This is a genomic window from Tistlia consotensis USBA 355 (genome assembly GCF_900177295.1).
GTDB classification, from domain to species: Bacteria; Pseudomonadota; Alphaproteobacteria; order Kiloniellales; family DSM-21159; genus Tistlia; species Tistlia consotensis.
The window spans coordinates 220,050-274,741 of record NZ_FWZX01000004.1 but is presented as its reverse complement, the minus strand read 5'-3'; the positions used below and the strand labels follow the sequence as shown (position 1 = coordinate 274,741).

At 71.9% G+C, this 54,692-nt stretch carries 54 protein-coding genes and 1 tRNA gene (1 of these 55 only partly in view); 30 read left to right on the top strand and 25 right to left on the bottom strand.

What is annotated here, in order from left to right; translation table 11 throughout:
• Positions 1–90 precede the first annotated feature (90 nt).
• Positions 91–1,260 (bottom strand): ABC transporter substrate-binding protein, encoded by a 1,170-nt coding sequence (locus B9O00_RS08120; protein ID WP_085121960.1) that lies wholly within the window; start codon positions 1,258–1,260, stop codon positions 91–93.
• 181 nt (positions 1,261–1,441) lie between these two features.
• Here B9O00_RS08120 and B9O00_RS08115 point away from each other — a divergent pair, with 181 nt between their 5' ends.
• Together B9O00_RS08115 and B9O00_RS08110 are read left to right on the top strand one after the other, a co-directional pair.
• On the top strand, positions 1,442–2,062 hold the full coding sequence (locus B9O00_RS08115; protein ID WP_085121959.1) for a TetR/AcrR family transcriptional regulator: 621 nt from the start codon (positions 1,442–1,444) through the stop codon (positions 2,060–2,062).
• A gap of 88 nt (positions 2,063–2,150) precedes the next feature.
• Positions 2,151–3,245 carry an alkene reductase gene (locus B9O00_RS08110; RefSeq protein ID WP_085121958.1) on the top strand — a complete coding sequence of 365 codons (1,095 nt, stop codon included), beginning with the start codon at positions 2,151–2,153 and terminating at the stop codon, positions 3,243–3,245.
• A gap of 85 nt (positions 3,246–3,330) precedes the next feature.
• On the opposite strand, the gene B9O00_RS08105 is transcribed toward B9O00_RS08110, so the two are convergent.
• From B9O00_RS08105 to B9O00_RS08090, 4 genes are read right to left on the bottom strand one after another with little or no spacing between them, the layout of a single operon-like run.
• A complete protein-coding gene (locus B9O00_RS08105) occupies positions 3,331–4,128 on the bottom strand; it encodes a sulfite exporter TauE/SafE family protein (protein WP_085121957.1) in 798 nt (265 codons plus the stop codon).
• Complete coding sequence (locus tag B9O00_RS08100) at positions 4,125–4,607, bottom strand: DUF6691 family protein (RefSeq protein WP_085121956.1); 483 nt, start codon at positions 4,605–4,607, stop codon at positions 4,125–4,127. Before B9O00_RS08100 ends, B9O00_RS08105 begins: the two co-directional genes overlap by 4 nt.
• 2 nt (positions 4,608–4,609) lie before the next feature.
• Positions 4,610–5,023, bottom strand: a complete 414-nt coding sequence (locus tag B9O00_RS08095) for a YeeE/YedE family protein (protein ID WP_085121955.1) — start codon at positions 5,021–5,023, stop codon at positions 4,610–4,612.
• Complete coding sequence (locus tag B9O00_RS08090) at positions 5,020–5,334, bottom strand: ArsR/SmtB family transcription factor (RefSeq protein ID WP_235017067.1); 315 nt, start codon at positions 5,332–5,334, stop codon at positions 5,020–5,022. Before B9O00_RS08090 ends, B9O00_RS08095 begins: the two co-directional genes overlap by 4 nt.
• A gap of 277 nt (positions 5,335–5,611) precedes the next feature.
• Here B9O00_RS08090 and B9O00_RS08085 point away from each other — a divergent pair, with 277 nt between their 5' ends.
• Positions 5,612–6,874: an MFS transporter gene (locus B9O00_RS08085; protein WP_200808434.1), complete on the top strand. Its 1,263-nt coding sequence runs from the start codon at positions 5,612–5,614 to the stop codon at positions 6,872–6,874.
• Between the two features lie 27 nt (positions 6,875–6,901).
• On the opposite strand, the gene B9O00_RS08080 is transcribed toward B9O00_RS08085, so the two are convergent.
• The 5 genes from B9O00_RS08080 to B9O00_RS08060 form a co-directional block, all read right to left on the bottom strand.
• Complete coding sequence (locus B9O00_RS08080; RefSeq protein ID WP_085121953.1) at positions 6,902–7,351, bottom strand: MaoC family dehydratase; 450 nt, start codon at positions 7,349–7,351, stop codon at positions 6,902–6,904.
• Between the two features lie 81 nt (positions 7,352–7,432).
• Complete coding sequence (locus tag B9O00_RS08075; protein ID WP_085121952.1) at positions 7,433–8,983, bottom strand: acetolactate synthase large subunit; 1,551 nt, start codon at positions 8,981–8,983, stop codon at positions 7,433–7,435.
• A gap of 121 nt (positions 8,984–9,104) precedes the next feature.
• A complete protein-coding gene (locus B9O00_RS08070) occupies positions 9,105–10,691 on the bottom strand; it encodes a gamma-glutamyltransferase family protein (protein ID WP_085121951.1) in 1,587 nt (528 codons plus the stop codon).
• A 109-nt stretch (positions 10,692–10,800) separates the two neighbouring features.
• Entirely contained in the window at positions 10,801–11,628 is an 828-nt protein-coding gene (locus B9O00_RS08065; RefSeq protein WP_085121950.1) for an arylamine N-acetyltransferase family protein, read from the bottom strand.
• Between the two features lie 76 nt (positions 11,629–11,704).
• Positions 11,705–11,779, bottom strand: a tRNA-Gly gene (locus tag B9O00_RS08060).
• Between the two features lie 214 nt (positions 11,780–11,993).
• Here B9O00_RS08060 and B9O00_RS08055 point away from each other — a divergent pair.
• The 7 genes from B9O00_RS08055 to B9O00_RS08025 all read left to right on the top strand — a co-directional run bounded on the left by B9O00_RS08055 (position 11,994) and on the right by B9O00_RS08025 (position 16,722).
• Positions 11,994–12,539: a prolyl-tRNA synthetase associated domain-containing protein gene (locus B9O00_RS08055; protein WP_085121949.1), complete on the top strand. Its 546-nt coding sequence runs from the start codon at positions 11,994–11,996 to the stop codon at positions 12,537–12,539.
• A gap of 161 nt (positions 12,540–12,700) precedes the next feature.
• Positions 12,701–13,660, top strand: coding sequence for a thioredoxin (gene trxA, locus B9O00_RS08050; RefSeq protein WP_085121948.1), 960 nt, complete (start codon positions 12,701–12,703; stop codon positions 13,658–13,660).
• Positions 13,657–14,334 (top strand): LON peptidase substrate-binding domain-containing protein, encoded by a 678-nt coding sequence (locus tag B9O00_RS08045; RefSeq protein WP_085121947.1) that lies wholly within the window; start codon positions 13,657–13,659, stop codon positions 14,332–14,334. The genes trxA and B9O00_RS08045 overlap by 4 nt, the downstream gene beginning before the upstream one ends.
• A gap of 136 nt (positions 14,335–14,470) precedes the next feature.
• A complete protein-coding gene (locus B9O00_RS08040) occupies positions 14,471–14,668 on the top strand; it encodes a Trm112 family protein (protein WP_085121946.1) in 198 nt (65 codons plus the stop codon).
• 6 nt (positions 14,669–14,674) lie between these two features.
• Positions 14,675–15,058: a gamma-butyrobetaine hydroxylase family protein gene (locus tag B9O00_RS08035; RefSeq protein ID WP_085121945.1), complete on the top strand. Its 384-nt coding sequence runs from the start codon at positions 14,675–14,677 to the stop codon at positions 15,056–15,058.
• Positions 14,992–15,375: a hypothetical protein gene (locus B9O00_RS08030; RefSeq protein ID WP_085121944.1), complete on the top strand. Its 384-nt coding sequence runs from the start codon at positions 14,992–14,994 to the stop codon at positions 15,373–15,375. The genes B9O00_RS08035 and B9O00_RS08030 overlap by 67 nt, the downstream gene beginning before the upstream one ends.
• Positions 15,376–15,498: 123 nt before the next feature.
• On the top strand, positions 15,499–16,722 hold the full coding sequence (locus B9O00_RS08025; protein WP_089229561.1) for a M24 family metallopeptidase: 1,224 nt from the start codon (positions 15,499–15,501) through the stop codon (positions 16,720–16,722).
• Between the two features lie 16 nt (positions 16,723–16,738).
• On the opposite strand, the gene B9O00_RS08020 is transcribed toward B9O00_RS08025, so the two are convergent.
• Complete coding sequence (locus B9O00_RS08020) at positions 16,739–17,665, bottom strand: phytanoyl-CoA dioxygenase family protein (protein WP_089229574.1); 927 nt, start codon at positions 17,663–17,665, stop codon at positions 16,739–16,741.
• A gap of 128 nt (positions 17,666–17,793) precedes the next feature.
• A complete protein-coding gene (locus B9O00_RS08015) occupies positions 17,794–19,068 on the bottom strand; it encodes a UbiH/UbiF/VisC/COQ6 family ubiquinone biosynthesis hydroxylase (protein ID WP_322111165.1) in 1,275 nt (424 codons plus the stop codon).
• 375 nt (positions 19,069–19,443) lie between these two features.
• Between B9O00_RS08015 and glnK the strand changes: the two genes are divergently transcribed.
• The gene (gene glnK / locus B9O00_RS08010) at positions 19,444–19,782 is read left to right on the top strand and encodes a P-II family nitrogen regulator (RefSeq protein ID WP_085121941.1); all 339 of its coding nucleotides are present in this window, start codon (positions 19,444–19,446) and stop codon (positions 19,780–19,782) included.
• Between the two features lie 14 nt (positions 19,783–19,796).
• Positions 19,797–21,146 carry an ammonium transporter gene (locus tag B9O00_RS08005; RefSeq protein ID WP_085121940.1) on the top strand — a complete coding sequence of 450 codons (1,350 nt, stop codon included), beginning with the start codon at positions 19,797–19,799 and terminating at the stop codon, positions 21,144–21,146.
• A 90-nt stretch (positions 21,147–21,236) separates the two neighbouring features.
• Here B9O00_RS08005 and B9O00_RS08000 read toward each other — a convergent pair whose 3' ends face one another.
• Complete coding sequence (locus B9O00_RS08000) at positions 21,237–21,857, bottom strand: glutathione S-transferase family protein (RefSeq protein ID WP_085121939.1); 621 nt, start codon at positions 21,855–21,857, stop codon at positions 21,237–21,239.
• A gap of 158 nt (positions 21,858–22,015) precedes the next feature.
• Between B9O00_RS08000 and B9O00_RS07995 the strand changes: the two genes are divergently transcribed.
• The 6 genes from B9O00_RS07995 (at position 22,016) to xth (ending at position 29,283) form a co-directional block, all read left to right on the top strand.
• Positions 22,016–22,525, top strand: a complete 510-nt coding sequence (locus B9O00_RS07995) for a c-type cytochrome (protein WP_085121938.1) — start codon at positions 22,016–22,018, stop codon at positions 22,523–22,525.
• Positions 22,526–22,728: 203 nt separating this feature from the next.
• Entirely contained in the window at positions 22,729–23,976 is a 1,248-nt protein-coding gene (locus B9O00_RS07990; protein ID WP_085121937.1) for an aminotransferase class I/II-fold pyridoxal phosphate-dependent enzyme, read from the top strand.
• 25 nt (positions 23,977–24,001) lie between these two features.
• Complete coding sequence (locus tag B9O00_RS07985; RefSeq protein WP_085121936.1) at positions 24,002–26,437, top strand: DNA translocase FtsK; 2,436 nt, start codon at positions 24,002–24,004, stop codon at positions 26,435–26,437.
• 100 nt (positions 26,438–26,537) lie between these two features.
• Positions 26,538–27,215, top strand: a complete 678-nt coding sequence (locus B9O00_RS07980; protein WP_159460144.1) for an outer membrane lipoprotein carrier protein LolA — start codon at positions 26,538–26,540, stop codon at positions 27,213–27,215.
• Positions 27,216–27,366: 151 nt separating this feature from the next.
• Entirely contained in the window at positions 27,367–28,155 is a 789-nt protein-coding gene (locus B9O00_RS07975; protein ID WP_085121934.1) for a gamma-glutamyl-gamma-aminobutyrate hydrolase family protein, read from the top strand.
• A gap of 342 nt (positions 28,156–28,497) precedes the next feature.
• On the top strand, positions 28,498–29,283 hold the full coding sequence (xth, locus tag B9O00_RS07970) for an exodeoxyribonuclease III (RefSeq protein ID WP_085121933.1): 786 nt from the start codon (positions 28,498–28,500) through the stop codon (positions 29,281–29,283).
• Positions 29,284–29,303: 20 nt separating this feature from the next.
• Here xth and B9O00_RS07965 read toward each other — a convergent pair whose 3' ends face one another.
• Both B9O00_RS07965 and B9O00_RS07960 read right to left on the bottom strand, forming a co-directional pair.
• Entirely contained in the window at positions 29,304–29,747 is a 444-nt protein-coding gene (locus B9O00_RS07965) for a cyclic nucleotide-binding domain-containing protein (protein ID WP_085121932.1), read from the bottom strand.
• A gap of 49 nt (positions 29,748–29,796) precedes the next feature.
• Complete coding sequence (locus B9O00_RS07960) at positions 29,797–32,511, bottom strand: ABC transporter ATP-binding protein/permease (RefSeq protein ID WP_085121931.1); 2,715 nt, start codon at positions 32,509–32,511, stop codon at positions 29,797–29,799.
• A 167-nt stretch (positions 32,512–32,678) separates the two neighbouring features.
• Between B9O00_RS07960 and B9O00_RS07955 the strand changes: the two genes are divergently transcribed.
• The 9 genes from B9O00_RS07955 (at position 32,679) to B9O00_RS07915 (ending at position 42,728) form a co-directional block, all read left to right on the top strand.
• Positions 32,679–33,896 carry a glycosyltransferase family protein gene (locus B9O00_RS07955; protein WP_085121930.1) on the top strand — a complete coding sequence of 406 codons (1,218 nt, stop codon included), beginning with the start codon at positions 32,679–32,681 and terminating at the stop codon, positions 33,894–33,896.
• Between the two features lie 74 nt (positions 33,897–33,970).
• Positions 33,971–35,224, top strand: coding sequence for a glycosyltransferase family 4 protein (locus tag B9O00_RS07950; RefSeq protein ID WP_085121929.1), 1,254 nt, complete (start codon positions 33,971–33,973; stop codon positions 35,222–35,224).
• Entirely contained in the window at positions 35,221–36,366 is a 1,146-nt protein-coding gene (locus tag B9O00_RS07945) for a glycosyltransferase family 4 protein (RefSeq protein WP_235017066.1), read from the top strand. The genes B9O00_RS07950 and B9O00_RS07945 overlap by 4 nt, the downstream gene beginning before the upstream one ends.
• Positions 36,363–37,568, top strand: a complete 1,206-nt coding sequence (locus B9O00_RS07940; RefSeq protein ID WP_085121928.1) for a glycosyltransferase family protein — start codon at positions 36,363–36,365, stop codon at positions 37,566–37,568. The genes B9O00_RS07945 and B9O00_RS07940 overlap by 4 nt, the downstream gene beginning before the upstream one ends.
• Positions 37,565–38,116, top strand: a complete 552-nt coding sequence (locus B9O00_RS07935) for a PH domain-containing protein (RefSeq protein WP_085121927.1) — start codon at positions 37,565–37,567, stop codon at positions 38,114–38,116. Before B9O00_RS07940 ends, B9O00_RS07935 begins: the two co-directional genes overlap by 4 nt.
• Before the next feature lie 8 nt (positions 38,117–38,124).
• A complete protein-coding gene (locus B9O00_RS07930; RefSeq protein ID WP_085121926.1) occupies positions 38,125–40,038 on the top strand; it encodes an ABC transporter ATP-binding protein in 1,914 nt (637 codons plus the stop codon).
• Positions 40,038–41,036 carry an ABC transporter permease gene (locus B9O00_RS07925; protein WP_085121925.1) on the top strand — a complete coding sequence of 333 codons (999 nt, stop codon included), beginning with the start codon at positions 40,038–40,040 and terminating at the stop codon, positions 41,034–41,036. The genes B9O00_RS07930 and B9O00_RS07925 overlap by 1 nt, the downstream gene beginning before the upstream one ends.
• Positions 41,033–42,211 (top strand): ABC transporter permease, encoded by a 1,179-nt coding sequence (locus tag B9O00_RS07920; RefSeq protein WP_235017065.1) that lies wholly within the window; start codon positions 41,033–41,035, stop codon positions 42,209–42,211. Before B9O00_RS07925 ends, B9O00_RS07920 begins: the two co-directional genes overlap by 4 nt.
• Before the next feature lie 52 nt (positions 42,212–42,263).
• Positions 42,264–42,728: a tellurite resistance TerB family protein gene (locus tag B9O00_RS07915; RefSeq protein ID WP_085121924.1), complete on the top strand. Its 465-nt coding sequence runs from the start codon at positions 42,264–42,266 to the stop codon at positions 42,726–42,728.
• Positions 42,729–42,735: 7 nt separating this feature from the next.
• Here B9O00_RS07915 and B9O00_RS07910 read toward each other — a convergent pair whose 3' ends face one another.
• From B9O00_RS07910 to B9O00_RS07890, 5 genes are all read right to left on the bottom strand, one after another.
• Complete coding sequence (locus tag B9O00_RS07910) at positions 42,736–44,112, bottom strand: adenylate/guanylate cyclase domain-containing protein (RefSeq protein ID WP_085121923.1); 1,377 nt, start codon at positions 44,110–44,112, stop codon at positions 42,736–42,738.
• A gap of 122 nt (positions 44,113–44,234) precedes the next feature.
• The gene (locus tag B9O00_RS07905; RefSeq protein WP_085121922.1) at positions 44,235–45,083 is read right to left on the bottom strand and encodes a class I SAM-dependent methyltransferase; all 849 of its coding nucleotides are present in this window, start codon (positions 45,081–45,083) and stop codon (positions 44,235–44,237) included.
• Positions 45,084–45,107: 24 nt separating this feature from the next.
• Entirely contained in the window at positions 45,108–45,923 is an 816-nt protein-coding gene (locus B9O00_RS07900) for an MBL fold metallo-hydrolase (RefSeq protein ID WP_085121921.1), read from the bottom strand.
• A gap of 102 nt (positions 45,924–46,025) precedes the next feature.
• A complete protein-coding gene (locus tag B9O00_RS07895; protein ID WP_085121920.1) occupies positions 46,026–46,721 on the bottom strand; it encodes a response regulator transcription factor in 696 nt (231 codons plus the stop codon).
• A gap of 159 nt (positions 46,722–46,880) precedes the next feature.
• A complete protein-coding gene (locus B9O00_RS07890) occupies positions 46,881–47,753 on the bottom strand; it encodes an alpha/beta hydrolase (protein WP_159460143.1) in 873 nt (290 codons plus the stop codon).
• 144 nt (positions 47,754–47,897) lie between these two features.
• On the opposite strand from B9O00_RS07890, the gene ribA reads away from it, so the two are divergent.
• From ribA to B9O00_RS07875, 3 genes are all read left to right on the top strand, one after another.
• Positions 47,898–48,962, top strand: a complete 1,065-nt coding sequence (gene ribA, locus B9O00_RS07885; RefSeq protein WP_085121918.1) for a GTP cyclohydrolase II — start codon at positions 47,898–47,900, stop codon at positions 48,960–48,962.
• Between the two features lie 111 nt (positions 48,963–49,073).
• Positions 49,074–50,177, top strand: coding sequence for a hypothetical protein (locus tag B9O00_RS07880; RefSeq protein WP_085121917.1), 1,104 nt, complete (start codon positions 49,074–49,076; stop codon positions 50,175–50,177).
• A 43-nt stretch (positions 50,178–50,220) separates the two neighbouring features.
• Positions 50,221–50,763 carry a L,D-transpeptidase family protein gene (locus B9O00_RS07875; RefSeq protein ID WP_085121916.1) on the top strand — a complete coding sequence of 181 codons (543 nt, stop codon included), beginning with the start codon at positions 50,221–50,223 and terminating at the stop codon, positions 50,761–50,763.
• On the opposite strand, the gene B9O00_RS07870 is transcribed toward B9O00_RS07875, so the two are convergent.
• The 5 genes from B9O00_RS07870 to B9O00_RS07850 all read right to left on the bottom strand — a co-directional run.
• Complete coding sequence (locus B9O00_RS07870; RefSeq protein WP_085121915.1) at positions 50,754–51,443, bottom strand: YggS family pyridoxal phosphate-dependent enzyme; 690 nt, start codon at positions 51,441–51,443, stop codon at positions 50,754–50,756. The genes B9O00_RS07875 and B9O00_RS07870 overlap by 10 nt on opposite strands.
• The gene (locus tag B9O00_RS07865) at positions 51,440–52,327 is read right to left on the bottom strand and encodes a sulfotransferase domain-containing protein (protein WP_085121914.1); all 888 of its coding nucleotides are present in this window, start codon (positions 52,325–52,327) and stop codon (positions 51,440–51,442) included. The genes B9O00_RS07870 and B9O00_RS07865 overlap by 4 nt, the downstream gene beginning before the upstream one ends.
• A 15-nt stretch (positions 52,328–52,342) precedes the next feature.
• Complete coding sequence (locus tag B9O00_RS07860) at positions 52,343–53,272, bottom strand: sulfotransferase domain-containing protein (protein ID WP_085121913.1); 930 nt, start codon at positions 53,270–53,272, stop codon at positions 52,343–52,345.
• A gap of 99 nt (positions 53,273–53,371) precedes the next feature.
• The gene (locus B9O00_RS07855; RefSeq protein WP_085121912.1) at positions 53,372–54,295 is read right to left on the bottom strand and encodes a sulfotransferase domain-containing protein; all 924 of its coding nucleotides are present in this window, start codon (positions 54,293–54,295) and stop codon (positions 53,372–53,374) included.
• A gap of 4 nt (positions 54,296–54,299) precedes the next feature.
• Positions 54,300–54,692, bottom strand: partial view of a JmjC domain-containing protein gene (locus tag B9O00_RS07850; protein ID WP_159460142.1) — the final stretch only. Its footprint extends 825 nt past the window's final position; 393 of the gene's 1,218 nt are visible here — the last part of the coding sequence; its start codon lies beyond the right edge, outside the window; the stop codon is at positions 54,300–54,302.

Here is a 54,692-nt window from a genome sequence, read left to right as displayed (position 1 = left end):
TTCCTGACATCGCAATGGATCGAAGAGTGGGTGAGCGGCGGCCGCAGGCCGGAAGCCCCGCGCGGCGCGGAGCTCCCGGCCCGCCCGGCCTCAGCTGGAGCCGCCGAGCGTATCGACGGCCTTGAAGCTGCCGTCGGGCTGGATGACCGTCAGGAACACCCGGTCCATGCCCTGGTTGTCGCCCGGCCCGTAGGTCAGGGTGACACCGCCCAGGTCGAAGGTGCCGGTGTTGTAGACGGCGTCGAGGAACGACTGCCGCGTCGGCTCGGCGCCGGCCTTCTCCAGCGCCGCGATCGCGAGGCGGCCGACGAGGTAGCCTTCGAGCGACACGAACTCCGGCTCGGCCTTGGCGTCGTAAGCCTTGAGCGCGGCCTGGTAGGCGGCGACCGCCGGGATCGTGTGGTCCCACGGGAAGGGAACGACCTGGGTCACCACGACGCCGGCGCCGTCGGCGCCGAGCTCCTTGGCCAAGGCCAGCGAGCCGACGAAGGAGATGTTCACGAAGGTCGCGTCGAGCTTGATCTTGCGGGCGAGGTGGATGAACTCGGCCGCCGGCTTGTAGGCGCCGACGATGACGACCGCCTGCGGCGAGGCCTTGCGGATGTCCAGCAACGCCTGCTTCACCGCGACGGTGTTGCGCTGGTAGGTGCCTTCGGCGGCCAGCTTGAGGCCGCGCTTGTCCATCGCCTTCTGCACGCCCGACAGGCCGGCGCGGCCGAAGGAGTCGTCCTGGTAGAGGATAGCGATCTTCGAATAGCCGAGGTCCTTGGTCAGGTGCTCGATCCAGGACTCGGTCTCGGCGTCGTAGGTGCCGCGCAGGTTGATCACGTTCTTGAGGGCCGGGTCGCGCAGGAAGCCGGCGCCGGTGAAGGCACCGACGAAGGGAACGCCCGCGTCGGTCGCGACCGGCTGGGCGGCCTTCGAGGTCGGCGTACCGACCGGGCCGATCAGCGCGAAGACCTGGTCCTGCTCGATCAGTGCCTTGGTGTTCTCGACGGCGCGCTCCGGCTCGTAGCCGTCGTCCCTGCTGACCAGCTCCAGCTTGCGGCCGCCGATGCCACCGTTGCGGTTGGCCTCGTCGAAGGCGGCCATCAGGCCGAGGCGCATGCCCTGGCCGAGCTTGGCCGCCGGGCCGTCGAGGGCGGCCGACTGGCCGAAGACGATCTTGTCCGCGCTGACTCCCGGATCGGCCAGTGCCGATCCGGCGAAAACGACGCCGGCGGCCAGTGCCGCGGCAGCCAATGAACGGTGAAGGATCATGGGGGCTCTCCTTCCGGTTTAAATGGCTTTTTGCCCGTCTTGTCGCGGGCTAGTACCCGCGCAGGATGTCCCGGAACGATTGCCGTAAGGTTAACCTGAGCACGAATGATCGGCCGACGGCTCGCGCCTCGTCCGAGCGATCGACCCTTGTATTCTGGACTGACAAGTCCATATCCCAGCCATGCTCTGTCCCGCCGAGAACGAGGCCTGCCCAGGCCCTGGACGGCCGCGCGGCTTCGACGCTGACTGCGCCCTGGCCTCCGCGCTGGCGCTGTTCTGGCGGCAGGGCTACGAGCAGACCTCCCTGGACGAGCTGACCGCGGCGATGGGCATCAGCCGCTCGAGCTTCTATGCCTGCTTCAAGTCCAAGCATGGCGCCCTGCTCGCTGCGGTGGAGCGCTACTGCGACGAGTCGTTCCGCGCCCTCACCGACCTGGCCGCCGCCGCCGCGGATCGGGCGGCGGCGGCGCGGGCGGTGGTCGGCGCGATCGCGGCGCCGGACGGCGGCAGGAACGGCTGCTTCCTGGCCAACTGCGTGACCGAGCTGGCGCCCCACGATCCCGAGGTCGAGGCGCTGAGCCGCCGCCAGCTCGCGCGCATCGAGGCACTGCTGGCGCGTCTGCTGTCCGAGCCGGCCGGCGACCGCGCCGCCGATGCGCCGGACGGCCCGGGCGCCGCGCCGCGCCGCGCCGGCGCCCTGCTGTCGCTGGCGCTCGGTGCCACCATGCTGCGCAAGGCCGGTGTCGCGCCGGAGCGGCTGGAGGCGCTGCTCGGCGAGGCCGACCGGCTGATCTCGCCCTAGGCGCAGGCCGATCCGAACCGCCCCGAACCCGCCCAATTCTGGACCGAACGATCCGGTTTTCCCTTCCGACTCAGAGGAAAAACGACGAATGACCGAGAAGCTCTTCACGCCCCTGACCCTCGGCGACCTCGAGCTGCCCAACCGGGTGGTGATGGCGCCGCTGACCCGCAACCGCGCGCTGCCCGAGGGCGACGTGCCGCATGCGCTCAACGCCCGCTACTACGCCCAGCGCGCCAGCGCCGGGCTGATCGTCACCGAGGCGACGCAGATCTCGCCCGAGGGCAAGGGCTACGCCTGGACGCCGGGCATCTACAGCGAGGCCCAGGTCGAGGGCTGGCGCCTGGTCACCGACGCCGTGCACGCCAAGGGCGGGCGGATCTTCGCCCAGCTCTGGCACGTCGGCCGCGTCTCCCACGTCTCGCTGCAGCCGAACGGCCGGGCGCCGGTCGCGCCCTCGGCGATCACCGCCCGGACGCGGACCTTCGACGGCAAGAGCTTCGTCGAGACCTCGGCGCCGCGCGCGCTGGAGACCGACGAGATCCCGCGCATCGTCGCCGACTACCGCAAGGCCGCGGAGAACGCCCGGGCCGCCGGCTTCGACGGCATCGAGCTGCACGGTGCCAACGGCTACCTGATCGACCAGTTCCTGCGCGACTGCTCGAACCGGCGGACCGACGCCTACGGCGGCTCGCTGGAGAACCGGGCGCGTCTGCTGATCGAGGTGCTGGAGGCGCTGTCGATCGCCTGGCCGGTCGGTCGCATCGGCCTCAGGCTCTCGCCCTTCTCCAACGCCAACGACGTCGCCGACAGCGACCCGATGAAGACCTTCGGCTACGTGCTCGGCCGGGTGAACAACTTCCGCCTGTCCTACCTGCACCTGGTCGAGGGCCAGACCGGCGGCAGCCGGGACCTGCCGGAGGGTGCCGACCTGCAGGCGCTGCGCCGGCGCTTCGACGGGCCCTACATGGCCAACAACGGCTACGACCGGGCCATGGCGATCGACGCTGTCGAATCGGGCAGCGCCGACCTGATCGCCTTCGGCAAGCCTTTCATCGCCAATCCGGACCTGGTCGAGCGGCTGCGCCGCGACGCGCCGCTCAACGAGCCCGACCGGGAGACCTTCTACGGCGGCGGCGAGAAGGGCTACGTCGACTATCCGACGCTCACCGACATCGCCGCCTGACGGCGGCGGGGCCGACATCGCCGCCTGACGGCGGCCCGCCGGAGGGGCCCGGGCTGGGAGCCGATCCCGGCCCAGGCCCTTCGCGTCACAGGAACTGCTGGCCGCTGCGCCAGAGCACGTAGGCGGCGACGACGAAGATCAGGCCGGCGAAGATGCGCTGCAGCGTCGCCTTCTGCTTCGCCAGGCGCATGGCGAGCCGCCCGCCGAGCTGCCCGCCGAGCAGGCCGCCGACGATGAACAGGCCGGCGACCGGCCAGTCGACCAGGCCCGAGGCGGCGTAGTTGACCGCCGTCGTGAGGCCGAAGGTGCCGACCGCGAGCAGCGAGGTCCCGACCGCGCCGATCATCGGCATGCCGGTCGCCAGAATCAGCGCCGGAACGATCAGGAAGCCGCCGCCGATGCCGAAGAAGCCGGACAGCGCGCCGGCGCCGAGCGCGGTGACCGCGGTGATCGCGCAGGTCCTGAGGTCGGCGGGATGCTCGGGGACGTGCGGGCCGCGGCGCGGGCGCAGCATCAGGAAGCCGACGACGATCATCAGCAGGCCGAACAGGAACAGCAGGCCCTGGCCGTCGACCGCCTTGCCCAGGCTGGAGCCGCCGAGCGCGCCGAGCACGCCGACCACGGCGAAGACCAGGCCGCAGCGCCAGCGGACATGGCCGGCCCGGGCGTGGCCGACCAGCGCGAGGTAGGCGCTGGCCGCGACCGCCAGGGCCGAGGTGCCGATCGCGACGTGGGGATTGGCGACGCCGACGGCGTAGAGCAGCAGCGGCGTCGCCAGGATCGAGCCGCCGCCGCCGACCAGGCCGAGTGTGAAGCCGACCAGGCTGCCCGAGGCGATCGCGGCCGCCAGGGCGCCGAGGGCAATGCCTTCGAGGCCGCTCATCGTGCGGCTCCCGGCAGGCTGCCGGCCTGGCCGCCCGCGGCGCTGCGGCCGGCCAGGCGCGGCGCGACCAGGCGGTCGTGCAGCACCATGCCGGCCAGCATCGCCGCGACGAACAGCAGGGCCGGCGTGCCGACGAAGGACAGCGCGGCGACGGCCGGCCCGGGGCAGAAGCCGGCGAGCCCCCAGCCGACGCCGAACAGGACGGCACCGGTCACCAGCCGCCAGTCGATGCGCCGCTGGCCCGGCAGGTCGTAGCAGACCTCGAGCAGCGGCCGGCCGAAGCGTCGGGCGAGCCGGAAGCCCGGCAGCGCCACGCCGACCGCGCCGGCCAGCACGAAGGCCAGGCTGGGATCCCAGGCACCGGCCACGTCGAGGAAGCCGCGCACACGACCGGCGTCGACCATGCCGGAGAGCGCGAGGCCGAAGCCGAACAGGCTGCCGGTCCCGAGGGCAGCGAGGAGCCGCAGGAACGTCATCATGGCTATCCGAGAAGGTGCTGGAGGAAGACGGTGAGGACGGCGGTGCCGAGGAAGGTGCCGACGGCGACCATCGAGCGCGGCGAGAGGCGCGCCAGGCCGCAGACGCCGTGGCCGCTGGTGCAGCCCGCGCCGAGGCGGGTGCCGAAACCGACCAGCAGGCCGGCGACGACCAGCAACCAGGGCGAGGCCTCGAGCCGCAGCGCCGGCCAGGCGCCGAAGGCCAAGCGATAGAGCGGCGGGCCGAGGAACAGGCCGGCCGCGAAGCAGACATTGCCGAGCCACAGCAGGCCCGGGCGGCGCAGCGCACCGGCGACGATGCCGCTGATCCCGGCGATGCGGCCGTTCAGGACCAGCAGCAGTGTCGCCGACAGACCGATCAGCAGGCCGCCGGCCAGCGCAGTCAGATAGGCGGTCATCGTGGGGTTTCCTTCGCCGCCGTGCCGGCGGGCATGTCGCAGAAGATGTCGTAGAGAGCCGCGACCAGCTCGGCGAGCCGCGTCTCGGCCAGGCTGTAGAAGACCTGCTTGGCCTGGCGCCGCGTGCTGACGATGCCGGCCCGGCGCAGCACGGTCAGCTGCTGCGACAGGGTCGGCTGATGGATGCCGAGCTCCGTCTCCAGCGTTCCGACCGCCTTCTCGCCCTCGACCAGCTTGCAGACGATCATCAGCCGGTTCGGATGGGCCAGGGTCTTCAGCAGATCGCTGACCTCGTCCGCGCGGTCGGCCATCTCGCCCAGCGACAGCGGCTGGGCGGAGCGGGGCAGAGCGGGTGGCAGGGGCCGGGGTGGGGGTGGCTGGCTCGGCATGGATCAGTCATCGCATCAGTTCACAATTAAGTAAATTGTATAATGAGCCTTGCAAGGGGGCGACCCGGCGTCGCATGGCGGCAGCCCCGCGTCCGGATCGACCCTGCTGCGCCGAAAGCGCGGCGCTCGTTCGACAGCCGCACGAAGCAGGCCTAGACAGACGAGGCTCCCGCCCGCCCACCGGAAGGACCGCGGTGCCGTGACCGCCAGCCTGGAATCGGACCGCGTCGACCCGGCACCGCCGCCGACGCGCATCCGGCGCGGCAGCCGTGCCTTCTGGCGCGCCAACGCCGCGCTGTTCCTCGCCGCCTTCTCGGTCTTCGCCCAGCTCTACTCGGTGCAGCCGCTGCTGCCGATCTTCGCCGAAGAGTTCCGGGTCGACGCCGGCACCGCCTCGCTGTCGCTGTCGCTCTCGACGGCGATGCTGGCGCTCTGCCTGCTGCTCGCCAGCTGGCTGGCCGACCGCTGGGGGCGCAAGACCCTGATGACCGTCTCGCTGCTCGGCGCCGCGCTGCTCGGCCTGCTGGTCGTCGCCGCGCCCGACTGGGGCACCCACCTGGTGCTGCGCACCCTGCTCGGCATCGCCCTCGCCGGCGTCCCGGCCGTCGCCATGGTCTACCTGGCCGAGGAGATGGAGCCGGAAGCCTTCGGCTTCTCGATGGGCCTCTACATCGGCGGCAACGCGATCGGCGGCATGTCGGGGCGCCTGCTGGTCGGCCTGCTCGCCGACGTCGCGCCCTGGCGCAGCGCACTCGGCGCGCTCGGGGTCCTGGTGCTGGTCAACGCCGGGCTGTTCTGGTGGCTGCTGCCGGCACCGCGCCACTCGCCGGGCCGGCAGGTCGACGCGCGCGCCTTCCTGGCCGCGATCCGCCGCCAGTTCACGGACCCCGGCCTGCCCTGGCTGTTCGCCGAGGCCTTCCTGATCATGGGCAGCTTCGTCGCGCTCTATAACTACACCGGCTTCCGGCTCCTGCAGCCGCCCTACGCGCTCGGCCAGGCCGAGATCTCGCTGATCTTCCTGGTCTACCTGATCGGCACCGGCGCCTCGACCTGGATCGGCGCGCTGGCGCACCGCCTGGGGCGCCGCAAGATGCTCTGGCTGATGATCGTGATCATGGCCCTGGGCCTCGCGCTCAACTGCGTGCCGACGACGGCGACGGTGATCGCCGGCCTGGTCGTGCTGACCTTCGGCTTCTTCGGCGCCCACTCGATCGCCAGCAGCTGGGTCGGCCGTCGGGCGCGCGCCGGCAAGGCCCAGGCGACGGCGCTCTATCTCTTCTTCTACTACCTGGGCTCCAGCACCCTCGGCACGCTCGGCGGCTATGCCTGGAACCACTTCGCCTGGACCGGCGTTGCGGCGGTGATCGGCGCGGCGACCCTGGTCGCCTTCCTGATCGCCCTGCGCCTCTACCGCCTGCCGCCGCTGCCGCTCGCCGGGGAGCCGCCGCCGGCGCCGCCCTGAGAGCGCGGGTAGTCGGCAGGTCCGGGGTCAGTCCGGCGGGCGCCGTAGCGCGACGGCCTTCATGGTCGCGACCTGCAGCTCCTCTCCGCGCTGGTTGCGGGTGACGATGCGCACCGTCACGAGGCCGCGCTCGGGCCGCGAGCGCGAGGGCCGGACCTCGAGCACCTCTGTCTCGACCGTCAGCACGTCGTCCGGCCGGGTCGGCTGCGGCCAGGCGATCTCGCCGCCGGCGCCGACGATACCGCCGGCCAGCGGCAGGCCGCCCTCGACCAGCAGGCGCATCGTGATCGCCGCGGTGTGCCAGCCGCTGGCGGCGAGCCCGCCGAACAGGCTGGCCGCGGCCGCCGCTTCGTCCAAGTGGAAGGGCTGGGGGTCGAAGCGGCCCGCGAAGGCCTTGATCTGCTCGACGTCGAGCTGGTGCTCGGCGCTGACGAAGCGCCGACCGACCGTGAGATCCTCCAGGTACAGTCCGCTCATGGTTCCGCTCCCGAAAATTGGCCGACCCGCGGATCTGGCGTCGCACCCGTCACGCCAGCCGGGAGTCGTCGTGATTGCGGGTCAGGTCAGGCACTCGATCAGGAAGGGGCCGCGGGTCGAGAGCGCGCCCTCGAAGAGCTTCGCGAACTCCTCGACCGTCGTCGCCCGCGCCGCCTCGACGCCGAAGCCGCGCGCCAGGGCGACCCAGTCGACCGGCGGCTCGTCGAGGCTGAGCATGCGCTCGGCGTTGCGGCCGAAGGCGTTGACGCCGACGTTGCGCATCTCGCCCTGCAGGATCGCGTAGGCGCGGTTGGCGAAGACCACCGTCACGACGTCGAGGCCCTCGCGCGCCTGGGTCCAGAGGCCCTGGGCGCTGTAGAGGCCGCTGCCGTCGGCCTCCAGGTTGATCACCTTGCGGTCGGGGCAGGCGACGGCGGCGCCGGTCGCCAGCGGAATGCCCTCGCCGATCGCGCCGCCGGTCAGCTGCAGGTAGTCGTGGGGCGGCGCCGAGGCCGAGAGCTTGTAGAAGACCCGGCCGGAGCTCACCGATTCGTCGACGACGATGCAGTTCTCCGGCAGCCGGCGCGCGACCAGGGTGCAGACCGCGTCGGCGGTCAGGGCACCGTCCGGCAGGCCCTCGGCCGGATCCGCACGCTGCGCCCGCAGCGGCGTCGCGCGCCCGGCGCCGACCGCCTCGGCCAGGCTGGAGAGCGCGCCCGGCAGGTCGTCGGTGATCGCGGCCAGGCGGTGCAGCGCGCAGGCCTCGGGCAGCAGGCGACTCGGCTTGCCGGGATAGGCGAAGAAGGCGACGGGATCGGCGGCGCCGACCAGGATCGCGACCTCCAGGTGGCCGAGCAGGGCGAGCGCCTGGTCGACGGGATAGGGGATGCGGGTCACCGGGACGCGCCCCGCGCCGCGCTCCATGCGGGCGTTCGACATCTGGGAATAGAGCTCGGCACCGGTCGCCGCGGCGATCCGGCCGGCGGTCTCCAGGGCGTCGGCGCGCAGGGCCCGGCCGGTCATGATCAGGCCGCAGCGCCGGCCCGACGTTAGCAGGGCCGCCGCCGTCTCGAGCGCCTCCGCCGCCGGCGCCGGCGGGACCGGCGCCGGCACCGGGACCGGCACCGCCGCGGCGATCTCGCCCCAGGCCGCGTCGGCCGGCAGGATCAGGGTCGCCGGCCCGCGCAGCTCCAGCGCCGCCCGCCAGGCCGCGGCGGCGTCCTCGGCGATCGTCCCGGCACCGGCGATGCGGCGCTGCCACTTCGACATGGGGCGCGCCAGGGTATCGATGTCGCTGGTCAGCGGCGCATCGTGGACCAGGTGATAGGCGGCGTGGTCGCCGACGACGTTGATCATCGGCGTGTGGCCGCGCCGGGCGTTGTGCAGGTTGACGAGCCCGTTGGCGAGGCCCGGCCCGGTGTGCAGCAGGGTCGCCGCCGGCTTGTCGGCCATGCGGCCGTAGCCGTCGGCCGCACCGGTCACCACGCCCTCCTGCAGGCCGAGCACGCAGCGCAGCTTCGGCTTGCGGTCGAGCGCAGCGACGAAGTGCATCTCGGACGTGCCGGGATTGGCGAAGCAGAGCTCGACCCCCTGGGCGAGCAGGGCGTCGCAGAGCAGATCGGCACCGTTCATCTTGTCTTCTCCGGTAGGGTCGGCGCCGGCCTGCTTCCCCAGCCCGCGACCCCGGCGGGATGCTGTCGCGGGTGGCGGGGTGAGGGAGCGGGCCGGTGCCGGGCCGGCACGAGCCGGCCTCTCAGAATCCCAGAGCGCAGCCGTCCTTGCGGTGGTCGGAGGCGCCGTGCAGCACGCCGGCCGCGCGGTCGATCAGGATCGCCTGGCCGCCGCCGAGCGGCGTCGGCCGCAGCGAGATCTCGTGGCCGCGCCGGGCCAGTTCGGCCAGCACCGCCTCGTCGAGCGTCGGCTCGACCTCGAGCTTGCCGCCGAAGGCGAAGGTCCGGGGCTCGGCCAGGGCCGCCTGCGGATCGAGGCCGCGGTCGAGCAGGTTGCTGACGAACCAGGCATGCCCGGCCGACTGGTAGTGGCCGCCCATCACGCCGAACGGCCCGAGCGCCCGGCCGTCGCGGCGCAGCATGCCGGGGATGATGGTGTGCAGCGGCCTCTTGCGCGGCGCCAGCACGTTGGGATGGCCCTCGATCAGGCGGAAGGAGGTGGCGCGGCTGTGCAGCAGGATGCCGGTCGCCGGATCGGTCAGGGTCGAGCCGAAGCCGTGGAACAGCGAGTTGATGAAGGAGACAGCGTTGCCCTCGTTGTCGACCGCGCAGAGGTAGACGGTGTCGCGGTGCTCGGGCTCGTCCCACAGCACCGGCGGCCGGGCCCGGATCCGGTCTATGCGGCCGCGCAGGATCGCCGCCGTCGCCTCGCTCAGCAGCTCCGCGACCGGCACGGCGGCGAAGGCCGGATCGCAGAGCAGGGCGTCGCGGTGATGGTAGGCCAGCTTGGTCGCCTCGGCGTGCAGGTGGACCCGGTCGGCGAACGGCAGATCCGGGCCGAGATCGAAGCCCTGCAGGATCGAGAGGATCATCAGGGCGGCCAGGCCCTGGCCGTTCGGCGGGCACTCCAGCACCTCGACGCCGCGGTAGTTCAGCGAGATCGGCTCGACCCAGTCGGCGCCGTCGGTCGCGGCCGCGAAGTCCTCCAGCTCGTGCAGCCCGCCGAGGCTCTTGAGGAAGGCGACGAGGCGCTGCGCCGTCTCGCCCTGGTAGAAGGCCTCGGCGCCGCCGGCCGCGATCTCCGTCAGGCGCTCGGCGAGCAGCGGCTGGCGGTGGCGCGTGCCGGCCTTCGGCGCCTCCCCGTCGGGCAGAAAGATCGCCCGGCTGCCCGGCTGCTCGGCGAGCAGCGGGGCCTCGCGCGCCCAGTCCTGGGCGACCCGCTCGGTCACGGGATAGCCGGTCGCGGCGTAGTCGATCGCCCGCTCCAGCAGGCGCCCGAAGGGCAGCCGGCCGTGCTCGCGGTGCAGCTTGGTCCAGGCGCCGATCGCGCCCGGCACGGAGACGGCATGCGGCGAGATCCGCGGCACCTCCGTCAGGCCCTGGTCGCGCAGAGCCGCCGCGCTGGCCGCCGCCGGCGAGCGGCCGCTGCCGTTGAGCGCCCGGACCGGCCCCTCGGCCGGCGCATAGAGCACGAAGCAGTCGCCGCCGATGCCGGTCATCGCCGGCTCGACGACGCACTGCACGGCGCAGGCCGCGATCGCTGCGTCGACCGCGTTGCCGCCGGCGGCCAGAATCTCGAGGCCCGCCGTGGTGGCGAGCGGATGGGAGGTCGCGATCATCGCGTCGCGCGCCATGGCCTGGGAACGGCCGGGTCGGAAGAAATCGTGCATGAGGAGTCCGGAAGAAGAGCGGAAGGGAGCGTTCGACGGGGAGAGTGGCCGAATTCGCCGGCTCCGTCGATGCGCCAAAGCGCAGATCGGCCCGGCGCGGGGCGATAGCCTAGCGGGGGAGTTCCCTGGGCAGCGAGTCGAGCCGGCGGTCGAGGTCGGCATGGTCCGGCAGCGCGATCCCGAAGTCCCCGGAAAGGACGGCCCTGAGCTCCGCGGCGCTCCCCAGGGTCCGCCGCTCGCTGCCGGCGCCCGGGCGGTGCAGGGCGAAGCTGCGGTCGCGCAGGGTCAGGCGGCGGTCCGGCGCGGCGCGCGCGACCATCAGGCCGGTGACGAAGGGCGAGCCCGGGTTGGTCGAGAGGAACCAGCTGGAGGCCGCATAGTCGAGGTCGTGCTGGCGCTGCAGGTCGAAGCGGTAGAGCGGCCGCCAGCCGCCGGCGACCTCGGCCTCCAGGGTCCACTCGCCGCCCGCCTCGCTCAGCCGGAAGCGCTCGTGCGGCGTCGGCTGCGCGGGGCCGGCCTCGAGGCGCAGCGGCGCGGTCACGGTCAGGCCGCCGAAGCCGACGTCGGCCAGCCAGGTGGCGCCCTCCAGCTCGACCTGCAGCAGCATGTGGCTGCGCGGCGAGAGCGTGCCTTCCGGCCGGCCCCAGAGCACGCGGGCGGCGAGGCCGCCGGCCTGGAATCCGAGCGCCGCCAGCACCCGCCGGAACAGCAGGTTGTGCTCGTAGCAGTAGCCGCCGCGGCCGTCGCCGACCAGCTTGTGCTCGACGGCCCCGGGCGAGAGGTCGATCGCCTTGCCGAGGAAGGGGTCCAGGTTCTCGAAGGCGATCGCCGCCGTGTGCTTCGCGATCAGGCCGGCGAGAGTCGCCCGGTCTGGCGCCAGTGGCCCGGACCAGCCGATGCGCGCGAGGTAGGCGTCGAGATCCGGGGAGTCGCTCATCGGGCCTGCCCTCGGGCCGGTCGCGGACAAGCGAAAGCCGGAGTCGCGGTGTCACGCGGCCTCCGGCTCTGCATATTGGAGCGGGCGATGAGATTCGAACTCACGACCCCAACCTTGGCAAGGTTGTGCTCTACCCCTGAGCTACGCCCGCATCGGGATAGGCCGACGGCTCAACGCCGCCGGGGAGCGTCGATCTAGCGAGTCCGCGGGACGAACGCAAGGGGCTTTTCCGTTCCCCGCGGGCTTTTCGGCACCGGGGGCTTTTCGGCATCGGGGGCTTTTCGGCATCGGGGGCTTTTCCGGCCGGCCCGCGCTGTCTAGGGTCGCGGCCTTCGGGTGCGAGGCGACGGCGAGGCGGGACGGCGATGGGCGAGGGCGAAGCGACGCAGGAGATCGAGGCGCGGCTGGCCGACGGCACGGCGCCGCTGACCCCCGAGGCGCTGCTCGCGCGCCTGGCCGAGCTCGGCATCGCCCAGAGCACGGTCGAGCACCCGCCGGTCTTCACGGTCGAGGAGGCCAAGGCGCTGCGCGGCAAGCTGCCCGGCGCCCACGTCAAGAACCTGTTCCTGCGCAACAAGAAGGGCCGGATGTGGCTGCTGTCCTGCCTGGAGGACCGCGACATCGACCTCAAGGTCCTGGGCGAGCGGCTCGAGGCGGGGCGCCTCTCGTTCGGCAGCGCCGAGCGGCTGATGAGCTATCTCGGCGTAAGGCCGGGGGCGGTCACGGCGCTGGCGGTGGTCAACGACCGCACGAAGGCCGTGCAGCTGGTGCTCGACCGCGCGCTGACCGAGATCGACCCGGTCAACCTGCACCCCCTGGTCAACACCATGACCACGGCGCTGAGCCCCGCCGGCCTGCGCGCCTTCTGCCAGGCCACGGACCACGAGCCGCAGCTGCTCGATTTCGACTGATCGCCGCCTGGCCGCCGCACGGCCCTCTGCCGGCGCGAGGCTTGCCTCGACGGCCCCGAGCCGCCAAATAGGAGTGCGCCGAACGCACCCCGTCCCCCTACAGCAGCGAGCGCGCAGCCCAGAACACCCGCGACAGGGGCAGCGCAGAGCGGAGCCAAGCCATGTCATCCCTGATCGGTGAAGCAAACCAGCCCGCAGGCCGGCCGAACGGCGCCGGCGACGCCGCACAGGGCAGCGCGGCGATCAAGGACAGCGACCTGCAGCATTTCGCCCAGGACGTCATCGAGGCCTCGATGGAGCGCCCGGTTCTGGTCGACTTCTGGGCGACCTGGTGCGGCCCCTGCAAGACGCTCGGCCCGCTGCTCGAGAAGGTCGTCACCGAGGCGCGCGGCGCCGTGCGCCTAGTCAAGATCGACATCGACAAGAACCAGTCCCTGGCCCAGCAGCTGCGCATCCAGTCGGTGCCGACGGTCTACGCCTTCTTCCAGGGCCAGCCGGTCGACGGCTTCCAGGGCGCCCTGCCGGAAAGCCAGCTCAAGACCTTCGTCGAGCGGCTGATCCAGATGACCGGCGCACAGCCCGATACCGGCGGCGTCGACGTCGCCGAGCTGCTGAGGACCGCCGACGCCAAGCTCGCCGAGGGCGCCACGGCCGAGGCCGAGGCGCTCTACCTGGAGGCCCTGCAGGCCGACGGCGAGAACGCCGCGGCGATCGCCGGCCTGCTGCGCGCCCGCATCCAGCTCGGCGACAAGGAGGGCGCGCGCGAGATGCTCGACTCGCTGGAAGACGCGATGCGCGCCAAGCCCGAGATCGCCGCCGTCGCCACCGCCCTGGAGCTGAGCGGCCGCCAGGTCGACAGTTCCCAGATCGCGGAGCTGGCCGAGAAGGTCGCGCTGGATCCGAAGGACCATGCCGCGCGCTTCGAGCTGGCCCAGGTGCTCTACGCCGGCGGGCGCGAGGAGGAGGCGGCCGAGCACCTGCTCGAGATCGTGCGCCTGAAGCGCGACTGGAACGAGGAGGCGGCCCGCAAGGAGCTGGTCAAGTACTTCGAGGCCTGGGGCCCGACCAGCGAGCTGACGCTGGACTTCCGGCGCCGGCTCTCCTCGCTTCTGTTCGCATGAGCCGGCTGCCCTTCGACCCAGATTTCGACGACCTGCCGGGCAGCCTGCCGATCTTTCCGCTGCCGGGCGTGCTGCTGCTGCCTGGCGGCCGGCTGCCGCTGAACATCTTCGAGCCGCGCTACCTGGCGATGATCCAGGACGCCCTGCTCGGCCGGCGGCTGATCGGCATGGTGCAGCCGAAGGCGGAGGAGGAGGAGGGCGACACCGGCGCCGCACCGGTCTACGGGACCGGCTGCGCCGGACGGATCACCGCCTTCCAGGAGACCGAGGACGGCCGCTACCTGATCACCCTGACCGGCCTGATCCGCTTCGACATCCTCGAGGAGCTGGCCGGTGTGCGGGGCTACCGCCTGGTGCGGGCCGACTGGAGCCGCTACGCCGGCGACCTGGAGGCGATCGATCCGCCCGGCATCGACCGCGAGCGCATGCTGGAGGCCCTGCGCGCCTATTTCGACGCGACCGGCATCGCCGGCGACTGGGAGGCGATCGGCGAGACGCCGAACGAGAAGCTGATCACATCGATCGCCATGATCTGCCCCTTCGAGCCGCGCGAGAAGCAGGCCCTGCTGGAGGCGCCGACCCTGGAGCAGCGCGCCGAGGCGATGACCGCGATCCTGGAGATGGCGGCGCTGCGCGGCGCGCCGGCGCCGGACGGCGGGGCCGCCCGGCACTAGGTCGCGAACCTGCGGATCGACTCGAAGTGCGGCAAGAAGAGTGTTCTACTTCAAGCCTCTGGGGCGCACCGCTGAGCGGCGACTCCAGGGCGAGAGACAGCAGGCGGCCGGGGCGGCCGCGCGGGAGCAAGAGAGCATGAACGACAGGAAGCCGGCCAAGGGCGGAGTCGACCCCCGCCTGCTCGAGATCCTGGTCTGCCCGATCACCAAGGGGCCGCTGGACTACGATGCCGAGCGCCAGGAGCTGATCAGCCGCCAGGCCGGGCTCGCCTATCCGATCCGCGACGGCATCCCGATCATGCTGCCCGACGAGGCGCGGCCGCTCGAGGACTAGCGCGCGATGAGCGAGTACGACCTCAAGCATCACCCGAGCGAAATCCGCTATCTCTCGGTGGACAAACGCCTGGAGATCGACTTCGAGGACGGGCGCTGCTTCTCGCTGCCGGCCGAGCTGCTGCGCGTCGAGAGTCCGTCGGCGGAAGTCCAGGGCCATGGGCCCGGCCAGAAGCAGATCGTCAGCGGCCGGCGCCACGTCGGCATCCTGGCGGTCGAGCCGGTCGGTGCTTATGCTGTTAGAATTCGGTTCGACGATCTCCACGACAGCGGGATATATTCCTGGGACTACCTCTATCGCCTGGGCGAGGAGCAGGACCGTCTGTGGGGGGACTACCTGAACAATCTGGAGGCACGCGGCCTGTCGCGCGAGCCGCCCCGGCGCGGCTGACCCGCAGGCCGCTGGCGGGCGCGCTGCTGCTGCTGGCCGGGCTGGCCCTGGGTCAGGCGCCGGCGGTCGCCAGCGCCTGCCTCGAGCCGTCGCCGATCGCACCGACCTGCGGCGCGTCGCTCGAGCTGCAGAGCCGGGCCGTCGACCGGCCGGCGGACCTGCCGACCGATTTCGCGGGCTGCCGGCTGGCGCTCGAGTCCTACATGCTCGGGCTGGAGCGCTGGGCGCTCTGCGTGCGCAACGAGGTCGAGCTGCGCAAGCTCGAGGTGCGGCGCCGCCTCGACTGCCTAGCGCACAACCGGAAAAGCTGCCCCTGACGGCCCGCCGCCGCGCCCGAGAGCGGGCGGCGCAGTTTGCGACCTCGGCGGGTCGTCGCTGCGCGAGCGCCCGGCGCGGCAGGGCGCGAGGCTGCCGTTGACGTCCAGCGGCAGGAGAGTCCGATGCCCGATACCGCCGTTCGCCCGGTCCTCGACCATCCCGATCTGCCGCGCATGCGACGCACGCGCCTCGCCAAGGTCCGCGACGAGCTACGGCGGCGCGACATCGGCGCGATCCTGCTCTACGACCCGGTCAACATCCGCTACGCGACCGACTCGCGGAACATGGCGGTCTGGACCCTGCACAACGCGGTCCGCTACGCCTTCGTGCCGCTCGAGGGGCCGGTCGTGGTCTTCGACTTCCACAACTGCGAGCATCTCTCCGACGGCCTCGAGACGGTCGACGAGGTGCGTCCGGCGACCGGCTGGTACTGGTTCGGCGCCGGGCCGGAGCAGCAGCGCCGGGTGGTCCGCTGGGCGGCCGAGATCGCCGCCCTGATCCGGCTGCACGGCGGCGGCAACCGGCGCCTCGCGGTCGACCGCCTCGACCCGCTCGGCACCCGCGCCCTGGAGGCCGAGGGCATCGAGATCCTGGACGGCCAGGAGCCGATGGAGATGGCGCGGCACGTCAAGACGCCGGACGAGATCCTGGCGATGCGCCACGCCGTGGCGGCCTGCGAGGCCGGCATGGCGGCGATGCACGCGGCGCTCAGGCCCGGCATGACCGAGAACGAGCTCTGGTCGATCCTGCACCAGGTCAACATCGCGCGCGGCGGCGAGTGGATCGAGACGCGGCTGCTCGCCTCGGGGCCGCGCACCAATCCCTGGTTCCAGGAGTGCGGCGAGCGGGTCATCGAGGCCGGCGACCTGGTCTCCTTCGACAGCGACCTGATCGGGCCCTACGGCATGTGCGCCGACATCTCGCGCTCCTTCCTCTGCGGGAACGGCCGGGCGAGCGAGGAGCAGCGCACGCTCTACGCCCTGGCGCTGGAGCAGATCGAGAGCAACATCGCCCTCCTGAAGCCGGGCATGAGCTACCGCGAGTTCGCCGAGCGCTCGTTCCGGCTGCCCGAGATCTACCGGCCGAACCGCTACTCGGTGATCTTCCACGGCGTCGGCCTGTGCGACGAGTACCCGGCCTGCGTCTACCTGGAGGACTTCGAGACCGGCGGCTACGACGGCCTGGTCGTCCCCGGCATGACGATCTGCATGGAATCCTACGCCGGCGCCGTCGGCGGCCGGGAGGGGGTCAAGCTGGAGCAGCAGCTGCTGGTCACCGAGAGCGGCCTGGAGCCGCTGTCGAGCTTCCCCTTCGAGGAAACCCTGCTGCCGAGCCGCTGGCTCTAGCGAGTCCGGCTGCGCCTCACATCATCGAGGCGCCGCCGCCCTTCTTCTCCTCGCCCGACTGGGCCGCGAAGATCGAGCTGTAGCCGCCCGACCAGTCCGGCGGCAGCAGGCAGGGCCGCGGATCGTGGCGCGCCCAGCGCGCCGGCCGGCCGCGCAGCAGCTGGCGGTCGTGACGCGAGACCGAGGGATTGACCGTGTAGGGGAAGGCGTCGGCCGCGGCATAGGCATTGAGCAGCAGCGGCCGGCCGTGCGCCGTCGTCGCGGGCGGCGAGGAATGCACGGTCCGGCAGTTGTGCACCGTGATCGAGCCCGCCGGCCCGCAGAGCGTCACCGCCCTGGATTCGTCGAGGGTCGCGGCGTCGGCATCCGACAGGCAGCCGGTCCAGTTGCCCGCGGCATCGTACTGGTCGTAGAGCGGGCCGTCGTGGCTGCCCGGCAGCACGGTCAGCGGCCCGTCGGTCGGCCCGACGTCGTTGAGATAGAGGCCGATGGTCAGCGGGCTGTAGTTGGTGTGCGGGTAGAACTGGATGTCCTGGTGCCAGCGCACGGCGTTGGCTTGCGGGTTGGACTCGCTCCATTTGAAGTTCAGCTTGGAGTGATGGAAGGTCAAGCCGCCGCCTTCCGCCGCGCCGATCAGGTCGGCGGCGACGTCGGCCAGGACGCCGCTCGCCACCTCCCAGAACAGCGGATCCTGCTCGTCCGGGGTCTTCAGGCGGCGCAGGCGCGGGCTCTGCGCGCTGTGGCCGGGCGCCAGGTCGAAGACGTCGTCGCTGCGGGCCGCGCCGCGGCTGCGCTCCAGGAACTCCTCGACCTTGGCGTGGAGCCGGTCGAGCAGCGCCGCGTCGATCAGGCGCTCGACCAGCAGGTAGCCGTCGCGGTGGTAGGCGGCGACCTGCTCGGGGCTGAGCACGGTGGGGGTGGGCAGGGCTTCGACGGCTGACATCTGGCGGACCTCGCAGTCTGACATATCAGCAGTATGCAACCTATCGCGGTGCAGCAGCAAGGGGCGCGGCGCAGGGCCCGCGCGGCTCGACCATGAAGCGACGGAGCGCGGCGCGACCGGGACGGCCGCTACAGAGGCTCGCCACGGCACAGGCGCGGCAGCTCGCCGACCAGGCCCATGGCATGGCGCATGAACAGGCGCTTGAGCGGCGCCGCGCGGTTGACCGCGGCGAGGCCCAGGTCGCGCGCCAGGCGCAACGACCCGAGGTCGTTCGAGAACAGGCGGTTCAGGCCGTCGGTGACCGCGACCAGGGCAAGATTGTCGAAGCGCCGCCAGCGCTGGTAGCGCTCCAGCACCGGGGCCGACCCGAGGTCGAGGCCGAGGCGGCGCGCGTCGACGAGCACTTCGGCGAGCGCGCCGATGTCGCGCAGGCCGAGGTTGAAGCCCTGCCCGGCGATCGGGTGGATGACATGGGCGGCGTCGCCGACCAGGGCGAGCCGCCGGTCGATCGTGCGCTGCGCCAGCTGCAGGCCCAGGGGATAGCGCCAGCGCCGCCCGGCGACCTCGATCCGGCCCAGCGAGTCGCCGAAGCGCCGCTCGATCTCGCGGGAGAAGGCGGCGTCGTCCAGGCGCATCACGCCGTCGGCAACCTCGCGCCGCTCCGTCCAGACCAGCGAGGAGCGATGCCGTCCGTCCGGCAGGTCGGTCAGCGGCAGCACGGCGAAGGGGCCGGAGGGCAGGAAGTGCTCGTGCGCGACGCCCTCGTGGTCGAGCGCGTGGATCAGGGTCGCGACGATGCCGTCCTGCGGATAGTCCCAGCGCGTCATCGGGATTCCGGCAGCCTGGCGCAGCGGCGAGTTCCGGCCGTCGCAGGCGACGACCAGCGGCGCGGTCACGCGGCGCCCGTCGGCCAGCGTCATCACGGCGCGGCTCTCGCCGCGCTCGGCCCCCTCGACCCGCGCCGGCGCGAGGTGGCGGAGCGTCGGCAGCTCGGCGGCGCGTCGGTGCAGGGCGCGCCGGGTCACGCGGTTCTCGACGATCCAGCCCATGGCCGGGCCACCCGGCTCCGGACCGAGCTCGCCGGCGACCTCCTCGACGTCGTAGTGCAGGAAGAGCCGGCTCGCGGCCTCGCCGACCCGGCCATCGGAGACCCGGATGTCGTGGATCGGCGCCGCGTCGGCACCGACGTGACGCCACACCCCGATGCCTCTCAGCAGGCGCTGGGAGCCGAGGGCGATCGCCGAGGCGCGGCCGTCGAAGGGCTCGTCGAGCGCCGTCGCCGGCGCCTCGGCGTCGACCACCGCCACCTCGAGGCCGGCGCCGGCGAGGGCGCAGCCCAGCGTCAGGCCGGCGAGGCCGCCACCCGCGATCGCGACCTCGACGGTCAGGTTGTCCGAGACCAAGCCCTTGCCTCCGTTTCGTCTTGCATGCCGCGCGCCTACCATCGAGCGCCGGCACGGCCCTGTCCAGAGCGGGCCTGTCCAGAGCGGCTCCGCTCGGCGTGCCTGTGCCGCAGGCGGCAGCACGTGGCTATCGCCTGGGCATTTTCTGAAATTTGCCTATTATCTATGCAGGCGAGTCGCCCGGAACTGCCGCGACGACGTGCCGCTCCCGGCGTCCGGAAGGCCCTGGGCGGGGCGCCGCCTGCGGCAGGCCGGGATTGGCACGCTTCTTGACTCTAGTGATCCGGGTTCGGTCCCGCAGAGTGGCGCGTCCGGCCGAAAGGCGGGGCCGCCGGCGAGGCCGGCGAATGCAGAGAACGAAGGGGAAGACGGCGCATGAAAATGGTCGTTGCCATCATTAAGCCCTTCAAGCTCGACGACGTGCGCGAGGCCCTCACCTCCGTCGGAATCGAGGGCCTCACCGTCAGCGAGGTCAAGGGGTACGGGCGGCAGAAGGGACAGACCGAGATCTACCGCGGCGCGGAGTACTCGGTGAACTTCCTGCCGAAGGTCAAGATCGAGGTCGCCGTCACCGACGACCAGGTCGAGCAGGTCGTCGAGACGATCCAGAAGGCCGCCAACACCGGTCGGATCGGCGACGGCAAGATCTTCGTTCTCGACGTCTCCCATGCGGTGCGCATCCGCACCGGCGAGACCGACGCCGAAGCGCTCTAGGGAAAGGGGGTGGCATGAATGTGAGGAAGCTCACGGCTGCGGGCGCCCTCGGCACGGCGGGCCTGCTGGTTGCAGGCCCGGCCTTCGCCGGGGTCGACCCGGAGACCAAGTTCGCGCTCGACACCTTCTCGTTCCTGATGACCGGCGCCCTGGTGATGTGGATGGCGGCCGGCTTCGCGATGCTCGAATCGGGTCTCGTTCGGACCAAGAACACCGCCTCGATCTGCCTGAAGAACATCGCGCTCTATGCCATCGCGGGCATCTGCTACTACGTCGTCGGCTACAACCTGATGTACGTCGGCGTCGACGGCGGCTGGATCGGCCACTTCTCGCTGTTCTACGACGCCAGCCCGGCCGAGCTGACCCTGATCGGCGCCGACCAGGCGACTCCCGACATGGTCGCGGCGGTGGTCGGCAACGGCTACGCGAAGATGTCCGACTGGTTCTTCCAGATGGTCTTCGTCGCGACGGCCGCCTCGATCGCCTCGGGCACCATGGCCGAGCGGGTCAAGATCTGGCCGTTCCTGGTCTTCGTCGTGATCCTCACCGCCTTCATCTACCCGATCCAGGGCTCCTGGGTCTGGGGCGGCGGCTGGCTCAGCGAAATGGGCTTCAGCGATTTCGCCGGCTCGACGCTGGTGCACTCCTGCGGCGGCTGGACGGCGCTGACCGGCGCCATCATCCTCGGTGCCCGCAAGGGCAAGTACGGGCCCGACGGTCGCGTCAACCCGATGCCGGGGGCGAACCTGCCGCTCGCCACCCTGGGCACCTTCATCCTCTGGCTCGGCTGGTTCGGCTTCAACGGCGGCTCGCAGCTGGCGCTGGGGTCGGCGGCCGATGCCTCGAACATGGCCATCGTCTTCGCCAACACCAACATGGCGGCGGCCGGCGGCATCGTGGTCGCGATGCTGATGACCCAGCTCCTCTATCGCAAGATCGACCTGACCATGGCGCTCAACGGCGCGATCGCCGGCCTGGTCGCGATCACCGCCAACCCGGACGTGCCGACCATCTGGTGGGCGATCCTGATCGGCGGCGTCGGCGGTCTGCTGACCGTGCTCTGCGTGCCGCTGGTCGACAAGCTGAAGATCGACGACGTGGTCGGCGCGATCTCGGCGCACCTGGTTCCGGGCATCTGGGGCACCTTCGCGGTCGCCTTCGAGGACGGCAACTACAAGGCCCAGATCGTCGGCATCCTGGCGATCGGCGTCTTCGTCTCGGTCACCTCGGCGATCGTCTGGCTCGCTCTGAAGTACACCGTCGGGATCCGCGTCTCCGCGGAAGAGGAGGAGCTCGGTCTCGACAGGGCGGAGCTCGGGATGGAGGCCTATCCCGAGTTCGGCCTGGGCTCCAGCCGCGCCTAGGCGGGACCCGACAGCTTTTTCAACGGCGATCCTCCGCCAGACTCGGCCCGGCAGGTCTCCTGCCGGGCCCTTTTTTTGCCCGGCCCCCGCTCAGCTGAGCGGGATCATGACGTGCTCGGCGAAGGCCGGCCGCGCGCGCAGGCGCCCGTGGTAGGCCTCGAGATTGGCCAGGGCCGGGCGCTCGATCGGCATCGCGTACCAGCGGTAGGTCGCGCAGCCGACCGGCAGGTCGCCCATGGTGAGCGCCTCGCCGAGCAGGAAGGCGCGGCCCGCCAGCTGCGCGTCGAGCAGGGCGAAAGCCGCGGCGCAGCCGGCCAGGGCCTGCTCGATCGCCGCCGTGTCGCGGCGCTCCGGCGGCGTGCGGATCAGGCCCCAGAAGGCCGTGGTCATGGGCGGCAGGATCGTCGTCGTCATCCAGTCCATCCACTGGCCGGCGAGCGCGCGCCCGTGCAGCGTCTCGGGAAAGAAGGGCGCGGCGCCGTAGGCCTCGGCCAGATAGCGCACGATGGCGTTCGACTCCCAGAGGGTGAGGTCGCCGTCCTGCAGGGTCGGCACCCGCCGGTTCGGGTTGAGCCGGCCGTAGGCCTCGCCGTCGAGGCCGCCGAAGGCGCCGCCGACGTCGATCCGCTCGTGCTCCAGGCCGAGCTCGCCGACCGCCCACATCACCTTCTGCACGTTGATCGAGTTGCTCCGGCCCCAGATCGTGAGCATCGCGTGTCCTCCCTCGCTGCCGGCCGGGATCATCGGGTCCGGCCCGCCGGCTGGCAAGGCGCGAAGCCCGCAAGGCCGATGACCGGAGCACATGGCTTCGACTAGTCTCCCCGACCGGCGAGGGGGACTCGCCGTCACGCTTCAGAGGAGCAAGAGGAATGAAAGTATGGTGGAAGGCGGTGTCGCTGACGCTCGCGGCGGCCCTTGTGGGGGTGATGTCGCCCGGTGCGCCGGCCCGGGCCGACCAGGCGCTCGTCAAGCGCGGTGCCTATCTGGTGCAGATCATGGGCTGCGGCGGCTGCCACACGCCGATGCCGACCTCCGCCCAGGCGCACCCGGCGGCCCTCTCGGGCGCCACGGTCGGCTTCGAGATGGACGGCCTCGGCGTGTTCTACCCGCCCAATCTGACGAGCGACAAGGAGACCGGCCTGGGCAATTGGAGCGCCAAGGACATCGAGACCGCGATGCGCACCGGCGTGCGCCCGGACGGGCGCGAGCTGGCGCCGGTCATGCCCTGGCAGGCCTTTTCCGTGCTCACGCCGGACGACATGGCGGCGGTGATCGCCTTTCTGCAGAGCCTGGCGCCGGTCAAGCACCAGGTACCGGAACCGGTCGGGGCCGGCGCCAAGGCACCTCTGCCTTACTATGCCACGGTGATGCCGAAGTGACGGAGGGGCGTCCGGCAATCCGCTGAAGCGACGTACCAGCTTCGTTCTCCAAAATATTGGGATTCGCGCTTTTTCGGCCGCTACAACTTGCTGCGGCGCGAATCTCTTCCTAGAATGATTCACGATTTGTCCCGGGCCGCTGCGACGCTTCCTGGCGTTGCGGCGGCTCGGTGCCTTGCGCAAGGATCCAGCATGACGAGGGAATGCGCCAAGTGACGGGCACGGCGGCACCGACCCTGCTCCGCAACGAGCCGAGGCGCCGGGATCCCCGGACCTTCCAGCCGTTCCTGAAGCTCGGCCGGCTGCTCGCCGGCATCGCGCCGGGCCGCTCACCGCTGCCCGACGGCACGCCGATCAACCTGGCCGTCGGCGACCCGCAGCAGCCGGCTCCGGCGCTGCTGTCCGAGACCATCGCCGCCTATCCGAACGGCTGGTCGAGCTATCCGCCGTTCCGCGGGACGCCGGAGTACCAGCAGGCCGCCGTCGACTGGCTGGCCCGTCGCTACGGCCTGCCCGAGGGCTTCATCGAGGGCGAGCGGCACGTGCTGCCGATCCCGGGCAGCCGCGAGGGCCTGTTCTTCGCCGGCCTGTCCGCGCTCAGCCTCGGCGCCGCCGAGGGCCGCGACCGCGTGCTGCTGCCGGCACCGGGCTATCACGTCTACGCCGGCGCCGCCGCCGCGGCCGGCGCCGAGCCGGTCTTCGTACCGGCGACCCGCGAGACCGGCTTCCTGCCGGACTTCGCCGCGCTCGACCCGGCGATCCTGGACCGCACCGCGATCGCCTTCGTCTGCGCGCCCTCGAACCCGGAGGGCGCGGCCGCCGACCTGCCGCGCTGGCGCGCGCTGCTGGCGCTCGCCCGGCGCCACGGCTTCCTGCTGGCCGCCGACGAGTGCTACGCGGAGATCTACTTCGGCGAGCCGCCGGCCGGCGCCCTGCAGGCGGCCCTCGAGACCGGCTCGCTCGACAACCTGCTGGTCTTCCACTCGCTGTCGAAGCGCTCCAACGCGGCCGGCCTGCGCTGCGGCTTTCTGGCCGGCGATCCCGGCCTGGTCGACGCCGTCGAGGCCTTCTGCCGCTTCGGCGGCGCCTCGGTCGCGCTGCCGGTCCTGCAGGCCGGCGCGGCGCTGTGGAACGACGACGGCCACGCCGCGGTCAACCGCGCCTTCTACGCGAACCTCTTCGAGCGTGCCGAGGCGACGATCGGCGGCCGCTTCGGCTGGTCGAAGCCGGACGGCGGCTTCTTCCTCTGGCTCCAGGTCGGCGACGACGAGGCCGCGGCGGTCAGGCTGTGGCGGGAAGCCGGGATCCGCACCCTGCCGGGCAGCTACATGGTCGCCGACACGACCCTGCAGCCCAATCCGGCCGCGGGCTTCCTGCGCGTCGCCATGGTGTTCGACGAGACCGTGACGGTGCCGGCGCTGGAACGCCTGGTCGAGGTGCTGGACGGCTAGGGCGAGGAGGCGGGGCGGGAGGGGGATGTCGCTGCGCGAGAGCATCGAATCAGGCGGCCGGGGCGGCCCGACGGGCGGGCGCCTGCTGCCGCCCGGCAGCGGCGCGTTCCTGCGCCGGCGCGGCGCCGAGCTGCTCGGCGGCCTGCTCGCCGCGACCGGTGCCGGGCTGGTCGCGGCCTGCCTGACCTATACGCCGGGCGACCCCTCCCTGAACCGGGCGACCGACGCCGCGGCGCGCAACCTGCTCGGCCCCTTCGGCGCCCAGATCGCCGATCTGGCCCTGCAAGGCCTCGGCCTCGCCGCCTTCCTGATCGCGATCTGCGCCTTCGCCTGGACCTGGCGGCTGTGGCGCGCCCGCGGCCTGCCGTCCTGGGGCCTGCGGCTGGCCGCCGCCGTCGCCTCCTGGCTGCTCGCCGCGGTCGGGCTGGAAGCGCTGCCGCGGCCCGACACCTGGTCGCTCCGCTCGGGGCTCGGCGGCTTCGTCGGCGAGCTGGCGCTCGGCCAGGCCGGCGCGCTCAGCGGCCTGGCCACCGGCCTGATCGCCGCGGTCGCCGGTCTCGCCGCGCTGCTGCTGCTGCTCTACGCGGTCGCGCTGACCGGCCCGGAATGGCGGGCGATCGGCCGCGGCCTCGCCTGGCTCGGGCTGAACGCCGGACGCGGCGCGGCCAGTGCCGGCCGCCAGCTGCGGCGCAGCAGCCCGGCCGCGGCGGTCCCGGTCAAGGCGCGGCGCCGCCGCGCGCCGAGCCTGCTGCCCGGCGGCGAGCCGGACGACGAGGAGCCGGACGACGAGCTGCCGCCGGCGGAGCCCGAGACGGCCAGCCCGGCGCCGGCGGCCCGCAAGCCGCTGCGCGGCGAGCCGACCCTGACGGTCGAGCCGCGCGCCGAGCGGGTCGAGAGCCGCAAGCGGCCGGCGCCGGGCAAGCGCGACAAGGCCGAGGCCCAGGGCTCGCTGGCCTTCGGCGGCGCCTACGAGGCACCGGCCCTGTCGCTGCTCGCCGAGCCGAAGCACAACGCCGACGCGCGCGAGAGCCGCGACGGCCTGGAGAAGAACGCCCGCCTGCTCGAGGGCGTGCTGGCCGACTTCGGCGTGCGCGGCGAGATCGTCAAGGTGCGCCCCGGCCCGGTGGTCACGCGCTACGAGCTGGAGCCGGCGCCGGGCACCAAGACCAGCCGCGTCGTCGGCCTCGCCGACGACATCGCGCGCTCGATGTCGGCCGTCTCGGTCCGCGTCGCCGTCGTGCCGGGCTCGAGCACGATCGGCATCGAGCTGCCGAACGCCAAGCGCGAGACCGTCTACCTGCGCGAGCTGCTGGCGTCGGCCGACTACGAAGAGAGCAAGCTCAAGCTGCCGCTCGCCCTGGGCAAGGACATCGGCGGCGCACCGCAGATGGTCGACCTGGCGCGCATGCCGCACCTGCTGGTCGCCGGCACCACCGGCTCCGGCAAGTCGGTTTCGGTCAACGCCATGATCCTGTCGCTGCTCTACCGGCTGCCGCCGGAGGCCTGCCGCTTCATCATGGTCGACCCGAAGATGCTGGAGCTCTCGGTCTACGACGGCATCCCGCACCTGCTGTCGCCGGTCGTCACCGAGCCGAAGAAGGCCGTGGTCGCGCTCAAGTGGGCGGTCCGCGAGATGGAGCAGCGCTACCGCTCGATGTCGCTGCTCGGCGTGCGCAACATCGAGGGCTACAACGGCCGCCTCGACGAGGCGCGGCGCACCGGCGAGGTGCCGACCCGCAAGGTCCAGACCGGCTTCGACCCCGACACCGGCCAGCCGATCCACGAAGAGCAGCCCTTCGACCTGACGCCGCTGCCCTACATCGTCGTCATCGTCGACGAGATGGCCGACCTGATGCTGGTCGCCGGCAAGGAGGTCGAGGGCGCGATCCAGCGCCTCGCCCAGATGGCGCGGGCCGCCGGCATCCACCTGATCATGGCGACCCAGCGCCCCTCGGTCGACGTCATCACCGGCACGATCAAGGCGAACTTCCCGACCCGCATCTCCTTCCACGTCACCTCGCGCATCGACAGCCGCACGATCCTCGGCGAATCCGGGGCGGAGCACCTGCTGGGCATGGGCGACATGCTCTACATGGCGCACGGCGGGCGCATCGCGCGCATCCACGGCCCCTTCGTCTCCGACCAGGAGGTCGAGCGCATCGTCGGCCACCTGAAGCGCCAGGGCGAGCCGGAATACATCGAGGAGGTGACGCGCGACGAGGAGGAGGCCGGCGGCCTCGGCTTCGGCGACGACGGCGAAGGCGGCTCGGGCGACGACCTCTACGACCGGGCGGTCGCCGTGGTCGCCCAGCACCGCAAGGCTTCGACCTCGTTCATCCAGCGCCAGCTGCAGATCGGCTACAACCGGGCCGCCCGCCTGGTTGAACGAATGGAGGCCGAGGGCGTTGTCAGCGAGGCGAACCACGTCGGCAAGCGCGAAGTCCTGCTGCCCGAACGGTGATCGCTCGCCGCCTGCCGCCCCCGACTTGCCATAATCGACGGGCTGCTTTCGATGCGGCACTTCCCATATGGGGGGAATGTCAGCGAGGAACCCTGCAGCAATGAACAGACGTGATTTCCTGGTCGGCGGCGGCATCGCCGCCCTCGGTTACGGACTGCTGGCGACGGGCCCGCGCCTCGTCGCACCGGCCGCCGCGCAGTCCCTGAGCGCGCCCCTGACCGAGGCCGACCGGGCCGACCTGCGCCGGGCCGAAGCCTACCTGAACGGCATCGACACGATGTACAGCCGCTTCCGGCAGACCGCCTCCAACGGCACCGAGGCCGGCGGCTTCATCGCGCTCGACCGGCCCAACCACATGCGCTTCGAGTACGACGCGCCGAACCCGGTGGTGATGATCGCCGACGGCTACGAGCTGACCTATTTCGACCGGGAGCTGAAGGAGGCGCGGCAGCTGCCGACCTTCGAGACGCCGCTCTGGTTCCTGCTGCGCGACCACATCTCCTTCGAGGACAGCGGCCTCGACGTGCTGTGGGTCAAGCAGAACAAGGAGGTGCTGGTCGTCCGCCTCGCCCAGAAGGACAAGACCGACCAGGGCACCGTCAACGTCGTCTTCGCCCAGCAGCCCTTCTCGTTCCGCGGCTGGGAGATCGTCGACGCGGCCGGCGTCTCGATCCAGGTGGCGCTGCAGAACCCGCGCTTCGGCGTCACGCTGGACCCCGACATGTTCGACGAGAAGAAGCTGCCCGGCTTCCCCTCGCACCTGCGCAGCAACCGCTGAGGCTCGGTCGGCACGCCCGACCAGGGCGCCGGCGCTCGGCCAGGAACGCCGCGGCAGCGGCGGCTCCTGCAGCCCGCGCAGGGGCGCCAGGGCGGCCACCGCATGGCCGGCACGCTTGTCGCCGCCCGGGCGCCGGGTTACATCTGGGCCTATGAGCCCGAACGCCCATTTCAGCGGCCCGAGGCCGCTGATCGGACTGCCGGCCTGCGTCAAGCCGCAGGGCGGGCAGGACTATCACACCATCGGCGACAAGTACGTCCGCGCGGTCGCGACGGCCAGCGAGGGCATCCCGCTCGTGGTGCCGGCACTCGGCGCGCTGGTCGATCCGCGCGCCCTGGTCGAGCGGCTCGACGGGCTGGTGCTGACCGGCAGCCCCTCGAACGTCCACCCGAGCCGCTACGGCCACGCGCCGACGCCGGAGCACGAGCCTCACGACGAGGCGCGCGACGCGACGACGCTGCCGCTGATCGAGGCGGCGCTGGAGGCCGGCCTGCCGCTCTTCGCGATCTGCCGCGGCCACCAGGAGCTCAACGTCGCCCTCGGCGGCACGCTGCACGCCCGGGTCCACGAGATCGAGGGCCGCCAGGACCATCGCCGGCCGCAGCACGACGAGCTGGACGTCCAGTACGGCAAGCGCCATGCGGTGAAGCTCGATCCCTCCGGGCGCCTGGCCGCGATCGCCGGCAGCGACGAGATCCGGGTCAACTCCCTGCACTGGCAGGCGATCGACGGCCTGGCGCCGGGGCTGAGCGTCGAGGGCCGCGCGCCCGACGGCACGATCGAGGCGGTCAGCGTGACCGGCGCGACGGCCTTCACGCTCGGGGTGCAGTGGCACCCGGAGTACAAGGTCCTCGAAGACCCGGTCTCGACGGCGATCTTCCGCGCTTTCGGCGCCGCGGCACGCGAGCGCATGGGCCGCTACGCCCGCGCCGCCGAATAGCTGCAGGCCGCCGCGCGCAAAGGGCCGGGGAAGCCCGCCAGCCGTTCTCCGGGACAATTCGGTTAAATCTTTGTGCGTCCGCCTGCCGCAGGGATTGCGCGCGGCCCAGGGCTGCTTATCTCAGGTTCACAAGGCGGGACTGCAACGGTCCTGCAAGAACGTGGGAGCAAACCTGGATCCCCTGACAGGTCCCACGCGCTCCGAGGAGCGAGGAACGCCCGGCTGCCCCCCGACCGGGCGTTCCTTTTTTTTGCCCTTCCCTCTTCGTCCCGCGGCTTCCGGCTCGGCCCCGCGCCGGGTAGCCTGCGCCGCCGCCGGGAAAGCAGAAGGAGGGGGGACGCCTTGCGCATCGCGACCTGGAACGTGAATTCGTTGCGCCAGCGTATCGATCATCTGGCGCGCTTCGTCGCGGCCCGCGCGCCCGACGTGATCTGCCTGCAGGAGACCAAGGTCGACGACAGCCTGTTCCCCGAGACGGAACTAGCCGAGCTCGGCTATCCGCACCAGCAGCGCCGCGGCCAGAAATCCTACAACGGCGTGGCGATCCTCGCGAAGCAGCCGTTCCGCGCGGTCGATCACCGGATCTGGTGCGAGCGCGACGACAAGCGCCACGTCAGCGCGGTCGTCGCGGGCGATCTCGAGGTGCACTGCTTCTACGTGCCGTCCGGCGGACCCATTCCGGATCCGGAACAGAATGACAAGTTCGCCCACAAGCTGCAGTTCCTGGACGAGATGGCGAGCTGGTCCAGGGTCGAGGCCAAGGGTCGCAAGTGCCTGATCTTCGGGGATCTCAACGTGGCGCCCCTGGAGACCGACGTGTGGAACCACAAGAAGCTGCTGCGCAGCGTCGGCCACACGCCCGGGGAGTCGCAAAAGATCGCGACCCTGCTGGAGGCCGGCCGTCTGACCGATCTCGGCCGCCATTTCGTTCCGCCGGCGGAACCGCTCTACACCTGGTGGGGCTACCGCTTCCCGCAGTCCTTCGAGCGGAACTACGGCTGGCGACTGGATCACGCCCTGGCCAGCGAATCCGCGCTTTCCGCGGTCAGCGGCCTGGAGGTCTTCAAGGAGAGCCGGACCTGGGAGAGGCCCTCGGACCACGTGCCGGTGATCGTCGACCTCGGCTGACCGTTCCGGTAAGAGAACGGTTAGCTGCGCGCCGCGCGCAGCTGTTCGTTGGTCTTCTCCAGGCGGTGCGCCAGCACCCGCATGACCTCGATGGCGATCTCGGGGAAGTCGCTGACCATGCGGAAGAACAGGTCCTTGGTGATCTTGAGCGTGACGACCTCGCCGGCCGCCTTGACCGTGGCGGTGCGCGGCACGTCGATCAGGATGGCGATCTCGCCGACGATGTCGTTGCTGCTGAGCGTCGCGACCTTCAGCGGGCCGTCCGCCGTATCGATCAGGACGTCGGCTCGGCCCTCGATGACGATGTAGGCGGCGTCACCCGGATCGCCCTGCTGGCACAGCGCCTGGCCGTCCTTGAAGATCATGCGCTGGCTGGCGAAGGCCATCAGCTTGAGCCGCGACGTGTCGATGTTGGCGAACAGCGGGATCCGCTTCAGCGTCGCCACTTCCTGGTCCAGGCTCATGCTCCAAAACCCCTTTTCCCAAGCCGCCGTCCGGGCCCCGCGCAGCCGATCAATCGGCCGCCAGCAACATCTTCAGATCTTCGCTCCGACCGCTGAGGTCGTCGAAGGCGCCGTTGTCGATCAGCCGGCCGTTGCGCAGCACCAGGACCTGCTCGAAGCGCTCGGCCAGCGCTGCGCGCTCGATCGCCCAGGCGACCCCGCGGCCCTCGCGGGCGCGCAGCACGTTCTCGACCAGGCGGGCCCGCGTCGCGCCGTCCATCACCGCGGTCGCCTGGTTGACGACCAGCAGGTCCGGGCGCTTCAGCAGCGCGCGGGCCAGTGCCGTCTTCTGGCGCTGGGTCGCCGACAGGCGCTTGCCGCCGACGCCAACCTCGAAGTCGAGGCCGATGGCGCAGACCGATGGCTTGAGGTCGAGCTCGTCCAGGGTCTCGCGGACCGCGGCGCCGACCGCCTCCTCGGCGCCTGCCTGGCCGTAGACCAGGCGGCCGAACAGCACGTTGTCGAGGATCGAGGCTGCCGAGTTGTAGGCCTCGGCATCGTAGAACTCGACGGCTGTCGGATCGCGCCGGCGCACCGCCTCGGCGATCAGGCGGCGCGCCTCGAGCACGCGGGTCTCGAAGACGTCGTCGACCAGCCCCAGGCGGTGCCGCGCCTCGATGTAGCGGAACGGCAGCGCCTTGATCCGGCGCCGGTCCTCGGCCGGCAGCTGCTCCACGCCACGTTGTTCCGCTCGCGTAACGAGCTGGCGGAACTCCGGCAGGTCGTCGGCGTCGATGAAGGAGAACTGCTCGAAGAAGGGGTGGCCCGGCGGCAGGTCGGCGAAGATCTCGACCATCGTGCGGGCGATCGCCAGGCCCTTCTCGCCGAGCAGCTCCTGCAGCCCGGCCTGCTGCAGGGCGCCGCCGACCAGGGCGTTGTCGATCAGCGCCTCGGCCTCGTAGTCGGCGCGCTTCGGCGTGCCGAACAGCAGGTTCTCGGCCAGAGAGGCGTTGGCGTTGTACTGCTCGGCGTCGAAGCGCACGACCAGGTCCTCGCGGCTCTGCTCGGCGAGCCGTCGGGTCAGGGCGTTGCGCGCCTCGAGCAGCCGCCCGGCGACGTCGGGCTGGGCCGCAGGGTCGATCGAGCCGTTGAGGCCGAAGCGGTAGACGTCCTCGCCGAGGTCGACGACGTCCAGCACCTCGAGGACGCGCGCCAGCAGGTCGTCCGGGCCGGTGCAGCCGGCCGCCTCGTAGTCGGTCCAGTCCGCCTCCAGGTGGAACGGCGAGTTGCCGGCCCTGAGACTCTCGGCGAGCGCCGCCTTCCAGGCCTCGATCGCCTTGCCGTCCTGCTCCGCCTCGCGCAGCGGCCGGTGCCGCAGGCCGTAGAGCAGGTTGTCGCGCAGGCTGGTCGAGAAGAGGTAGGCCGCGGGGTCGACGTAGCCGATCCGCCGGCCGAGGACCGCCTCCGGCAGGTCCTGGAGGTCCTGCTCGCCGATCCTCACCTTGCCGCCGCTCGGCGGAGCGAGCCCGGCCAGCAGCATGGCCAGGTGGTCCTTGCCGCTGATCGCATCGCCGACCAGCGCGATATGGCGGTCGAGCGGCAGCTCGAACGAGACGCCGTCGACCTGGCGCTGGTTGTTGTCGTCGATCAGGGTCAGGCTCGAGGCCGAGAGCATGCCGTCGAGCGGCCGGACCTCGGCGTCGGGGTCCTGCTTTGCCGGCTCCAGGATATCGGTCGGCTGGAACTGCTCGATGACCTGGTCGTACTTGATCTGGACGTCCTGGCGCTGCTGCTCCCAGTTGATCAGGTCGCGGATCGGCCCCGGCAGGTCCTTGTAGGCGGCGATGACCGCGACCAGCGAGCCGATGTCGAGCTGGCCGTAGATCGCCAGCAGGCCGCCGCCGGCATAGAAGATGAAAGGCGTCAGTTGGCTCAGGAAGTTGTTGAGGAACTTGACGAAGAACTTGCGCTGGTAGATCTCGAACCGGATGTGGAAGATCTGGCCGAGGCGGCTGGTCAGCTCGGCACGCTCCCAGTTCGAGCCGTCGTTGGCATGGATCTCGACGGCGCCGTCCATGACCTCGCCGACCCGGCCGGCGAGCTGGCGCGCGGTCAGCTGGCGCTGCTTGCCGAGGCGCAGGATCGGGATGCGCAGGCGCGGGATCAGCAGCGCCTGCAGCAGCACGATGCCGCCGGCGATCAGGCCGAGCCACAGCGACTGCGACATGATGAAGACCATGGCGGTGATCGCCTGGCCGCCGAGGAAGGCCGGGGTGACGAAGGCGTCGCCGATGAAGCCGCCGAGCGGCTCCACCTCGTCCTTGATCATGGTCGCCACTTCCGGCCCCTTCATGCGCCGCAGCTGACCGAGCCGGAAGCGCAGCAGGCGGTCGGACAGCTCGAAGCGCAGGCGCCGGAGCATGCGCTCGCCGAGCCGCCCCTTGGCCGTGTTGATCACGAACTTGAAGGCGCCGTTGACGCAGACCAGGCCGAGGAACGCGAAGGACAGGATCAGCAGCGTCTCGACCTGGTCGAAGCGCAGGCCCCCGAACAGCAGCACCGGATGGCCGAACAGGACGTCGCCGAGCGGCAGGAACAGCTTGCCCATGACCTGGGTGTCCGCCGGGCCGGCGAAGCCCTTGCCCTGGATGCCGACGTTGACGATCTGCTTCGGCAGGTTCAGCGAGGCGAAGTAGAAGGGCAACGACACCAGCACGAGCAGCAGGATCGCCGCCTGGTCGCGCTTGCTGTGCCGCCAGATGTATTTGAAAAGGTTCGGCTCCATCGGCCCCCTGCGGCGCCCGCGGTTGCGGCCGGGCACTTGCGGCCTGCGGGCTCGCGGAGCTTAGCCTGCCGCAAGGCGGCCGCCAACTCGCGCTTTGGCAGGGCGTGGAGCTTGTGGCATAGTCGGCTGTGGAAACGCCGACGCGGAGCCTGAGGGGATTCCGAGCCATGACCGACGGCCGCGACGGCGCGCGTATTCTCGTCTACAGCCACGATTCCTTCGGCCTCGGCCACCTGCGGCGCTGCCGCGAGATCGCCCATGCCCTGGTCGAGGCCGAGCGCGACCTCTCGGTGCTGATCCTCTCCGGCTCGCCGATCATCGGCAGCTTCGACTTCCAGAGCCGCGTCGACTTCGTGCGCATCCCGGGCGTCATCAAGCTGCGCGACGGCGACTACGTCTCGCTCAAGCTGCCGCTCGACGTCGAGCAGACGCTGGCGCTGCGCAGCTCGATCATCAAGCACACCGCCGACATCTTCGATCCGGACCTGCTGCTGGTCGACAAGGAGCCGCTGGGCCTGCGCGGCGAGGTCGAGCCGACCCTGGAGCTGATGCGCGAGCGCGGCGTGCCCTGCGTGCTGGGCCTGCGCGACGTCATGGACGACCCGGAGCTGCTGGCCAGCGAGTGGGCGCGCAAGAACGCCCTGCCGGCGCTCGACGCCTACTACGACGACATCTGGGTCTACGGCCTGCCGCAGATCTGCGACCCGCTGGACGGCCTGCCGGTGCCCGGCAGCGTGCGCAAGCGGGTCAGCTACACCGGCTACCTGCGGCGCGCCATCTCCGAGCACGCCCCGGAGGTGCAGCTCGAGAAGATCGACGGGCCCTACATCCTGGTCACGGTCGGCGGCGGCGGCGACGGCGAGCAGATCGTCGACTGGGTGCTGCGCGCCTACGAGAGCAACCAGCGCATCCCCTATCCCGCGCTGATCGTCATGGGCCCTTTCATGGGCTCCGAGCTGCAGCAGGACTTCCAGCGGCGGGTCAACCACCTGGAGCGGGTCGAGGCGATCACCTTCTCGGCGCACCTGGAGAGCCTGATGGAGCGCGCCGTCGGGGTCGTTGCGATGGGCGGCTACAACACCTTCTGCGAGGTGCTGTCGTTCGACAAGCGGGCGATCATTGTGCCGCGCCAGGAGCCGCGGCGCGAGCAGCTGATGCGCGCGGCGCGCGCCCAGGAACTCGGCCTCGTGCGCATGCTGGCCGACGACGGCCGCCGCGACGCCCAGACCATGGCGACGGCGCTGCGCAACCTGGCCCAGCAGCCGCGGCCCTCCGAGCGCGTCGTGCCGGGGCTGCTCGACGGCCGCAAGTCGGTGGTCCGGCTGGCACGGCATCGCATCGCCCAGGGCCGCAACCGGCCGCCGCTCGCCGCCCGCCTGCCCTGACCGGCCACCTGCCCTGACTGCCCGCCGGCCCGGGACTTGACGTCGCCGCCGGCCGGCCGCACACCAGCCTCGCCATGCCGCGCCTCGCCGTCCTGCTGAAGGGCTACCCGCGCCTTTCCGAGACCTTCATCGCCCAGGAGATCCTGGCGCTGCAGCGCGCCGGCGTCGATCTCGAGATCGTTTCGCTGCGCCGGCCGACCGACCCGGCCGTGCATCCGGTCCACCGGGAGATCACGGCGCCGCTGCGCTACCTGCCCGAATACCTGCACGAGGCGCCGGCGCGGGTGCTGCGCGGCTGGTGGCGCGCGCGCCGCCTGCCCGGCTACCGCCGGGCGCTCGGCCGCTTCCTGCGCGACCTCCTGCGCGAGCCGACGGCGAACCGCCTGCGCCGCTTCGGCCAGGCCTGCGTCGCCGCCGCCGAGCTGCCGGCCGAGACCGAGCGGCTCTACGTCCACTTCCTGCACACCCCCGGCTCGGTCGCGCGCTACGCGGCCCTGATGCGCGGCCTGCCCTGGTCGGCCTCGGCCCACGCCCGCGACATCTGGACGACGCCGGAGTGGGAGAAGCGGGAGAAGCTGGCCGAGCTCGACTGGCTGGTGACCTGCACCGAGGTCGGCCGGGCCCATCTCGCCGGGCTCGCCGCCCCGCCGGACAAGGTCGCCCTGCTCTACCACGGCCTCGATCTGTCGCGCTTCCCGCCGCCGCCCGCCCCGCCCCCGGACGGGCGGGCGGCCCGCGACGGCGGCGATGCAGCCGATCCGGTCCGCCTGCTCTCGGTCGGCCGGGCGGTCGAGAAGAAGGGCTACGACGACCTGCTGGAGGCCCTGGCCCGGCTGCCGGCGACGCTGTCCTGGCGCCTCACCCACATCGGCGGCGGCGCCCTGGCAGCCAGCCTGAAGCAGCGGGCCGAGGCGCTCGGGCTCGCCGGGCGCATCGAGTGGCTCGGCCCGCGCGCCCAGGAGGAGGTGATCGCCGCCTACCGCGCCGCCGACCTCTTCGTGCTGGCGTCGCGCGAGGCCGGCGACGGCGACCGCGACGGCCTGCCCAACGTGCTGATGGAAGCGCAGAGCCAGGGTCTGGCCTGCCTCTCGACCCGCTTCTCGGCGATTCCCGAGCTGATCGTCGAGGGCCGGACCGGCCGGCTGGTGCCGCCGGGCGACCCCGCGGCGCTCGCCGGCGCCCTGGCCGAGCTGATCGCCGATCCGCAGGCGCGCGCGCGACTCGGCCGCGCCGGCGCCGAGCGGGTGCGCCGGGACTTCGACTTCCAGGCCAACGTGGCGCGGCTGGTCGAGCGCCTGGCGGCGCCGGCGGCGCTGGCCGCCCAGTGACGGCGGCCGGCGACAGCGACGGGCGCCGGGACCGTCCGCGGGGCCGCCCGCTGCGCATCGCCTTCTACGCGCCGCTGAAGCCGCCCGACGACCCGGTGCCCTCGGGCGACCGGACCATGGCTCGGCGCCTGGTCCAGGCGCTCGCGCTGGCCGGCCACGAGGTCGAGCTGGCCTGCCGGCTGCGCAGCCGCGATCCGGCCGGCGACCCGGCCCGCCAGGCCCGGCTGCGAGCGCTCGGTGCCCGGCTCGGCACCCGCTACGCCGCCCGCGTCCGGCCGCGGCCCGATCTCTGGTTCACCTATCACCTCTACTACAAGGCGCCCGACTGGGTCGGGCCGACGGCGGCGGCCCGGCTCGGCATTCCCTATCTGGTCGCCGAGGCCTCGGTCGCCCCGAAGCGGGCCGACGGGCCCTGGGACATCGGCTACCGCGGCACCCTGGCGGCCCTGGCCCTGGCGGCGGCAGTGATCCCGCTCAACCCGGCCAACGCGGCCTGCCTGCCGGACCGCGCCAAGCTGCGTGACCTGCCGCCCTTCCTCGATGCCGCGCCGCTGCGCGCAGCCCGCCCGGAGCGCGGCCGCTGGCCGGCGCTCGATCCCGCCCTGCCCTGGATCCTGGCCGTCGGCATGATGCGGCCGGGCGCCAAGCTCGCCTCCTACCGCCTGCTCGTTGCGGCCCTGGAACGGCTCGCCGGCCGCGACTGGCGGCTGCTGGTCGTCGGCGACGGCGCGGCCCGGGGCGAGGTCGAGGCGGCCCTGGCGCCGCTCGCCGGCCGCTGCCATCTGGCCGGCGCGCTGGAGGGCGAGGCCCTGGCCGCCGCCTACGCCAGCTGCGACCTGCTGGCCTGGCCGGCGATCGACGAGGCCTACGGCATGGCCCTGCTCGAGGCCCAGGCGGCAGGCCGGCCGGTCGTCGCCGGCCGCGGCATCGGCGTCTCGGCGGTCGTCTCGGACGGCGAGACCGGGCTGCTGACCGGCCGCGACGACCCGGAGACCTTCGCCGCCGACCTGGCCCGCCTGCTCGACGACCCGGCGCTGCGCCGCCGCATGGGCGCGGCCGCCGAGGCCCGGGTCGCCGCGCGCCACGACCTGCCGGCCGCGAGCCGGCGGCTCGACGCGATCCTGCGCGAGCTGGTGCCGTGACGGCGCCGGCCCCCGGGTCCCGCCCGGTGCCGGGCGGCCTGCTGATCTGGGTCACCCACCTCTACGGCATCGGCCACCTGCGCCGGGCCGTGGCGATCGCCGGCGCCTGCCGCGACCGCGGCCTCGCCGTCACCCTGGTCTCCGGCGGCCGGCCGGTGCCGGACCTGGCGCTCGACGGCATCGCGCTGGTCCAGCTGCCGCCGCTCGCCAGCCCGGACGCCAGCTTCAGCCGGCTCGTCGACGAGGCCGGACGCGAGGCCGATGCGGCGCTCCTCGCCGAGCGCCGGCGCCGGCTGCTCGCCGCCCTCGAGGCCGCCGCGCCGGCGGTCGTGATGACCGAGATGTACCCCTTCGGCCGGCGCAGCCTGAAAGCCGAGGCCGAGGCCCTGATCGCCGCCGCGCTGGCCCGCCGGCCGAGGCCGGCGCTGCTCGCCTCCGTGCGCGACCTGCTGGTCGCCAAGCCGCCGGAGAAGCTGCGCTGGATGCTGGCGGCCGCGGCGCCCTACGACGCCGTGCTGGTCCACGGCGACCCGGCCGTCCTGACCTTCGACGAGGGCTTCCCCTTCGCGGCCGAGCTGGGCGGGCGGCTGCACTACACCGGCTATGTCGTCACCGCCGCCGCCGAGGCGGCCAGGCGCGACCCGGCGGCCGGGCGCGACGAGGTGCTGGTCTCGGCCGGCGGCGGCGCCTTCGGGCTCGCCCTGCTGGAGACGGCGCTGGCCGCCCGGCCGCTCTGCCCGACCCTCGGCAGCCTGCCCTGGCGCCTGTTGCTCGGGCCCAACCTGCCCGAGCCCGGCCGGCGGCGGCTGCTGGCCGCCGGCGGTCGCGGCGTCACGGTCGAGCCGGCGCGCCCCGATTTCCCGGCGCTGCTCGGCCGCTGCCGCCTGTCGATCAGCCAGGCCGGGGTCAACACCCTGCTGGAGAGTCTGGCCGCCGGCGCGCGCTGCCTGGTCGTGCCTTACGCCGAAGCCGGCGAAACCGAGCAGGCGGCGCGGGCCGCGCGCTTTGCCGCACGCGGCTGGCTGAGCGTGCTGGAGGAGGCGCGGCTCTCGCCCGGGGCCCTTGCCCGGGCGGCCGAATCCGCCGCCTTGCGGCCGCCGCCGCGTGCCGCGATAAATCTCGACGGCGCACGCCACTCTGCAGAGATCGTGGCGAGGAGGGCTGCTATAGTTCGAGCCGCTGCTGGCGTGGAGGAGGGATGACGGAAGCGGCAACGGTCTTCTACCGCTACCCGCCGAACCGGCTGGTCGGCGACTATCTGCGGGCCGGTGTCGGCGTCGCCTTCGGGCTCGCGATCCTGCTGGCCTCCGACAAGGTGACCTGGGTCATGGGCCTGATCTTCGGCGGCCTGGCCCTGGCCTTCGGGCTGTTCGGCCTGAGGACGCTGCGCCAGCACATGACGGAGGTCGCGGTGAACGAAGACGGCATCTTCACCCGCACGCCCACCGCGACGCGCACCCTGGCCTGGAGCGAGCTCGAGGGCCTGCGCCTGCGCTACTTCGGCAGCCATCGCCAGCGCAAGAGCAAGAACGGCGGCTTCCTGGAGCTGACCCTCTACGGCCCGGCCAAGCGAATGAGGTTCGAGTCCTCGATCTCCGGCTTCCGGGACATCGCCTGGTGGTCGAGCCGGGCCGCGCGGCACAACGGCGTCTCGCTGGACCCGGCGACCGCCGGCAACTTCCTGGCGATCGGCATCGATGCCGACGGCGAGACGCCGCGGCCGCTCGCGGATCCCGACTTCGAGCTGTGACGGGGGGAATGGCGGGGGTGCAGGAACTGTTGAGCGTCGAGGACCTGGAGGTCGGCTTCCGCCTGCCCGAGGGCCAGCTGCGGGCGGTGCGCGGCATCTCCTTCAGGGTCCGTCCCGGCTCGACCGTGGCGCTGGTCGGCGAATCGGGCTCCGGCAAGTCGGTGGTCAGCCAGGCGATCCTGGGCATCCTGCCGAAAAGCGCCCGGATCACCGGCGGCCGCATCCTCTTCGCCGACCCGCAGGAGCAGGGGCAGGTCGTCGACATCGCGGCCCTGGACCGCAATTCGCGGGCGATGCGCAAGCTGCGCGGCGCGCGCCTGTCGATCGTCTTCCAGGAGCCGATGACCTCGCTGTCCCCGGTCCACACGATCGGCAACCAGATCGGCGAGGCGCTCGAGCTGCACCGCAACATCCACGGCCGCCAGGCCGACGAGCTGGTCGAGGAGATGCTCGGCCTGGTCGGCTTCCCCGATCCGAAGCGGGCGCTCAGGACCTATCCCTTCGAGCTGTCGGGCGGCCTGCGCCAGCGCGCGGTCATCGCCATGGCACTGATCTGCCGCCCGGCGCTGCTGATCGCCGACGAGCCGACGACCGCGCTCGACGTCACCATCCAGGCGCAGATCCTGAAGCTGCTCAAGGACCTGCAGGCCGAGCTCGGCATGGCGATCCTGCTGATCACCCACGATCTCGGCGTCGTCGCCAACATGGCCGAGGAGGTCGTGGTCATGTACCGCGGCCGGGTCATGGAACGCGGGCCCGTCGAGGACATCTTCCGCGACCCGCGTCATCCCTACCTCAAGGCCCTGCTCCACGCCGTCCCGCGCTTCGACATGGCGCCCGGCGAGCGCTTGGTGCCGCTGCGCGAGATCCAGACCGACTCCGACAGCGAGCTGCTGCGCCACTGGAAGGCGCAGCAGGACGACTCGCCGGCCGAGGCGCCGCTGCTCGAGGTCGAGGACCTGCACAAGGAGTTCGTGATCCGCAAGTCGGGCTGGAGCGCGGCCAAGAGCGCGGACCGCGTGCTGGCGGTCGACGGCGTCAGCTTCGCGATCCGGCGCGGCGAGTGCCTCGGCCTGGTCGGCGAATCGGGCTGCGGCAAGACCACCGTCTCGAAGATGATCATGCGCGCGCTGACGCCCGATTCCGGCCGCATCCTGTTCCGCGAGGGCGGCCGGGAGACCGACGTGCTGGCGCTCGAGGGCAGCGCGCTCATCGACTTCCGCAAGCGCATGCAGTTCGTCTTCCAGGATCCCTACAGCTCGCTGAACCCCCGCATGACGGTCTTCGAGATCCTCAGCGAGCCGCTGGTCATCCACGGCATCGGCGACGACTCCAGCCGCGCCGAGCTGGCCAAGGAGCTGATGCGCCTGGTCGGCCTCGACGTGCGCCACCTGAAGCGCTACCCGCACTCCTTCTCGGGCGGCCAGCGCCAGCGCATCGGCATCGCCCGGGCGCTCGCGCTGCGGCCCGAGCTGCTGATCTGCGACGAGCCGGTCTCGGCGCTCGACGTCTCGATCCAGGCGCAGATCCTCAACCTGCTGAGGGACCTGCGCGACGAGCTGGGGCTGACCTACCTGTTCATCAGCCACAACCTGGCGGTCGTCGACTACATCGCCGACCGGATCGCCGTGATGTGCCGCGGCCGGCTGGTCGAGCTGGCGCCCAAGCAGCTGCTGTTCAAGGAGCCGATCCATCCCTACACCCAGGCGCTGCTGGCCGCGGTGCCCGAGCCGAACCTGGCGCACCCCCTCGACCTCACGGCGCTGATGGAGGGCCGCGCGTCGGAGCCGGCGGCCTGGCCGGCGCCCTTCACGACCGACGGGCGGACCCGGCCGAGGCTGATCGACGTCGGCGAGGGCCACTACGTCCGCTTCGACCCCGAGGCCGGCGCCCTGGAGAGCCGCATGAGGCGGGCAATCTGATGCTGGCCTACACCCTGCGGCGCCTGCTGATCATGATTCCGACCCTGGCCGTGATCTCCTTCATCATCTTCGTGATCATCCAGCTGCCGCCCGGCGACTACCTGGAGACCTACATCGCCGAGCTGCAGGCCCAGGGCGAGGCGGTGGATCCCTCGAAGATCGCCTTCCTGCGCGAGCAGTACGGCCTCGACAAGCCCTTCATGGAGCAGTACGCGCACTGGGCCTGGGGCCTGGTGCACGGCGACCTCGGCTATTCCTTCGAATACCGCCTGCCGGTCACCGAGGTCGTCGGCGACCGCCTGCTGCTGACCGTGGTGGTCGCGGCGGCCTCGATCGTCTTCACCTACCTGGTCGCCTTCCCGATCGGCGTCTACACCGCGGTCAGGCAGTACTCCTTCGGCGACTATTCCCTTTCGTTCATCGGCCTGCTCGGCCTCGCCACGCCGAACTTCCTGCTCGGCCTGATCCTGCTGCACCTCGCCTACCAGTGGTTCGGCACCTCGATCGGCGGCCTGATGGACCCGCACTACATCAACAAGCCCTGGTCCTGGGGCAAGGCCGGCTCGGTGCTGGAACACCTCTGGGTGCCGGTGGTGGTGATCGGCACGGCGGGCACCGCCGCGATGATCCGCCGGCTGCGCGCCAACCTGCTCGACGAGCTGGAGAAGCAGTACGTGGTGACCGCCCGGGCCAAGGGCGTGCCGCCGCTCAAGCTGCTGTTCAAGTATCCGCTGCGTCTCGCGATCAACCCCTTCATCGCGGACATCGGCAACCTGCTGCCCCAGGTGATCTCGGGCGCGGCGGTGATCTCGGTGGTGCTCGACCTCAACACCACGGGCCAGATGCTGGTCAGCGCCCTGCAGAGCCAGGACATGTATCTCGCCGGCTCGTTCCTGATGTTCCAGTCGCTGCTCGTCGTGATCGGCGTCTATGTCTCGGACGTCGCCCTGGCGATGCTCGACCCGCGGATCCGGCTGACCGGGGGGGCGACCAAGTGACCGATCAGGCGCGCAAGCCCGGCGGCGAGCCGCTCGACCACTGGGTCGACGAGGCGCCCTTCGATCCCCACGAGCACGAGGCGATGACGCCGGAGCAGGAGCGCTACTACCTGGCCGGCCAGTGGACGATCATGTGGTGGAAGTTCAGGCGCCACCGCCTGGCCCTGGTGTCGCTCGCCGTGCTGGTCCTCTTCTACTCCTTCGTCCTCTTCGCCGAGATCCAGGCGCCCTACAACCTGCACAGCCGCCACACCGGCTTCATCTACGCGCCGCCCCAGGCGATCCACCTGTTCCACGACGGCCGTTTCGTCGGGCCCTTCGTCTACGGCTACGACCGGACGCTCGACATGAACACCCTGCAGCGCATCTACACCTCGAATCACGACAAGGTGCAGCCGCTGCGCTACTTCTGCTCCGGCGACGAGTACGAATTCTGGGGCCTGTTCACGGCCGACTTCCACCTGGTCTGCCCGGCCGAGGGCGGCCAGTTCTTCCCGCTCGGCACCGACCGGCTGGGCCGCGACGTGCTGAGCCGGATCATCTACGGCGCCCGCATCTCCCTGACCATCGGCCTGATCGGCATCACCCTGTCCTTCGCGCTCGGCGTGGTCATCGGCGGCCTCGCCGGCTACTACGGCGGCTGGGTCGACAACGTCGTGACGCGCTCCATCGAGATCATCCGCTCGTTCCCGGAGATCCCGCTGTTCATGACGCTCTCGGCGATCCTGCCGGTCACCTGGTCGCCGGTCGGCGTGTTCTTCGGCCTGACCATCATCCTGGCCTTCCTGGAGTGGCCGGGCCTGGCGCGGGCGGTACGCTCCAAGCTGTTCTCCCTGCGCGAGGAGGACTTCACGACGGCGGCCCAGCTGATGGGCGCCAAGCCGGCGCGGATCATCGGCCGGCACCTGCTGCCGAGCTTCACCAGCCACCTGATCGCCTCGGCGACCCTGTCGATCCCCTCGATCATCCTGGCCGAGACCGCGCTCTCCTTCCTCGGCCTCGGCCTCAGGCCCCCGGTCACCTCCTGGGGCGTGCTGCTGACCGAGGCGCAGTCAAGCTCGGTGATCAACGTCTATCCCTGGCTGCTGCTGCCCGGCGTGCCGGTCGTGCTGGTCGTGCTCGCCTTCAATTTCCTCGGCGACGGATTGCGCGACGCCGCCGACCCCTACAAATAAGGAAGGTGCCTCTCCCCGCCGGTTCCGGCGCAGCCTACGGAAAAGCCATTCGATGCAACCGGGCCTTCTGGCCAAGCTCCAGGGTGAGCTGCGCCGCTTCCGCGACAAGGAGTTCCTGAAAGCCACCATGGCCGCCTGCCTGCTGGTCGCCGAGGCCGACGGCGAGGTCGACCTGGCCGAGCAGGCGACGGTGCGCCAGGCCTTCGACCGCCTGCCGATCCTGCGCGAGCTCGATACCGCCAAGGCCCTGGAGCTGTTCGAGCTCTACCGCCAGGCCCTCGCCGATCCCCGCGAGGCGCCGCGCGCGCGCCGGGTGCTCTATCGCAAGGTCGAGCGCTTCCAGGGCCGCTACAAGCACGCCCGCACGCTGCTGCGCGCCGCCTACCTGGTGCTCGGCGCCGACGGCGTCGACCATCCCGACGAGATCCGCGAGTTCAAGCGCCTCTGCGGCCTGCTCGGCCTCGATCCCGGGCAGGTCATCGGCGAGGAGCAGGTCCGCGTCGGACGCTTCGACTGACCTTCGGTCAGGAGAGCTGCACGAGGTCGACCGGCTGGCCGACGCCGGCGACCGCCTCGCCGGGCAGCGGCCGGTGCGCCGGGCGCCGCTCGAAGCCCTGGCTGCAGGCCAGCTCGTAGGCCTCGGCCGTAGCCAGCGCCAGGCTGCCGACCCGCTTGTTGTGCTTCTCGAGCTTGGCCGAGAGGTTGACCGCATCGCCGATCACCGTGATCTCGAGCCGCTTGTCGGTGCCGACCGCGCCGAACAGCACCGGCCCGGTCGCGACGGCGCCGTTGACCCGGGGCGCCGGCCGGCCGGCGGCCTCGCGCTCGCCGCGCCAGCGCTCGGCCTCCGCGATCACCGCCTCGAGCGCCGCCAGCGCCTCGGCGGCATAGGCCGCGCTCTGCTGGGTCGCGCCGAACGAGGCCATGATCCCGTCGCCCAGGTACTTGTCGATCGAGCCGCCGTGGGCCTGGACGATCGGCACGACCAGGGCCTGGTACTCGCCGAGCAGCGCCAGGACCGCCTGGGGCGATTCGGTCTCGGCGAGGCGGGTGAAGCCGCGCAGGTCGAGATTGAGGATCGCCGCGTCGCAGACCTCGGCGCTGCCGGCCTCGATCGCCTGCTCGGCGCCCTTGATGCGCTGGGCGATCTGCGGCGCGAAGAAGCGCGACAGCTCCTGCGCCGCCATGCCCTCGCTGACCGATCGGACCAGCAGGTTGCGACCGCGGGTCAGGGCGACGCCGAGGACGATCGAGACGACCAGGATCGAGATGATCTTGTCGAACTCGGCGCCGATCAGGATCGAGTTCGAGGTCAGGTACTCGACGTAGTTGCGCGTGATCATCGAGTCGTGCGGGTCCGCATAGATCACGTAGGCGACCATCAGCAGCCAGCCGACCGCCGCGACCAGGCCCGACCAGACGACGAAACGGGCATCGAAGCGCAGGGCGCGCAGCGAGATGAAGATGAAGACGTAGAGCAGCGTCGGCGCCTTCAGGTAGAACGAGGGCGGCTGGCTGTACTGGATGTGGAACCACCAGATCAGCGCCATCAGCAGGGCCATGTCGACGACCGACGACAGGGCGACGGCCCAGTTCGGCAGGCGGCCGGCATAGGCCCAGGCGATGCGAACCAGGGTCAGCGTCAGGTAGATGCCGAGGGCGATCGGCACCGGCTGGATCTGCATGCTGTGCGGCGCGGTCTTCGGCGAGATGGCGTAGAGCGTGCCGAACAGCAGCACGATGCCGAGCTGCAGCCAGCCGATCAGGCGCTCGGTCCGGTCCTCCTGGGTCTGGATCGCCGCCCGGACGCGCTGCGGCAGCCGCAGGCGCTCGACGTCCCGGGCGAAGATCCGCCGGGGCAGGCGCCAGGTCCGGGCCGGGCTCAGCTCTCTGGAAACCATCGCAACCGCCTCCCTTCCTGGAGAAGGAGCAGGACGAAAGCCATAGCCGCATTCGCGGACACGGGCGGATCAGAAGCGCGTGATGGCTCCGAGCGCTCCCGGGCGCGCGCCGGCCCGGCTCCTCAGCCGACCCGTTCGAGCCACAGGCTGGTCTCGAGCGCGCCCGGCATCAGCGGCAGGCTCCCGGCGACGCCACGGGCCACCGCCTCGGCGAGCCGGGTCGAAGCCCAGCGGCTCGACCAGAGGATCGCCCAATCGCCGCTTTCCAGCAACGGCGGCAGGACCTGCTGCTCGTTGTAGCCGCGCCAGTCCCAGCTCTCCGGGTAGTCGTCGGGCAGGAAGATGTCGTGGATCTGCAGCAGGCAGCCGATCGGCAGGCGCGGCAGCACCCGGCCGAAGAAGAGGTCGACGTCGCTGCCCGGCACCAGCAGGTGGCTGGAGTCGATCGAGACGGCGTCGCCGGCCCGCAGCCCCTCGAAGGGCGCCGGGCCGACCTGCTGCAGCAGCGCGCGATGCAGGGTGATCGGCAGGCCGGCGACGTCGGCGCGCGGCGCCGGATCGATCGCCGTCAGCGCCAGTCCGAAGCCGCCGTCGCGGGCGGCGCGCCGGAAGAAGCGCGTCGAGTGGCCGGAGCCGACCTCGACCAGGCGGGGCGGCCTGCGCTCGCGCAGCAGGACGTAGGCCGCGGCGGCGTCGAGCCGGGGGAACCAGCTCTGGCGCCAGCGCGGCTCCGGCGGCGGCGCGTCGCCGATCGCCCGCAGGGCCTCGCCGTATCGCTCGACGCCTTCGAGCAGGGCGAGCAGCGCCGGCTCGGCAGCCTGGAAGCGCTCGGCGAGCTCGGGATAGGCGTTCGCGCGGACCCGCGGCGGCCAGCTTTCGGCATAGCGGTGCGGCAGGAAGAAGCCGCGCCGCGCGAGTCCGAGCAGGGTCGGCAGGCCGAGCGCCAGGCGCCGGCGCAGGCCCCGGCTCATCGGGCGCGGCTCATCGGGCGCGGCTCACGGCGAGAGCGTCATGCCCTCGCGCGCGACCACGGTGCCCGGGCGGGCGGCCTCGGCCTGCTCGGCGACCTGGCCCATGAAGGCGTCGTCGTGAGAGGGATCATGGTGGAAGATCGCGAGGCGGGCACCGGTCGCCTCGGCCAGCCGCACGCCCTCCTGCCAGGTCGAATGGCCCCAGCCGCGGTAGCGCGGGAATTCCGCGTCCGTGTAGCTCGAGTCGTAGATGATCAGGTCCGTGCCCTCGGCCAGGCGCAGGATGCGGGAGTCGCGCTCGCCCTCGACATGCTCGGTGTCGGTCAGGTAGCAGATCGAGCGGCCGCCGTACTCGATGCGGTAGCCGCAGGCGCCGTTCGGGTGGTTGAGCGCGGCGGTCTTCAGGGTCACGCCCGGCCGCGGCGTCAAGGTTTCGCCGCACTCGAAGTCGAGAAAGCTGCAGTCGGCGGCGAAGATCGCCGGCGGCACCGGGAACAGCGGCGCGGACATGAACTTGCAGAGGACGTGATGCAGGTCGACGCCGCCCTCGAGGTGGCCGGCGTGGAAGCGGATCCGGTTGCGCTTGTCGAACAGCGGGGCGAAGAACGGCACCCCGGCGATGTGGTCGATGTGCGTGTGGGTCAGGAAGATGTCGAAGTCGAGGCCTTCCGGCCCGCAGTCGTTGACCAGGCGCTGGCCGAGCGGACGCAGGCCGGTGCCGGCGTCGAAGATCAGCAGCTGGCCGCCGCAGCGCACCTCGAGACAGGAGGTGTTGCCGCCATAGCGGCTGTAGTCCGGCCCCGGGCAGGCAATCGAGCCGCGCACCCCCCAGAAGGTCACGGAGAAATCCGTTCCGCCCGTCAACGGCCGTCCTCGGACTGTGACATGACGCTCTCTATGTAGGCGATGGAGGGCGGCCGACCAAGCGCGGGTCCGGGCGGCTCAGGGAACCAGGCGATAGCCGCCCGGCTCGGTCACCAGGATGCGGGCGTTGGAGGGGTCGGTCTCGATCTTCTGGCGCAGCCGGTAGACGTGGGTCTCCAGGGTGTGGGTGGTCACGCCCGCGTTGTAGCCCCAGACCTCGCCGAGCAGGACGTCGCGGCTGATCGCGCGGTCGCCGGCGCGGTAGAGGTACTTCAGGATCGCCGTCTCCTTCTCCGTCAGGTGCACCTTGCGGCTGGTCTCGGCATGCTGCAGCAGCTTGGCCGCCGGCCGGAAGGTGTAGGGTCCGATCGAGAAGACCGCATCCTCGCTCTGCTCGTGCTGGCGCAGCTGCGCGCGCAGCCGCGCCAGCAGGACGCCGAGCTTGAAGGGCTTGGTGACGTAGTCGTTGGCGCCGGCGTCGAGGCCGAGGATCTGGTCGGCGTCGCTCTCCATGGCGGTCAGCATGATGACCGGCGACTTGACGCCGTTGCGGCGCAGCAGCCGGCAGACCTCGCGGCCATCCAGGTCGGGCAGCCCGACGTCGAGCAGGATCGCGTCGTAATGGTCGGCCTTCGCGAGATCGAGGGCCTTGCAGCCGGTCTCGGCCTGGACCGCCGAGAACTCCTCGTGGAGCTGCAGCTGCTCGGCGAGCGAGCCGCGCAGGGCGTCGTCGTCGTCGACGATCAGGATCTTCTTCGAAGCCGGCGTCCGCATCTCAGGTCGACACTCCCGCGTCGCTAGATCAGGTCGGTCGGGACCGAAACGATCCGGCCCGTCAATCATGATCTAGTTCAATGTTCTAGAGAGCGATCTCCCTGTCACCTCGCGTCGACGCGGCACGATCGCGCTCCAGACCTCCGGAACCGGGCGGAATCAGGAAATCGCCCCGTTTTGAGCTAGATAACATACCGACCTATGGAGCGCATGGTCCTTTTCGCCGAGGGCGTCGATGGCACTGAAGTGATGCCGGCCAGGCAAAGGCACGGCTGCGCCGGACAGTCCGCGGGCCTGCCAGGCGGCCAGGAATTCGGCCTGCTGGTCGCGGAACTCCTCGGGCTCCTCGTCGCCGACCGCCAGCAGGATCGGCGGCCCGTCCTCCGGGATCAGGGCCTGCGGGCTGCCCGCCGCGACCGCCGCGTCGTCGAGCTGCAGCACCTCCTGCTGATAGGACAGGCGGATCGGCTGCAGCTGATAGAGCCCCGAGACCGCGCAGGCGCCGCGCAGCAGGTCGCGCGGCAGGTCGTGACGCGACCAGTCGGCGACGGCCGCCATGGCGGCCAGGTGGCCACCTGCCGAGTGGCCCGCGACGACGATGCCCTCGCGGTCGAAGCCGAGCTCCTCGGCGTTCTCGTAGAGCCAGGCGACCGCCCGCTCGATCTCCTCGACCATCTGCGGGATGCGGCCGGCGGGCGCCAGGGTGTAGTTGATCGAGGCGAAGGCGACGCCGGCCTCGACGAAGGCCGGTGCCAGGTAGGAGAAGTCGCCCTTGTCGAGCGACTGCCAGTAGCCGCCGTGGATGAAGGCGACCAGCGGCGCCTCGCCGCCGCCGGCCGGGAAGTAGTCCAGCGTCTGCAGCGGCTGCTCGCCGTAGGGCAGGTCGAGGCGGCAGTCGAGCTGCGCGCGGACGCGGCGGCTGTCGTCGGCCCAATGGGCGAAGAACTCGACGTGCTCGGGCGTACGTGCCCGGAGATTGATCTGCCGATCGAGCGCGGCCTTGTCGTAGCCGCGCCAAAGGGTCCCGCCCATGCGCTTCAAGCCTCCCATGCGTTGCCGGCTGCTTCGTGCGAACCATGTATAGGCAGCGTGTCGCGCCAAAGAAAAGGGCCGACCGCACCGTTGCGGAGCGGTAGCCTGACCGCCGCCGCCCTCGCCGAAAGTCACGACGCCCGAATGGACCAGCACATCCCGACACAGCCTTCGGGCCCCGAAGCCGCCCACCGGGTGCAGCAGGCCCTGGCGGCCCTGCGCCGCGGCGCCGCCGTGGTCGTCGACGCCGCCGACGGCCCGCTCCTGGCGGCGGCTCCTGAGTGCCTCGACGAGGCGGGGCTGCGGGCGTTCCGCGCCCAGGCCGGCCGCGGCGGGCTGTGGCTGGCCTGCGCCGCCTGGCGCAGCCCGGACGGGCCGCGCGCCCTGGAGGTCTCCGGACTCGGTGCCGGCGAACTGCTCGCCCTCGTCGATCCGGCGCGCAGCCTCGAGGAGCTGGCGCGCGCGCAGCGCCTCGCGGCGGCCCCGACCGACGCCGATGCCGCCCTCGAGCTGTGCAAGCTGGCGCACCTGATGCCGGCGGCGCTGTTGGCGAGCAGCCAGCTCGACTGCCCCTGGCGGGTCTCGACCGGAGAGATCGCCGCCTATGCCGGCTGGGTCGACAGCGCCCTGATCCGCGTCGTCGAGGCCCGCGTGCCGCTGGCCTTGGCCGAGGACGCCCGGATCGTCGCCTTCCGGCCGCGCGACGGCGGCCGCGAGCATCTGGCGATCCTGGTCGGCCGCCCCGAGGACCAGGCGGAGCCGCTGGTCCGGATCCATTCCGAATGCTTCACGGGCGACCTGCTCGGCTCGCTGCGCTGCGACTGCGGCGAGCAGCTGCGCGGCGCGCTGGCGGCGATGAACGAGGCTGGCGCCGGCGTCCTGCTCTACCTCGCCCAGGAAGGCCGCGGCATCGGCCTGGTCAACAAGCTGCGCGCCTATTCGCTGCAGGATCGCGGCGCCGACACGCTGGAGGCCAACGAGGCCCTCGGCTTCGCCGGCGACGAGCGCAGCTACCAGCCCGCCGCCGCGATGCTGCAGGCGCTCGGCGTGGGCCGGGTGCGGCTGCTGACCAACAATCCGGACAAGCTGGCCGCCCTGGCGGCGGCCGGCGTCGAGGTCGTCGAGCGGGTGCCGCACAGCTTCCCCTCGAACGGCCACAACGAGAGCTATCTCGCGACCAAGGCGGAACGCTTCGGCCATCTTTTCTGATCGGCAGGATTTGCCGGGCAAGCGCCGGCTCCGAGCGGGGATCGCCGCCGTCAAGCCGTTGAAAGACAAAGCCTGCCGAACTGGCATCGGTCTTGCGTCAGGATCGGCGCAATGTCACGCGCCCTCGACTTCGACCCCTTCGTCCATCCGCCGCTGCAGGCCGGGCAGCGCGCTCAGCTGCGCGCCGAGGGCAAGATGGGGCCGGCCGACCGCGAGCTGACGTTCGGCGAGTTCCTCGACGCGATCAATCCGCTGCAGCACATCCCCATCGTCGGATCGATCTACCGCGCGATCACCGGCGACACGATGGACAGCACCGCCTCGGTGGTCGGCTCGATGATCTACGGCGGCCCGGTCGGCATGGTCGCCGGGCTGGTCGATGCCGTGGTGCAGCAGGCCAGCGGCCACGACATCGGCGGGCTGGCGCTCGCCATGGTCAGCGGCGAGGACATCACGGCGCCGGTCGCGGCGACGGCCAGCGCGGCGACCGCCGCCGCCGAGCAGGCCGCATCGGCGGCGGCCACGGGCGCCGATGCGGCGGTGGCGACGGCGGCGCAGACGGCGGCAGTCGCGGGGGCCGTCACGGCGGACGCCGCACAGCCGGCCACCTCCCGGGCGGCAGCCGCGGCCACGCCGCCTGCGGCCGAGCCGGCGGCGATGGCCGGGGCTGCAGCCATGGCCGGGCCGGCGGCCGTGGCCGAGCCGACGGCGGCGACCGGGGACGGCAAGGTGCTGGAAGGCAAGGATGCGCTGGCCGCGCTGGCCGCGGACCTGCGCGCTGCGGCGTCCGGCAGGCCGACCGCCTCGACGGCCGCCGCGCCGTTGCGCGCGAGCGCCGCGGCCCAGCAGGCCGCGGCCTCCGAGGTGCCACCGCCCGGCAGCTTCATGCCGCTCAAACAGCGCGACTTCGGCGGTCCCGAGCTGGCCACGAAGCTCAATCCCGCGCACGCCGCCGGCGAGAGCCGCCTCGGCCAGGACACCGTGCGCTCGAAGGGGCTGTTCCCGGCCAGCCTGAGCGTCGCCGCGGAGCGTGCACCGGCCGCCGCGGCCGAGCCGGCGGCGAGCGGCGCTCCGGCCGCGCCCGGCCTGCAGGCCGATCAACGCTTCGCGGGCGAGATCGCGCCGCGCACGAACTTCACCGACCGCATGATGGAAGCGCTGAACAAGTACCAGGCGCTGAGCCGGCAGAACGAGGGCGCCGGGGCGGTGAACTGAGCGGGCCCTGGCCGAGGTCCGTCGCAGGCGCTATAGGGCTGTCATGGATCTCCTGGTCGGCCCGGACAGCGACGACGGCGGCCGGTGGCAGGCCTGCTGGAACGGACGGCGCTTTCGCTGCGCGGTCGGCCGAGGCGGGCTGATCGCCGCCGCGACCAAGCGTGAGGGCGACGGCGCGACGCCGCTCGGCCGTTGGCCGCTGCGCCGCCTGCTCTACCGGCCCGATCGGGAGCGCCCGGACGCCGCCTGGCGGCTGCCGAGCCTGGCCATCGCGCCCGGGGACGGCTGGTGCGACGACCCCGGACACCCGGACTACAACCGTGCCGTCGCCCTGCCCTTTCCGGCCGGCCACGAACGGCTGTGGCGCGACGACAGCCTCTACGACCTGGTGGTTGTGCTCGGCCACAACGACAGTCCGCCGGAGCCGGGGCTGGGCAGCGCGATCTTCCTGCACTGCGCGCGGCCCGACTGGCGGCCGACCGAGGGCTGCGTCGCCCTGGCGCCTGAGGACCTGCGCAGCCTGCTGCGCGAGGTCGGCCCGGAGGACGCCGTGCTGGTGACCGATCTCCTGCCGCCTCAGGGGTAGCTGCGACGTCCGAAGATCGCGCTGCCGACGCGCACGTGGGTCGCGCCGAGCTGGACGGCGGCCTCGAAGTCCGCGCTCATGCCCATCGACAGGCCGGTCAGGCCGCAGTCGCCGGCGAGCCGGCGCAGCAGGCCGAAGTGCGGCGCCGGTGCCTCGTCCACTGGCGGGATGCACATCAGGCCCTCGACCGGCAGGCCGAGCTCGTCGCGGCAGAGGCGCACGAAGGCCGCTGCCTCGGCCGGCGTGATGCCGGCCTTCTGCGGCTCCTCGCCGGTGTTGACCTGGACGAAGCAGCGCGGCCGCCGGCCCTGCCTGGCCATCTCCTTGGCGAGCGCGCGCGCCAGCTTCTCACGGTCGACCGACTGGATGACGTCGAACAGGGCGACCGCGTCGGCGGTCTTGTTGCTCTGCAGCGGTCCGATCAGGTGCAGCTCGAGGTCGGGGTGGCGCCGGCGCAGCTCCGGGAACTTCGCCTGGGCCTCCTGGACGCGATTCTCCCCGAACACCGTCTGACCAGCCGCCAGTGCCGCCTCGACCGCCCCGATACCGAAGGTCTTGGAGACCGCGACCAGGGTCACCTGCCCCGCCGGCCGGCCGACCTCGAGCGCCGCCCGCTCGATGCGGCGGCGGATGTCGGCGAGATTGGCGGCGACCCCGGCGGCGTCGGCGGCTTCGCTCATCCCTGGACTCCTGCGGTTTGCGCGAGCGGCAAGGCGCCCTCGACCGGTCGGCCGTCGGCGTCCAGATAGCCGAAGCGGCGCATGCCGTCGCGGCAGCCCTCGACCAGTCGCTCGACCTGCGCCGGCGTGTAGAGCTCGCGCCAGGCGCCGCTGCGCCCCTGGCGGAAGAAGCGCTCGGCGTTGGGCGAGCGCTCGACGAAGCCGTCCTGCTCCTCCAGGCGGCGCAGCACGCCGAAGGACGAGAAGCGCAACGCCCGCTGGAAGCGCTGGCGGTCGAGCGGCAGCCCCAGGAAGCGGACCAGGCCAGCGAAGGACCGCTCCGGATCGCTCTTGAGGTCCTCGTAGCGCAGGAAGTGGCGGCGCAGGCCGGGGGCGTCGAGCCAGCTCGCTGCATGCTCCTGCCAGCTGCCGAGATAGACGAAGGTCAGGCGATCGTGGCGCGGGATGTGGTTGTTCGGGTCGCAGAGGTAGTCGATCGCCGTGTCGAGATCGATGCCGAAGTGGTCGGCATAGGACGGCGCGACGTCGAGCGGGTTGCGCAGGACATAGACTGCGCCGCTGGTGACGCTCGGCTCGACGGTCGGCGAGCCCTTGAGCACGGCGATCTTGCTGTGGGTCTTGCACAGCAGGGTGTCGGGCCGCGAGGCGGCGATCATCCGCTGGGCCTGGGGCCGCAGGCGGTTGACCTCCTCGTCGTCGATCTCCTCGTAGGGCTTGCCGGTCAGGGTCTCGTATTCGCCGACCCGCTGGTCGCTGACCAGGAAGCGGTTGAGCTCGTTGATGTCGAGCGGTCCCGGGCGGTTGGCGAAGAGATTGGCCAGGAACGCCCGCACCCAGGTGTTGCCGGACTTCGGATAGGACGCGAGCCAGAGGATGTCTGCCACGAGCGCGCGCCGCCGCTAGAGCACGGGCCGGTCGTCGGCATCGAGATAGCCGAAGCGGCGCATCGCCTCGCGATTCGCCTCGATCAGCCGCTGGCGCTGTGCCGCGTCGAGCGTCTCGAAGCCCTTGCCGATGCGGCCGACGCGGAAGAACTTCTCGGCCTGGGGCGAGCGCTCGAGGAAGCGATACTGATCCTCCTGACGCCGCGCCTCGTCGAACGAGGCGAAGCCGACCGCCCGCTCGATCCGCTCGGCGTCATGGGTGACGCCCAGGTGCCGGATGACCTTCGCGAAGGACTCGGCGGGCGCGCGCAGCATGTCCTCGTAGCGCAGCACCAGGGGCTTGAGCGGCGCCGCCTCGGCCCAGCGGATGGCATGGCTGCCCCAGGCGCCGATCTTCTGGCCGATCGTGCGCTTGCCGTCGCCCTGCAGCTCGCTGCCCGGGGAGCAGAGCGAGGAGACGGCGTTGTCGAGGCTGAGCCCGTAGTGGTGCGCGACGGAATCCGCGACGTCGAAGGGGTTGCGCACGAGATAGACCGTCGCCCGGGTCGCCGGCACGGTGATCGAGGGGATGCCGTCCTCGACGTAGAGCGCACTGTGGGTCTTGATGAGGATCAGGTCCGGGCCCTGGGTCGAGAGCAGGCGGTGGACGCGGGGCTTCAGCCGGTGGATCGTCGCCAGGTCGAGCGCGCCCGCCGGCCGGCCGGTCAGCTTGACGTAGGGCTCGGCGATCATGTCGCCGAAGGTCAGCTTGTGGATCTGGTTGATCGGAAAGGGCTCGCTGCGGTCGAGCAGGTAGTTGGCGAGGAACAGGCGTAGCCAGGTGTTGCCCGACTTCGGGTAGGAGGCCAGCCAGACCAGGGTCGGCCGGACGGGCGGCAACGCGGCGGCGGCCGGGCCGGTCGGGCCGAGGGTCGGTTTCGGAAGGGGCGGTTGCAGGGTCGGCATGGCCTCAGAGCGGCTTCGATGGTCTGGTTCTGATCGTCGCCGGAGCGGCAGGACGGCGGCGGCACGGCCCGGCGGCCGGCGCGGGCGGCATAGCACGCCTCATGACGCCGGCTCCAGGCCAACCGCATGGTCGACCGGGCGGCCGTCCGCGTCCAGATAGCCGAAGCGTCGCATCGCCTCGCCGTGCGCGGCCACGAGGCGGCCGCGCTGCTCTTCGCCGAGGCGGTCGCGACCCCGGCCGATCTGCCCGGCCCGAAAGAACCGCTCCGCCTTGCTCGACCCTTCGACGAAGCCGACCCGTTCCTCCTGGCGCCGTGCCTCGTCGAAGGCGGCGAAGCCGATCGCCCTCTCGACGCGCGGCGGATCGCAGGGCAATCCGAGATGCCGCACCACGGCGGAGAAGGCGCCGAGCGGGTCGCGGCGCAGGTCCTCGTAGCGCAGCACCAGCGGGTTCAGCGGCGCGGCATCGGCCCAGCGGGTCGCGTGGCTGCCCCAGTCGCCGATCCGCTGCCCGAGCTTGCGGCGCGGGTCGCCGCGCAGCAGCGCGTTGGGCGAGCAGAGCGTGTCGACGGCCTGGTCGAGGCCGACGCCGAAATGCTGGGCGAAGGAGTCGGCGACGTCGAAGGGGTTGCGCACGAGATAGACCGTCGCCCGGGTCGCCGGCACGGTGATCGAGGGAATGCCGTTCGAGACGTAGAGCGCGACGTGGGTCTTGACCAGGATCAGGTCCGGCCCCTGGGTCGAGAGCAGGCGGTGGACCTGAGGTCGCAGGGCGTGGACCGTCGCCTCGTCGAGCGCCTCGATCGGCCTGCCGCTCAGCTTGACGTAGGGCTCGGCGACGTTGTCGGCGAAGGTCAGCTTCGGCAGATCGTTGATCGGAAAGGGCTCGCTGCGGTCGAGCAGGTAGTTGGCGAGGAACAGGCGCAGCCAGGTGTTGCCCGACTTCGGATAGGAGGCGAGCCAGACCAGGGTCGGCCGGACAGGCGGCGTCGCACCCGGTGGCGGGGGCCTGAGCGTCGCCATGGCCTCACACCGGCTCCAGGGCGCCGGACCGGATCAGGTCCTGGAGCGCCTCGTCGAGCGCGGCCGCCGGCCGGTCGGGGAAAGCGGCCTGCAGGTCGCTGAGCGCGAAGAGCTCGACACGGCGCGCCCACTCGGCCAGCTGCGCGGCCAGGGGCCCGCCCGGCGTCGGCGCGGCGTCGAGCAGCCCGGCCCGGCGCAGCCGGAAGCGATGGTTCGGCCGGCGATGCGGCAGGTTGTAGACGGCATACTGCTCGAAGGCCTTGGCACGCAGGAACTGCCGCATCGTCTCGGCCTGTTGCGGCTGGCCGACCACGGCCCGCAGCTGCTCGGCGACCTCGACGAGCTGCCGGGCGAGCGCCTCCGGCTCGTCGAAATGGGCGAGCGGCTCGCGGAATGC

Excerpts from the sequence above, each read along its gene's own strand:
- B9O00_RS08040 (WP_085121946.1), top strand. The coding sequence starts at position 14,471 with ATGAACGACAGGAAGCCGGCCAAGGGCGGAGTCGACCCCCGCCTGCTC.
- B9O00_RS08115 (WP_085121959.1), top strand. The coding sequence starts at position 1,442 with ATGCTCTGTCCCGCCGAGAACGAGGCCTGCCCAGGCCCTGGACGGCCG.
- B9O00_RS07905 (WP_085121922.1), bottom strand. The coding sequence starts at position 45,083 with ATGAGCCGGGGCCTGCGCCGGCGCCTGGCGCTCGGCCTGCCGACCCTG.
- B9O00_RS08070 (WP_085121951.1), bottom strand. The coding sequence starts at position 10,691 with ATGCACGATTTCTTCCGACCCGGCCGTTCCCAGGCCATGGCGCGCGAC.
- B9O00_RS07915 (WP_085121924.1), top strand. The coding sequence starts at position 42,264 with ATGCAACCGGGCCTTCTGGCCAAGCTCCAGGGTGAGCTGCGCCGCTTC.
- B9O00_RS08000 (WP_085121939.1), bottom strand. The coding sequence starts at position 21,857 with ATGCTCACGATCTGGGGCCGGAGCAACTCGATCAACGTGCAGAAGGTG.
- B9O00_RS08065 (WP_085121950.1), bottom strand. The coding sequence starts at position 11,628 with ATGAGCGACTCCCCGGATCTCGACGCCTACCTCGCGCGCATCGGCTGG.
- B9O00_RS07980 (WP_159460144.1), top strand. The coding sequence starts at position 26,538 with ATGAACAGACGTGATTTCCTGGTCGGCGGCGGCATCGCCGCCCTCGGT.
- B9O00_RS08025 (WP_089229561.1), top strand. The coding sequence starts at position 15,499 with ATGCCCGATACCGCCGTTCGCCCGGTCCTCGACCATCCCGATCTGCCG.
- B9O00_RS07855 (WP_085121912.1), bottom strand. The coding sequence starts at position 54,295 with ATGGCGACGCTCAGGCCCCCGCCACCGGGTGCGACGCCGCCTGTCCGG.
- B9O00_RS07875 (WP_085121916.1), top strand. The coding sequence starts at position 50,221 with ATGGATCTCCTGGTCGGCCCGGACAGCGACGACGGCGGCCGGTGGCAG.
- B9O00_RS08020 (WP_089229574.1), bottom strand. The coding sequence starts at position 17,665 with ATGTCAGCCGTCGAAGCCCTGCCCACCCCCACCGTGCTCAGCCCCGAG.
- B9O00_RS08100 (WP_085121956.1), bottom strand. The coding sequence starts at position 4,607 with ATGATGACGTTCCTGCGGCTCCTCGCTGCCCTCGGGACCGGCAGCCTG.
- B9O00_RS08110 (WP_085121958.1), top strand. The coding sequence starts at position 2,151 with ATGACCGAGAAGCTCTTCACGCCCCTGACCCTCGGCGACCTCGAGCTG.
- B9O00_RS08080 (WP_085121953.1), bottom strand. The coding sequence starts at position 7,351 with ATGAGCGGACTGTACCTGGAGGATCTCACGGTCGGTCGGCGCTTCGTC.
- B9O00_RS07975 (WP_085121934.1), top strand. The coding sequence starts at position 27,367 with ATGAGCCCGAACGCCCATTTCAGCGGCCCGAGGCCGCTGATCGGACTG.
- B9O00_RS07870 (WP_085121915.1), bottom strand. The coding sequence starts at position 51,443 with ATGAGCGAAGCCGCCGACGCCGCCGGGGTCGCCGCCAATCTCGCCGAC.
- B9O00_RS07995 (WP_085121938.1), top strand. The coding sequence starts at position 22,016 with ATGAAAGTATGGTGGAAGGCGGTGTCGCTGACGCTCGCGGCGGCCCTT.
- B9O00_RS08105 (WP_085121957.1), bottom strand. The coding sequence starts at position 4,128 with ATGAGCGGCCTCGAAGGCATTGCCCTCGGCGCCCTGGCGGCCGCGATC.
- B9O00_RS07910 (WP_085121923.1), bottom strand. The coding sequence starts at position 44,112 with ATGGTTTCCAGAGAGCTGAGCCCGGCCCGGACCTGGCGCCTGCCCCGG.
- glnK (WP_085121941.1), top strand. The coding sequence starts at position 19,444 with ATGAAAATGGTCGTTGCCATCATTAAGCCCTTCAAGCTCGACGACGTG.
- B9O00_RS08055 (WP_085121949.1), top strand. The coding sequence starts at position 11,994 with ATGGGCGAGGGCGAAGCGACGCAGGAGATCGAGGCGCGGCTGGCCGAC.
- B9O00_RS07890 (WP_159460143.1), bottom strand. The coding sequence starts at position 47,753 with ATGGGCGGGACCCTTTGGCGCGGCTACGACAAGGCCGCGCTCGATCGG.
- B9O00_RS07930 (WP_085121926.1), top strand. The coding sequence starts at position 38,125 with ATGGCGGGGGTGCAGGAACTGTTGAGCGTCGAGGACCTGGAGGTCGGC.
- B9O00_RS07935 (WP_085121927.1), top strand. The coding sequence starts at position 37,565 with ATGACGGAAGCGGCAACGGTCTTCTACCGCTACCCGCCGAACCGGCTG.
- B9O00_RS07950 (WP_085121929.1), top strand. The coding sequence starts at position 33,971 with ATGCCGCGCCTCGCCGTCCTGCTGAAGGGCTACCCGCGCCTTTCCGAG.
- B9O00_RS07955 (WP_085121930.1), top strand. The coding sequence starts at position 32,679 with ATGACCGACGGCCGCGACGGCGCGCGTATTCTCGTCTACAGCCACGAT.
- trxA (WP_085121948.1), top strand. The coding sequence starts at position 12,701 with ATGTCATCCCTGATCGGTGAAGCAAACCAGCCCGCAGGCCGGCCGAAC.
- ribA (WP_085121918.1), top strand. The coding sequence starts at position 47,898 with ATGGACCAGCACATCCCGACACAGCCTTCGGGCCCCGAAGCCGCCCAC.
- B9O00_RS08095 (WP_085121955.1), bottom strand. The coding sequence starts at position 5,023 with ATGACCGCCTATCTGACTGCGCTGGCCGGCGGCCTGCTGATCGGTCTG.
- B9O00_RS07990 (WP_085121937.1), top strand. The coding sequence starts at position 22,729 with ATGCGCCAAGTGACGGGCACGGCGGCACCGACCCTGCTCCGCAACGAG.
- B9O00_RS08005 (WP_085121940.1), top strand. The coding sequence starts at position 19,797 with ATGAATGTGAGGAAGCTCACGGCTGCGGGCGCCCTCGGCACGGCGGGC.
- B9O00_RS08075 (WP_085121952.1), bottom strand. The coding sequence starts at position 8,983 with ATGAACGGTGCCGATCTGCTCTGCGACGCCCTGCTCGCCCAGGGGGTC.
- B9O00_RS07880 (WP_085121917.1), top strand. The coding sequence starts at position 49,074 with ATGTCACGCGCCCTCGACTTCGACCCCTTCGTCCATCCGCCGCTGCAG.
- B9O00_RS08035 (WP_085121945.1), top strand. The coding sequence starts at position 14,675 with ATGAGCGAGTACGACCTCAAGCATCACCCGAGCGAAATCCGCTATCTC.
- B9O00_RS07895 (WP_085121920.1), bottom strand. The coding sequence starts at position 46,721 with ATGCGGACGCCGGCTTCGAAGAAGATCCTGATCGTCGACGACGACGAC.
- B9O00_RS08120 (WP_085121960.1), bottom strand. The coding sequence starts at position 1,260 with ATGATCCTTCACCGTTCATTGGCTGCCGCGGCACTGGCCGCCGGCGTC.
- B9O00_RS07925 (WP_085121925.1), top strand. The coding sequence starts at position 40,038 with ATGCTGGCCTACACCCTGCGGCGCCTGCTGATCATGATTCCGACCCTG.
- B9O00_RS07860 (WP_085121913.1), bottom strand. The coding sequence starts at position 53,272 with ATGCCGACCCTGCAACCGCCCCTTCCGAAACCGACCCTCGGCCCGACC.
- B9O00_RS08045 (WP_085121947.1), top strand. The coding sequence starts at position 13,657 with ATGAGCCGGCTGCCCTTCGACCCAGATTTCGACGACCTGCCGGGCAGC.
- B9O00_RS08090 (WP_235017067.1), bottom strand. The coding sequence starts at position 5,334 with ATGGCCGACCGCGCGGACGAGGTCAGCGATCTGCTGAAGACCCTGGCC.
- B9O00_RS07960 (WP_085121931.1), bottom strand. The coding sequence starts at position 32,511 with ATGGAGCCGAACCTTTTCAAATACATCTGGCGGCACAGCAAGCGCGAC.
- B9O00_RS07965 (WP_085121932.1), bottom strand. The coding sequence starts at position 29,747 with ATGAGCCTGGACCAGGAAGTGGCGACGCTGAAGCGGATCCCGCTGTTC.
- B9O00_RS07985 (WP_085121936.1), top strand. The coding sequence starts at position 24,002 with ATGTCGCTGCGCGAGAGCATCGAATCAGGCGGCCGGGGCGGCCCGACG.